General features: G+C 60.6%; 54 protein-coding genes. 16 read left to right on the forward strand and 38 right to left on the reverse strand.

Annotation, left to right across the window (positions count from 1 at the left end; all coding sequences use genetic code 11):
* Positions 1 to 142 precede the first annotated feature (142 nt).
* Positions 143 to 394, forward strand: a complete 252-nt coding sequence (locus tag SB764_RS19330) for a hypothetical protein (protein ID WP_410864381.1) — start codon at positions 143 to 145, stop codon at positions 392 to 394.
* A 78-nt stretch (positions 395 to 472) separates the two neighbouring features.
* Here SB764_RS19330 and SB764_RS19335 read toward each other — a convergent pair whose 3' ends face one another.
* A complete protein-coding gene (locus SB764_RS19335) occupies positions 473 to 841 on the reverse strand; it encodes a DUF1493 family protein (RefSeq protein ID WP_410864383.1) in 369 nt (122 codons plus the stop codon).
* Position 842: 1 nt separating this feature from the next.
* Positions 843 to 1,274: an STM2901 family protein gene (locus SB764_RS19340; protein WP_410864385.1), complete on the reverse strand. Its 432-nt coding sequence runs from the start codon at positions 1,272 to 1,274 to the stop codon at positions 843 to 845.
* 588 nt (positions 1,275 to 1,862) lie between these two features.
* On the opposite strand from SB764_RS19340, the gene SB764_RS19345 reads away from it, so the two are divergent.
* A complete protein-coding gene (locus SB764_RS19345; protein ID WP_410864387.1) occupies positions 1,863 to 2,657 on the forward strand; it encodes a hypothetical protein in 795 nt (264 codons plus the stop codon).
* Here SB764_RS19345 and SB764_RS19350 read toward each other — a convergent pair.
* The 14 genes from SB764_RS19350 to SB764_RS19415 form a co-directional block, all read right to left on the reverse strand.
* On the reverse strand, positions 2,654 to 3,187 hold the full coding sequence (locus SB764_RS19350) for a glycoside hydrolase family protein (RefSeq protein WP_410864389.1): 534 nt from the start codon (positions 3,185 to 3,187) through the stop codon (positions 2,654 to 2,656). The genes SB764_RS19345 and SB764_RS19350 overlap by 4 nt on opposite strands.
* The gene (locus SB764_RS19355) at positions 3,180 to 3,419 is read right to left on the reverse strand and encodes an HP1 family phage holin (protein ID WP_410864391.1); all 240 of its coding nucleotides are present in this window, start codon (positions 3,417 to 3,419) and stop codon (positions 3,180 to 3,182) included. Before SB764_RS19355 ends, SB764_RS19350 begins: the two co-directional genes overlap by 8 nt.
* 55 nt (positions 3,420 to 3,474) lie before the next feature.
* Positions 3,475 to 6,237: a hypothetical protein gene (locus SB764_RS19360; RefSeq protein WP_410864393.1), complete on the reverse strand. Its 2,763-nt coding sequence runs from the start codon at positions 6,235 to 6,237 to the stop codon at positions 3,475 to 3,477.
* Positions 6,238 to 6,248: 11 nt separating this feature from the next.
* Positions 6,249 to 7,697 (reverse strand): SPRY domain-containing protein, encoded by a 1,449-nt coding sequence (locus SB764_RS19365; RefSeq protein ID WP_410864395.1) that lies wholly within the window; start codon positions 7,695 to 7,697, stop codon positions 6,249 to 6,251.
* Positions 7,698 to 7,818: 121 nt separating this feature from the next.
* Positions 7,819 to 9,402, reverse strand: a complete 1,584-nt coding sequence (locus tag SB764_RS19370) for a hypothetical protein (RefSeq protein WP_410864397.1) — start codon at positions 9,400 to 9,402, stop codon at positions 7,819 to 7,821.
* 42 nt (positions 9,403 to 9,444) lie between these two features.
* Positions 9,445 to 10,134, reverse strand: a complete 690-nt coding sequence (locus SB764_RS19375; RefSeq protein WP_410864399.1) for a hypothetical protein — start codon at positions 10,132 to 10,134, stop codon at positions 9,445 to 9,447.
* Positions 10,135 to 10,137: 3 nt separating this feature from the next.
* Positions 10,138 to 10,443 (reverse strand): hypothetical protein, encoded by a 306-nt coding sequence (locus SB764_RS19380; protein WP_410864400.1) that lies wholly within the window; start codon positions 10,441 to 10,443, stop codon positions 10,138 to 10,140.
* On the reverse strand, positions 10,409 to 11,224 hold the full coding sequence (locus tag SB764_RS19385) for a hypothetical protein (RefSeq protein WP_410864402.1): 816 nt from the start codon (positions 11,222 to 11,224) through the stop codon (positions 10,409 to 10,411). The genes SB764_RS19380 and SB764_RS19385 overlap by 35 nt, the downstream gene beginning before the upstream one ends.
* 66 nt (positions 11,225 to 11,290) lie before the next feature.
* Entirely contained in the window at positions 11,291 to 12,271 is a 981-nt protein-coding gene (locus SB764_RS19390; RefSeq protein WP_410864404.1) for a hypothetical protein, read from the reverse strand.
* Positions 12,272 to 12,280: 9 nt separating this feature from the next.
* Entirely contained in the window at positions 12,281 to 13,699 is a 1,419-nt protein-coding gene (locus tag SB764_RS19395) for a hypothetical protein (protein ID WP_410864406.1), read from the reverse strand.
* Positions 13,700 to 13,709: 10 nt separating this feature from the next.
* Positions 13,710 to 15,140 (reverse strand): hypothetical protein, encoded by a 1,431-nt coding sequence (locus SB764_RS19400; RefSeq protein WP_410864408.1) that lies wholly within the window; start codon positions 15,138 to 15,140, stop codon positions 13,710 to 13,712.
* Between the two features lie 4 nt (positions 15,141 to 15,144).
* On the reverse strand, positions 15,145 to 16,134 hold the full coding sequence (locus SB764_RS19405; RefSeq protein WP_410864410.1) for a terminase small subunit: 990 nt from the start codon (positions 16,132 to 16,134) through the stop codon (positions 15,145 to 15,147).
* A gap of 222 nt (positions 16,135 to 16,356) precedes the next feature.
* A complete protein-coding gene (locus SB764_RS19410) occupies positions 16,357 to 17,277 on the reverse strand; it encodes an HNH endonuclease (protein ID WP_410864412.1) in 921 nt (306 codons plus the stop codon).
* Between the two features lie 151 nt (positions 17,278 to 17,428).
* Positions 17,429 to 17,872, reverse strand: a complete 444-nt coding sequence (locus SB764_RS19415; protein WP_410864414.1) for a hypothetical protein — start codon at positions 17,870 to 17,872, stop codon at positions 17,429 to 17,431.
* 277 nt (positions 17,873 to 18,149) lie between these two features.
* Between SB764_RS19415 and SB764_RS19420 the strand changes: the two genes are divergently transcribed.
* The gene (locus tag SB764_RS19420) at positions 18,150 to 18,737 is read left to right on the forward strand and encodes a recombinase family protein (protein WP_410864730.1); all 588 of its coding nucleotides are present in this window, start codon (positions 18,150 to 18,152) and stop codon (positions 18,735 to 18,737) included.
* A 160-nt stretch (positions 18,738 to 18,897) separates the two neighbouring features.
* Here the strand turns inward: SB764_RS19420 and SB764_RS19425 are convergent, their stop codons facing one another.
* Together SB764_RS19425 and SB764_RS19430 are read right to left on the reverse strand one after the other, a co-directional pair.
* Positions 18,898 to 19,113 (reverse strand): hypothetical protein, encoded by a 216-nt coding sequence (locus SB764_RS19425; RefSeq protein WP_410864416.1) that lies wholly within the window; start codon positions 19,111 to 19,113, stop codon positions 18,898 to 18,900.
* Between the two features lie 201 nt (positions 19,114 to 19,314).
* On the reverse strand, positions 19,315 to 20,607 hold the full coding sequence (locus tag SB764_RS19430) for a helicase RepA family protein (RefSeq protein ID WP_410864418.1): 1,293 nt from the start codon (positions 20,605 to 20,607) through the stop codon (positions 19,315 to 19,317).
* A 307-nt stretch (positions 20,608 to 20,914) separates the two neighbouring features.
* Here SB764_RS19430 and SB764_RS19435 point away from each other — a divergent pair, with 307 nt between their 5' ends.
* On the forward strand, positions 20,915 to 21,139 hold the full coding sequence (locus tag SB764_RS19435; protein WP_410864420.1) for a hypothetical protein: 225 nt from the start codon (positions 20,915 to 20,917) through the stop codon (positions 21,137 to 21,139).
* Positions 21,140 to 21,290: 151 nt separating this feature from the next.
* Here SB764_RS19435 and SB764_RS19440 read toward each other — a convergent pair whose 3' ends face one another.
* The 3 genes from SB764_RS19440 to SB764_RS19450 form a co-directional block, all read right to left on the reverse strand.
* A complete protein-coding gene (locus tag SB764_RS19440) occupies positions 21,291 to 21,995 on the reverse strand; it encodes a hypothetical protein (RefSeq protein ID WP_410864422.1) in 705 nt (234 codons plus the stop codon).
* Positions 21,996 to 22,013: 18 nt separating this feature from the next.
* On the reverse strand, positions 22,014 to 22,448 hold the full coding sequence (locus tag SB764_RS19445) for a hypothetical protein (RefSeq protein ID WP_410864424.1): 435 nt from the start codon (positions 22,446 to 22,448) through the stop codon (positions 22,014 to 22,016).
* A 70-nt stretch (positions 22,449 to 22,518) separates the two neighbouring features.
* On the reverse strand, positions 22,519 to 23,253 hold the full coding sequence (locus tag SB764_RS19450; protein WP_410864426.1) for a hypothetical protein: 735 nt from the start codon (positions 23,251 to 23,253) through the stop codon (positions 22,519 to 22,521).
* Positions 23,254 to 23,379: 126 nt separating this feature from the next.
* Between SB764_RS19450 and SB764_RS19455 the strand changes: the two genes are divergently transcribed.
* Positions 23,380 to 23,748 carry a helix-turn-helix domain-containing protein gene (locus tag SB764_RS19455; protein WP_410864428.1) on the forward strand — a complete coding sequence of 123 codons (369 nt, stop codon included), beginning with the start codon at positions 23,380 to 23,382 and terminating at the stop codon, positions 23,746 to 23,748.
* 444 nt (positions 23,749 to 24,192) lie between these two features.
* Here SB764_RS19455 and SB764_RS19460 read toward each other — a convergent pair whose 3' ends face one another.
* The gene (locus tag SB764_RS19460) at positions 24,193 to 24,789 is read right to left on the reverse strand and encodes a hypothetical protein (protein ID WP_410864430.1); all 597 of its coding nucleotides are present in this window, start codon (positions 24,787 to 24,789) and stop codon (positions 24,193 to 24,195) included.
* 299 nt (positions 24,790 to 25,088) lie between these two features.
* Between SB764_RS19460 and SB764_RS19465 the strand changes: the two genes are divergently transcribed.
* Positions 25,089 to 26,141, forward strand: coding sequence for a hypothetical protein (locus tag SB764_RS19465; protein WP_410864432.1), 1,053 nt, complete (start codon positions 25,089 to 25,091; stop codon positions 26,139 to 26,141).
* Between the two features lie 58 nt (positions 26,142 to 26,199).
* Here SB764_RS19465 and SB764_RS19470 read toward each other — a convergent pair whose 3' ends face one another.
* Positions 26,200 to 26,592 (reverse strand): hypothetical protein, encoded by a 393-nt coding sequence (locus SB764_RS19470; RefSeq protein ID WP_410864434.1) that lies wholly within the window; start codon positions 26,590 to 26,592, stop codon positions 26,200 to 26,202.
* Positions 26,593 to 27,129: 537 nt separating this feature from the next.
* Between SB764_RS19470 and SB764_RS19475 the strand changes: the two genes are divergently transcribed.
* Positions 27,130 to 27,804 (forward strand): hypothetical protein, encoded by a 675-nt coding sequence (locus tag SB764_RS19475; RefSeq protein WP_410864436.1) that lies wholly within the window; start codon positions 27,130 to 27,132, stop codon positions 27,802 to 27,804.
* A gap of 76 nt (positions 27,805 to 27,880) precedes the next feature.
* Here the strand turns inward: SB764_RS19475 and SB764_RS19480 are convergent, their stop codons facing one another.
* Positions 27,881 to 28,168, reverse strand: coding sequence for an H-NS family nucleoid-associated regulatory protein (locus SB764_RS19480; protein WP_410864732.1), 288 nt, complete (start codon positions 28,166 to 28,168; stop codon positions 27,881 to 27,883).
* 279 nt (positions 28,169 to 28,447) lie between these two features.
* Here SB764_RS19480 and SB764_RS19485 point away from each other — a divergent pair, with 279 nt between their 5' ends.
* Positions 28,448 to 29,104, forward strand: coding sequence for a Shedu anti-phage system protein SduA domain-containing protein (locus SB764_RS19485; protein WP_410864438.1), 657 nt, complete (start codon positions 28,448 to 28,450; stop codon positions 29,102 to 29,104).
* Here the strand turns inward: SB764_RS19485 and SB764_RS19490 are convergent.
* The gene (locus tag SB764_RS19490; RefSeq protein ID WP_410864440.1) at positions 29,101 to 30,216 is read right to left on the reverse strand and encodes a protein kinase family protein; all 1,116 of its coding nucleotides are present in this window, start codon (positions 30,214 to 30,216) and stop codon (positions 29,101 to 29,103) included. The two genes, SB764_RS19485 and SB764_RS19490, sit on opposite strands and share 4 nt — an antisense overlap.
* 370 nt (positions 30,217 to 30,586) lie before the next feature.
* Complete coding sequence (locus tag SB764_RS19495) at positions 30,587 to 30,841, reverse strand: hypothetical protein (RefSeq protein WP_410864442.1); 255 nt, start codon at positions 30,839 to 30,841, stop codon at positions 30,587 to 30,589.
* A 97-nt stretch (positions 30,842 to 30,938) separates the two neighbouring features.
* Here SB764_RS19495 and SB764_RS19500 point away from each other — a divergent pair, with 97 nt between their 5' ends.
* Positions 30,939 to 31,352, forward strand: coding sequence for a carboxymuconolactone decarboxylase family protein (locus tag SB764_RS19500; RefSeq protein WP_074985122.1), 414 nt, complete (start codon positions 30,939 to 30,941; stop codon positions 31,350 to 31,352).
* A gap of 37 nt (positions 31,353 to 31,389) precedes the next feature.
* Here SB764_RS19500 and SB764_RS19505 read toward each other — a convergent pair whose 3' ends face one another.
* From SB764_RS19505 to SB764_RS19535, 7 genes are all read right to left on the reverse strand, one after another.
* Complete coding sequence (locus SB764_RS19505) at positions 31,390 to 32,970, reverse strand: OprD family outer membrane porin (RefSeq protein ID WP_410864444.1); 1,581 nt, start codon at positions 32,968 to 32,970, stop codon at positions 31,390 to 31,392.
* A 98-nt stretch (positions 32,971 to 33,068) separates the two neighbouring features.
* The gene (locus SB764_RS19510; protein WP_124263186.1) at positions 33,069 to 34,109 is read right to left on the reverse strand and encodes an ABC transporter ATP-binding protein; all 1,041 of its coding nucleotides are present in this window, start codon (positions 34,107 to 34,109) and stop codon (positions 33,069 to 33,071) included.
* The gene (locus SB764_RS19515) at positions 34,106 to 35,089 is read right to left on the reverse strand and encodes an ABC transporter ATP-binding protein (protein WP_410864446.1); all 984 of its coding nucleotides are present in this window, start codon (positions 35,087 to 35,089) and stop codon (positions 34,106 to 34,108) included. The genes SB764_RS19510 and SB764_RS19515 overlap by 4 nt, the downstream gene beginning before the upstream one ends.
* Position 35,090: 1 nt before the next feature.
* Entirely contained in the window at positions 35,091 to 35,984 is an 894-nt protein-coding gene (locus SB764_RS19520; protein WP_065059018.1) for an ABC transporter permease, read from the reverse strand.
* Positions 35,985 to 36,007: 23 nt separating this feature from the next.
* Complete coding sequence (locus tag SB764_RS19525; RefSeq protein ID WP_110326378.1) at positions 36,008 to 36,946, reverse strand: ABC transporter permease subunit; 939 nt, start codon at positions 36,944 to 36,946, stop codon at positions 36,008 to 36,010.
* Positions 36,947 to 36,959: 13 nt separating this feature from the next.
* The gene (locus SB764_RS19530; protein ID WP_410864448.1) at positions 36,960 to 38,594 is read right to left on the reverse strand and encodes a peptide ABC transporter substrate-binding protein; all 1,635 of its coding nucleotides are present in this window, start codon (positions 38,592 to 38,594) and stop codon (positions 36,960 to 36,962) included.
* A gap of 405 nt (positions 38,595 to 38,999) precedes the next feature.
* A complete protein-coding gene (locus tag SB764_RS19535) occupies positions 39,000 to 39,893 on the reverse strand; it encodes a LysR family transcriptional regulator (protein ID WP_410864450.1) in 894 nt (297 codons plus the stop codon).
* Positions 39,894 to 39,980: 87 nt separating this feature from the next.
* On the opposite strand from SB764_RS19535, the gene SB764_RS19540 reads away from it, so the two are divergent.
* Positions 39,981 to 40,775, forward strand: a complete 795-nt coding sequence (locus SB764_RS19540) for an NAD(P)H-dependent oxidoreductase (protein WP_322006941.1) — start codon at positions 39,981 to 39,983, stop codon at positions 40,773 to 40,775.
* A gap of 9 nt (positions 40,776 to 40,784) precedes the next feature.
* On the opposite strand, the gene SB764_RS19545 is transcribed toward SB764_RS19540, so the two are convergent.
* On the reverse strand, positions 40,785 to 42,221 hold the full coding sequence (locus SB764_RS19545; protein WP_410864452.1) for an ATP-binding protein: 1,437 nt from the start codon (positions 42,219 to 42,221) through the stop codon (positions 40,785 to 40,787).
* Between the two features lie 59 nt (positions 42,222 to 42,280).
* Positions 42,281 to 43,045 (reverse strand): response regulator, encoded by a 765-nt coding sequence (locus SB764_RS19550; RefSeq protein ID WP_065059022.1) that lies wholly within the window; start codon positions 43,043 to 43,045, stop codon positions 42,281 to 42,283.
* A gap of 222 nt (positions 43,046 to 43,267) precedes the next feature.
* Here SB764_RS19550 and SB764_RS19555 point away from each other — a divergent pair, with 222 nt between their 5' ends.
* The 6 genes from SB764_RS19555 (at position 43,268) to SB764_RS19580 (ending at position 50,405) form a co-directional block, all read left to right on the forward strand.
* Positions 43,268 to 44,455 carry an ABC transporter substrate-binding protein gene (locus SB764_RS19555; RefSeq protein ID WP_410864734.1) on the forward strand — a complete coding sequence of 396 codons (1,188 nt, stop codon included), beginning with the start codon at positions 43,268 to 43,270 and terminating at the stop codon, positions 44,453 to 44,455.
* Entirely contained in the window at positions 44,452 to 45,594 is a 1,143-nt protein-coding gene (locus tag SB764_RS19560) for a FecCD family ABC transporter permease (protein WP_080180456.1), read from the forward strand. The genes SB764_RS19555 and SB764_RS19560 overlap by 4 nt, the downstream gene beginning before the upstream one ends.
* The gene (locus SB764_RS19565) at positions 45,591 to 46,421 is read left to right on the forward strand and encodes an ABC transporter ATP-binding protein (RefSeq protein WP_065059023.1); all 831 of its coding nucleotides are present in this window, start codon (positions 45,591 to 45,593) and stop codon (positions 46,419 to 46,421) included. Before SB764_RS19560 ends, SB764_RS19565 begins: the two co-directional genes overlap by 4 nt.
* A gap of 167 nt (positions 46,422 to 46,588) precedes the next feature.
* Positions 46,589 to 47,728: a porin gene (locus tag SB764_RS19570; RefSeq protein WP_410864454.1), complete on the forward strand. Its 1,140-nt coding sequence runs from the start codon at positions 46,589 to 46,591 to the stop codon at positions 47,726 to 47,728.
* Positions 47,729 to 48,176: 448 nt separating this feature from the next.
* Positions 48,177 to 48,986: a type IV pili methyl-accepting chemotaxis transducer N-terminal domain-containing protein gene (locus tag SB764_RS19575; protein WP_410864456.1), complete on the forward strand. Its 810-nt coding sequence runs from the start codon at positions 48,177 to 48,179 to the stop codon at positions 48,984 to 48,986.
* A 24-nt stretch (positions 48,987 to 49,010) separates the two neighbouring features.
* Complete coding sequence (locus SB764_RS19580; protein WP_074985107.1) at positions 49,011 to 50,405, forward strand: MFS transporter; 1,395 nt, start codon at positions 49,011 to 49,013, stop codon at positions 50,403 to 50,405.
* A gap of 86 nt (positions 50,406 to 50,491) precedes the next feature.
* On the opposite strand, the gene SB764_RS19585 is transcribed toward SB764_RS19580, so the two are convergent.
* Genes SB764_RS19585 through SB764_RS19595 form a run of 3 tightly spaced genes read right to left on the reverse strand, consistent with a single transcriptional unit; the run spans position 50,492 to position 55,868 of the window.
* The gene (locus SB764_RS19585; protein ID WP_343665770.1) at positions 50,492 to 53,359 is read right to left on the reverse strand and encodes an Hsp70 family protein; all 2,868 of its coding nucleotides are present in this window, start codon (positions 53,357 to 53,359) and stop codon (positions 50,492 to 50,494) included.
* Positions 53,360 to 53,394: 35 nt separating this feature from the next.
* Positions 53,395 to 55,263: an Hsp70 family protein gene (locus SB764_RS19590; protein WP_410864459.1), complete on the reverse strand. Its 1,869-nt coding sequence runs from the start codon at positions 55,261 to 55,263 to the stop codon at positions 53,395 to 53,397.
* The gene (locus tag SB764_RS19595) at positions 55,260 to 55,868 is read right to left on the reverse strand and encodes a DUF2760 domain-containing protein (RefSeq protein WP_410864461.1); all 609 of its coding nucleotides are present in this window, start codon (positions 55,866 to 55,868) and stop codon (positions 55,260 to 55,262) included. Before SB764_RS19595 ends, SB764_RS19590 begins: the two co-directional genes overlap by 4 nt.
* Positions 55,869 to 56,229: the final 361 nt, after the last annotated feature.

A 56,229-nucleotide genomic window follows, 5' to 3' on the forward strand; every position in this document is an offset into this window, starting at 1 on the left:
GTTGGTCGATTCCTTGTTTCAACGTTTACCCCTCCCGCTAGGATGACCTCTGCGGGAGGTATTTCAACGGCCTGCTAATCAGGCTAACGAATTCTTCGCCGCGCAGTCGAAAGACCGAATCGGCAATGCGCCGCTGTTGGTAATGGCGAATGGTGAGCGCTGGAAAGCTAGAGTATGGGGGGAACTGTTTAGGGAAGCTCGCGAGCGCGCTAAAATTCCGGACGCGGTTTTGTATTATATGCGCCACACCTACATTACTGAGGCAATCGCCCAAGGGTTAAATATTTACACGGTTGCCGAACAAACCGGAACCAGTGTTCGTATTATCGAAAGCAACTACGGTAACCAAACTGACGATATCGTAGACCGGCTTAACCGAATCGCGATTATCTGAAGAAAAAAGCCGCCTTCCGATTTGCCGGGAAGCGGCTCAAACGCGAGTCTGGGTCGCCATATCAGGCGGTTTGGTGCCTTAATGGCGAGCCTCAGCCGCTTCGATTTCTTCCGTATTCCACATGCCGCGCCGCATTGCCTCAGCGAGCATGCCCAGCGTTATCGGCACAAGCGGGGCGTCGCGAAACTTCTTTGAGAACAAACCTGCGACGGTGCGCACAACGTCGAGCGAGTCCGGTCCAAAGTACCGCGCATACGGGAATCCGTCCGGCGCATCGATCTTGAATTTTTCGGCCCACTTGTCGATAAACTCAACCGCGTCCACACCGGTAAGGCGTAAATCTTCTTCGATACGCGATTCTGGTTTTATCTCCAGGCGTCCAAACAGCGGGCGGCCTAGTTCTTCTCGCGCGAAAGCCTCAAGGCTTTCCCAAATCTGATCTGCCATATCAAAGAATCCGGTCTTCGGCCTTCGCCATACGGTTATACGTGGCAACGGTGTTCTTCATGATCAAGAATGCGTCGCGACCAAGCATTACCGTTCCGACTACCGGAATAGTGCGGCCCACGAATGCACCGAGACTTCGTGTCATGGCGATGCGCAATCCTCCTGCGCCTGCCTTTACGATGGTCGGTAACCGAACTGCTACCCGGAACGGCAAAAACTTGCGAGCCGCCATCGAGACAACTGAGGTGCCAGCGACGGCACCAGCGAGCTTGCCGCCAACAGGTACGTCGTTCTGCCCCAGGAGGATTGCCGATGCTGCGGCCAAGTCGTCCAGGCCCAATTCCTCTCGGGTTTTATCGAGTGCGATATAAAAAAACAGTTCACCGGCACCGATATTGCGATGTATGCCGTATGAATACAAATTCGTGCTCATATCTTCGGTATCACGGTTTTAATCGTCGCCACTTTACCGTAACACCGTGTCAACCTCAAAAGACGTTAGCAACTTTGCAGCGCGACGAGTTTCGCGCGCATATAAAAAAAGCCCGCTATATGCGGGCCAAATACAACTCGGGATTGCTGGGCGGTGCTCAGAAAACCCAGCATAGCCATCGTAAGATTTGTGAAAGGTAGAAAGTGTTCGTTGAACCTCAAATCTTTGCGTGACGTGATGCATTTGGCATATCAATCGATCTGTATCGCAGCTCCGAAATCGGACTGGCTAATCTGCTTGATGTTGGGCAAGCTCGCCAAATGGAGAAGGCAGGGTGTACAGGTCAATCCGGCGCGTCCGCCTTCTCTCACTACAGAAGAAACTACAGAAGGAACTCAGAGGGAAAACACATCGCCGCTTCGCGGCGTTGCGCGTGCGCGCATGTGTGCACGACCCTAACCCGGACGGCCGCAAGGTCTGAAAAAAATTCACACACGACGAAAAATTCGTGGGATAATTGGAGAGGGATTTGCATAAGAGAATTGTTGGTGATAGAGTCCTTTGGGTCAGAACTCGATTCCTTATGCCGTGACCGTTTCCACTTCCCCCACGATCCACATTGACGCCACCGAAGGCAAAGCCTACGGCGCATGCGCTGCCGCGCTTCTCCAGCACATTCGTTTCTGGGTCAAGCAGAACGCGGAACACGGGCGTAATCTGCGCGATGGCCGGTACTGGACCTACGATTCGTGCGCCGCGCTCGCAGAAAAGCTGGTGATGTTCAGCCCGCACCAGGTGCGCCGTGGCATCGAAAAGCTTCTCACGCTGGGCGTGATCGTGAAGCGGAACTACGGCCACAAGTGGGACCGTACTAGCTGGTACACGCTCGCGAACGTGGACGAAGCCAGCGCCGCAATCGAGGGCGCTAAAAAAAAGTCCGCTGAGAAGCCCGCGCCGGAACAACTGTGCGCGGCCATCGAAGCCGAACGCGCGGACCTTGACGAAGACGATTTCCAGGAACGTCTTTACGCGTTTGATATCACCGTGCCCCAAGGTGAGGCCGTGACGCTTCCCGCGCTGCCTGACGGTTGCGTGTGGATGCGCGAGGACAAGCGCCGGAACTATCAGGACTTTGACGAATACCACGCCTGCACGATGGAAACCGCCGTTGAATATACGTGCTGGCGAACGAACCTGGACCCCGATGTTGCGCGCGCGTGGTTCGAAATTCCGCAGTTCAGGACTACGTATTTTGACCTGGAAACGTGGAAAGACTTTGCGCTGTACACGCGCTATGACTTGACCGATGCCGTAAGGGAAGCGATTAAGTACGGCGTGACCGTGCTGGAAGCGTCACCCGAAGAATGCGAAAGCTCGATTTAACCCAGGCACTGTACGCGCTCATTCATGCGACGCGTATAGATGCCCATACAACCATTCGAGCGCACCGAGCAATCAACCCAGCGCCCCGCGCGTTTCATGATTGCCCACTTGGGGTAAAGGTCGCACGCGGCGGGGAAATCGTGGCGCTTGTAGGCGTCCAGCACTGACGGCGGTTCGCCAGGCAGGGAAGCGCGGGACCAACTACCCAAACCGCGATTGTATGCATAATCGACCGCTGCGGCCTTCTGTCCCGGCGTGAGCGAATCGAAGCCGGGAACCGTGGCGCGTACCCCTTTCGCGTACCCGGCCAGCGAACCGGCCAGAATGTCCTGGCACTGCGCGAGCGTGTACGTTTTCATCTTCACGTTCGTTTCGCCAAAACAAACGGTACTGACTCCAGCGATATCCCGATACGGCTTCAAGGATAGCCCCTCAGAACCGCTTGTGAGCGCAACCAAGGCCGATGCCCCGGACACGCCCGCCAACGCCCGTAACGCGGCTATACGCAGTCCTGCGAGGGGCTTAGCCATTTGGTGCGCCCCCCGGTTCTCTTGCCGTGTGTGACTTCGCTTCCGCAACGCGGGCGTCCGCAACGCGTTCGTAATCTCGCGAGCGCTTCCACGAGAAATACAAGTGCGCTAAGCACGTCACCACTGCGGTCATGATGCCCACGATTGATGCATAGTCGCTAAGCGACCATCCAGCGGCCAATGAAACAGCCGCGCCCCCGTACGATGCAGCTGCATCCGATGTAATTTTCATTTCGTGAACCTTGGTCTAAAAAAGCCGGGGCATTGCACCCCGGCTTCTGGTGTTACTACTGGATCAGGTTTCCTTTTCCGACCCATTCCATGAGTAGTCCCAGGCCCCGGAAGATTTCCCCGGCCCAGAATCCATAGAAGTAATGCCCCCCGGCATAGCTGGAGAAAGAACCGCTCATATCCGCGTAATCGCCCGAACCGATTACGTAGGTCAGGTTTAGCTGGGTGAGCAGTCCTTTAATGACTTGCTGGGGAATGCCCGTGGTATCGCCAGCGTTCAACATTTCCACGCAACCTGACAGGAAAAGGCCCGTCATGTGCCCCACGTTGTCCGGGTCATCCTGCGTAGGGTCCGGGTTGTAGCCATCGTTGAATGGTGGCGCGTCGCGCGGAAACTTCGAAGGCGTCAGCCCGCCATTGTTGGTCTGGAAGTCCAGAAGGAAAGACGCCCAATTCTGGCAAATGGCGATCAACTTGGGGTCAACGTCCTTACCTTGGCGTACGAGTTCGGCCCATAGATGGCAGGCCGAATAAAACGCGCGTGACTCGTAACCGGCCCAGGGGTAAGGTTGATCAGAACCCCAATCAAACGTATCAATCGCGCCTTCGCCCAGGTCGTCATAACGCGGCCACACATAGCACGGGCAGAACGGACCCAGAACGCCAATCCGGGTTTGATACGCAAGCTGCGCGTCATACCAGAACTGAATTACGTTGGCGTAGTATTTGGGAAGATCGGCATTCAACCAATTAACCGGATACTGATATCCCGTGTACGGCGTTCCCCGCCAGAATTCGTTGCGGCGAAGCGATGGTGAATACTGATTCGAAAATGGAACCACGCCAGGCGTATAAGCGAGGTCCCCAGGTACTTGATCTTCAATCGTCACGTCACCAACCAGCCACGTGAAGGCGGCAGAGTCGGAAACGTGCATAAACCACTGCGTGGACCATTCGCCATTGGGCGCGTAATACTTCGGAACTTCGCCCCACGTGTACGTTGCAATACTCGCGAGCGCGGCCCCCGCTGGCGTTTCGAAAAGAACCTGAGTGAGTGCGTTATTAGGCGTTGGCGTTGCGGAAGACCCGTCCGGCTGGTTCGGGGCGAGCGTGAACATATCCCACGTCAGGTTGAGGGTTGTCCAATTCGTGGCCTGGGGAAGCGCGTACGTGTACTTCACGCCAAGCGCATCGTCAACGCTCAGGTACATTTGCCCCGCGAGGGTCTTATAAGTCAACGCACCCAGCGGCGCGTTAGGCGTATCGAGCAGCCAGAATCCGGCCACCACGCCAGAGTCACTATCGGGAACCGTCGCAATGCCGATGTAGTCGTTATACGTGACGCCATCCACTGAGAACGTGGAAAACTCAGTCTGAATTGCTCCCGTGCCATACGGCGCGAAGTTCGTTCCGTCAAACTGAACAACCGGGCTTCCGTTGCTTTGATTAACGGAAATCATCTGGTTAAAGGCAACCGTCAATTCCGTTGGTTCCGAAATCACGACAGGGGGCAGGGGATAGCGGTATTGCGTACCCGTGGTTTGGTCCACCGAATCCACGATCAGCGTAAGAAACTCAGTGCGCGCCGACAGGCTGTTAATTGCCATCGTCACATTCATGGCCGTATCGTTCTGGATACGGTTGAACACTGCGATTTGCTCAAGCGCTACCGTTCCCGTGCTGGAAGACGTTTCGGCGGTCTTCGTCGCTTCGATATACCCATCAGCATTCCGGGTAATCGTCACAACGCTATCCGTTGGCGTGTAGCTCCAGGAATACGAAATCCCGTAATCGAACGGATCAATTCCCTGGGGTTCCTGGCGGAAGTAGTAAGTAACGTCATCGACAACAGAAGCTTCCAGGCACGTCTTCAGCGAGCATTGGTAAATCTGGTTGTAGAGTTCGTTGCCGGTTTCCTTGTATAGCAGAAGCGCCGCTTCGCAAAACCACTGTTCGGCGTCAATCGCGTTGCCGTATTCGTCCGTTGTCAGAGTACGCCACGTAGGCCATACGTCAAACAGCGCATTGCGAGGAATCATGACGCCCGAATGAATCACATACGAAACGTTGGCCGTTCCGTTGAATGTCGTATCTTGCAGAACGATCGTTCCGACTGCCTGCCCATCCGTTGGCGTTACGGCATCGTAGTTGCTATCCCACGTCCCGTTGGTCGCGACAAACGAAGCGAAGGGAAGCGAGGTCCCGCCATGCTCAGGACCCGCGCGCACTGATTCATACGCGTAGTTCCCTTCGAACACTTCGTAAACCTTCACCAGGCGTTCCCCGGAATTCGGAACGCCCGTGGGGATTTGTCCAACCCCATTCACGAACGTTACGGGTTGTCCGTAGAAGCCAGGACTTTCTGAGTTGTCCACGCCAGGCGCGTTACCCGACGAAGGGCCATAAACCTCAAAAGGGTTCTTGCCGTTCGCCATCCAGTTAGCGCGATAGATATCTGGCGGGTTCGGAACCGCAACGCCACCGTAGAAGTATTTCGCATAGGCGTTGAAATAATACTCAGCCTTCGCCAAAAATTGCGGGTCCCCGGAACCCTTGTACGCATGGTAGTAACCGAGGATCAGAAGGGATTGCCCTTCAGTGGTGGCGCACTGCGTAGGCGTGTAGTCTTGCGGTCCACCTTCAAAGTGCAGGTTATTCGCAAGTACCCCGTCAGTGTTAATGATGAACTTGTTCGACACGTCTGTACCGGCGTCGTCAACGTCACCCGTATGGCGCGTAAGAAAGTTATCAAGGCCGTACAGGATACTGGTTACATTTTGTTTTGCGGCCCCTGTGGCCACTGCTAGACCTGGACGCATTGCGCCTCCGATTAGTTGATTTGGCCGACGTAGTACCCGGCGAAAGTCACGCCATCAATCGTTTCGAACTCGATAACGTTTCGTGCGCCTGCGGTGAAGGCAAACACGGGCGTTGCGCCAACCCACTTGATAGAACTATCCCAGGTTCCGATGGTGTTGTTTCCCGTGCCTTGTTCGAAATAGAACGTGAGGCGAAGCGCCTTCCCTGTGGGAAGACTCAGATTCGCAAACGAGAACGTAGCCGCCGCCGAATTAAGAACCACGTGATAGCCAGGAACCGGCGTTGTAAGATCAATGGTGATCGTTTCTTGCGCCTGAATAGTCGAAATGTCGTAATACGTATCAACGGACAACGTACCTTGCGTATCGACCGTGACGCCTGCACCGGTCTTGACGATACCCGGCGTGGTAGTGGTGGCGTAGGGGACAACGTAATGGTACGCATCCGCCGCCCACGACTTGAACCCCGCTGGAATGTTCGCCTTGAAGTTGCCGGAAAAGTTACCCGTGAAAACTGCCGATGAATCGGTGCAAAGAGCGGGGTAAATTGCGCCCTCAAGCGTGTACGCAATGCCGCCCGTTGCGGTTGCGGGGTCCGCTGTTGACGAAGCATTCCATTCGCCCCCATTCACGCGGAACCAAATAAGCTTGCGGTCTGAATCGACAGCAACGCCCATAACGTCACCAGCGGTATCGAAGCTGGTTACGCTCCCGACTTCCGAACCCATGATATATACGTTACCGCTTGTCTGGAATGCGCCCACCGCACCATTGCTATCGTCGTAGCCGATCTGACTATCAAGCGGTTCAGTGTTCGGCGCGATGCCTATACTAGAGTTTCCGCTGGTCTTGCCACTGGTGAAGGTGATTTCGAAATAGTGCTGGCCCGTCGCATATCCAACCGTACCGAGGATTACCGATTGTCCGCTGGTAAAGGTGGCAGTGAGGTTGTCGCTACTCAGGCTGATACTTGAAGCCTTATAGGCAGGATCGAACGTGGTAGGCGATGCCGCTGTGGCTTGCGAGATACCCGCCCAATACTGCGACTGCGTAGAGTAGTAGCGCGCGGAATAAAGGCTAGTACCCTGCACAACGCCCGTTTCCTGCGACGCCCACGCCTGGGCAACCGTAGCCGAACCCGCTGCATTGTTAGCGGCATTCGTTGCCGTGGTTGCTTCAGTAGTTGCAGTGCCTGAACTGGTTGACGCGCTCGTTGCGTAGGTCTGCGCCTGAGATACGGCGATATTCGCCTGGTTGACAGAATCGGCAAGCTGGGCGAGGTCAACAGAAACGTTATTGCTAAGGTACGTGAGCATGTCAGTCACGTTCCCTTGAACCCATGTGGGGCCAACCTTCATAGTGAAGATTTCCGCGCCGTTATAGGACCCTGCGCGCGAGGGCAGATTATCCGGGTTCAATTGTTCGGTTCGATCCAGAAGCGCCTGAGCCTGGGTATTCATCGGGCCACCTGGCCCGCCCAGCGCATTCGTATCTGTTTCGAGTTCAGGGACTGAATCCCACCCCGCGACCGGTGTTAGGTTCGCCATAAAAATCTCCGAGAATTATTAGAAGTCCGGCGAATCAAGCGTTCGTGTACATGACAAAGCACATCGCGTAATAGGGCGGGGTAGTCGTTACCGCTGCGCCGCTACCAGTGTTCGATACTGTGATTCCGGTTATGCCCGAATTCACTGCAACGCTAGTGGTTCCGGTTTGGACTGCAACGTTGGCCGTTGCGGCATAAATGCCGATACCCGTGCCTGACGCTGCGATGCTGATATTCGCGCCGCTTGCTGTAACGCTACTCATTGCGCCGGAATACGTGCCGTATTGATTCGACGCTGAAGCAGTTGCGCCGCCGCCGTTATCCTGTCCGGCCTGACACCAGCCGCCACGGTTGACCGTGTGCGAGTGCCCGCCGTCATTAACGCCGTGCGAGTGCCCGCCATCAGCTACGCCGTGAGCATGGCCGTTATCCGTAACGCCGTGAGAGTGGCCCCGATCAGTGATCCCGTGCGAGTGCCCGCTATCAACGATCCCGTGTGAGTGCGCCGGAAGATTCGCAACGCTAAGCGTGGTTGTGTGTGAACCGCCTGTTGCGCCTTGCGTTACAGTCTTACCCGCACCCAAAACGAATTTGTTGGTGAGGTCGATTGTTCCGCTGGTTCCGTCCGCGAGGTGCCATCCGAATCCCCAAACGGTTGAAATCTGTGTAGGGTCCCCAGACCACATACGCACTTCACCAACCTGGGCGTCAGTTCGGTTTTGCGCGTCGCTGATAAATGAAGTACCGTTGTAAACGAGTCGGTACGTGCTGCCCGCTTTCAGTACATTCGTTTGGAAGTTCGCGCCTTCACGGGACAAAACGGCGATACCGGGGATTCCGTCAATCGTCATCTTTACGGAACCCGTGTTCGTGTTCGCCACCGTCACGTACATCACGAAACCACGGCCAATCTGGGTAAGTGAAAGACCCGTGGTTACAATGATCGTGTTCGCGGTCGTGCTCGAATCCTGTAGCAGCAAATCAGGCGGGAACGAATCCACGCTGAAGCGCTGCCCGTTATACGTGAAGTTATAGACGATACCCGCCACCAGTTCATTAGGCGTCAGTGCAGCGCCGCGAGCATTCACGACAGGGAGCGCGCCGAACCCGTCAAGGTTCAACGTAACCGCGCCAGTGTTGTTTGAGTTAATCTGAATTTTCGCGACCAACCCAGGCGTCAGGTTTTCGATCAGCGCCGGATTAAAGGTGGCAACAATCGCGTTAGGGGTGCCCCCCGCAACCGCGTAATTGATATAGCCCGCCTGGGCTTGCTCTGCTTGCAAAACGTTCGCTTGCGTTCCGGCCACCACGAACAAACCCGCGATATCGCCAACGGACCAATCCTGCGCGGTCGTGCCGTCTTGTCCGCGCGTAACCGTCATAGTGTCGCCAACGCGCGCCGTTACGTACACGATTTCACGCTTTGATTGCGTGGCAGAGTCAGTAAGGGAAAGGCGGAAGAAGGTGGACGAACCCGCTGGGAAATTCGTGGTGCCCGGTTGTGGGAACAGGGAACCCGTTCCCGAAACTACTACCAGGGTAGTAGAACCCGTACCAGAGGCAGGCAAGCTTGCTTCCAGCGTGGTTTTTGCATTGTTACTTGTTAGTTCGATTGCCATAGTAAATCCTTACTGCACGTGCTCTATCGCATGCGCGCCTCTTTAGATAAGGTTGAACTGGTACATAAACGGGATTTGGCAAGCACCACTGCGGATTGCACTTTTTAAGGTGTCCCACATAACGGCGTTACCGTTGGTCGTATCAACCGTGATCGTGCACTCTTGATTGCCCGTGAATGTCACGCTGATTTCGTAGGTGTTATCTACGTATGTGCTCGCGCCAACGCTGGAAGTGGCGTCCGAACCATCTACGCCCGTGAGAAATCGTTTGATACGGCGCTTGAGCCAACTGATAGTGAACGCGGTTCCGTCAGCCGTATAAAGATTCCAGGTGGCGATGCGCTTGTACACGTCGTCTGTGGTCGCGAACGATTCGCTAACCGCTGACGGCACATAGTCGTTATACGGTTCAGTATCGAACTCAAAACTGTTATACGTGCCGATTGACTGCGAAAGATTCGACGGCAGGACGGGGCGCGGCATGTTGTATAGGCCGGTCAGGACCCAATCGAGTAGCGCGCCGGTAAGCTGGGTATTCCCCGCGTAGACAGGAAGATTGATCGAGTTAAACCAATCAATGTATTCCTGAGCCATCGTGTTCGTGGCATCGAAAAATGCCGCAATGTTCGGGTCATCGTTGTATTGAAGGTATGGAACGGCGGGGATTGCGGCTTGTTCTGCGGTATTTGGATATGCAGAACCCCAATCCGGGGTAGCGATCTGTACGGCCATACGTCACCCCACGTTGACAGTGGTTTCCGCCGCTGCGCTTTCTTCCTTCGGATACAGCTTGCGTAGGTCCAGCTTTGGCTTTTTGACCGGTTCGGGTTCCTGTTCCGGTTCTGGCTCAGGGTCCGGGGCAGGGCGTTCATAGAACGTTGCCGTTTTCGGGTCCCAGAACATACCCACTTGCGCGCCACGGCTGATAACAGCCGTGAACCCTTCACCCACGTTCGGCGCTTTTGGTTGCTTGTTGTCCCATTGGATAATGCTTCGCACTTCGAAGTTATCCTTGGAAACGACGGCGTAAAGTAGCTTCATATGAATCCTTATCTGCCTGGGCCGCTGGGTTATGTGCGGCCAGTGCTGAATCCAGCTTCTGCGATACCAGCGCGTCAACCTTCGCGGAAAAGTCTTCCGGCGATGAATCGGCCAGGACCTTACCCGCGAGACTTTCAGCGACCGTTGCGCGGATCAGTTCGCGCATTTCGTCTTTGGTCATTTGTGAAACCTCATCATATGAATCATTAAAAATCTGTTCCTGGTCGATACCCTCAGGCGGCCCGCCCAAATCCCAGACGCCTTGCTTTACGAGCGCCAAATGGTCAAGCACGATTGGCGCACCTTCCGAGAATCCATCTGGCGAATCGCCAACGATTACAGAAGGGGAAGTGCTCATAACTTCATTGAGCAGCGTTTCTTGTGCGCCACCGTCAAGCACTCGCGAGATAACCCACACTTCAGGCGGGCTTTCGGGGGCTTGATAGGTGTATGCGGCCACCGTGGTTCCAACGATCTTGTCATCGGGACCAATGCGGCCAGAGGCGGGGTGATCCATTACCAGCGGAATACCTACGCACGCTGAAACAAACTCACGATTAATGTATTGGGCGGGGTCGCGGTATGTGTTCCCGCTTTGGGCGCGCCATACTGGCCCGGTTCCCGTCATTCGCATTCGGAAATAGAGGCTATTTCCCAAACGGGTAGGGGAAGGTAATTCGCCCGTCCGTAAGCCCGTAATAATGTCTGTCTCAAGCAGTGCGTCAGGCAACGTGCGCCGACGTTCAAGCGCCATCAGCAAACTACTTGGTTTTGTCTTCATGGGAAAATTCCTCCCTTTCCCATAAAATTATTCCCATACCCCCGGTTTTCTGGTGGACGGGAATATTTATTTTTCGCCCAGCTTCGCAAGGCCAGCTTTAGTCAGATATCGAGGGTCGCGACGCCACAATGCGCGCAGCGTGTACAGGTATTGAGCCGTACAGCGGCAATTGATTTCGAGCGCTGGTTTCGTTCCCAGGTCTTCGGCCCAATCGGTCCCCGGAAGGGGCTGAATAAGCCCCCGTTGCGCCGCCCAGCTACTCTTGTAGAGAAGCACGGTCCCGTCTAATGCGACGTGATCAGTGCGGGGGCCTTTGGAAAAGTGGTGGTGCCACACATAACCGATTGCTTGCTGGCTTTCGGCCACGGCTTCACCAATGGCAGCGGCCAACTTGTGGCCTTGATCGTTCGCAACGCGCCGGTATTCGTATTGAAGCTTCTGGGAAGGCTTCACCACGTTTGCGATTTCGGGGAAAAGTTCGAGTTGAACCCCGCCAACTCCCTTAGTACCATTTACGGGAACGCGGGACATTTTCATTTCCCACACAGGAACGCGAACATGCTTCCCGTTGCGAACTTCGATCTTTTCGCCTACCTTGGTTTTACGCGCCTTCAGGACGGTTGCAGGGCCTTCGTCGCCCAGCGAGGTAGCCCAGCCGTTGAAACGGGCTAGGGAAGCGTTCATTTCGGTTTCCCGGCGCAAAACGATCAGGTTGACGCTTTCCATAATCTTGCGGTCGAGTAGTTCCCGTGCGCGTGCATCGAGGTCGCGACGCGTGAACACGGGCATATGCGCTTCGCCCCCGTCATGTATCGCGGCATCGTCTTTTTGCTTCTTCGCCTTGAGGTATGAAATCGCGGCCTGACGTTTCGAAGACTCGTAAACCCGCGTCAACATCGCTTCCGTTTTCTTCTCCAGGTCTTTCGAGTCTGGGAATGCGGTGCGCAGTTCCGACATACAGCGAGCCAGGGAAGTTTTCGTGACGCCACGCTTGATTAGATCGCGCATGGCACGTTCGACAACCTGGCGGTAACTTAGCTTTGCCATGCGCTAACCTCACTCAGTATCAGAGGCAACCGGTTCGGCTTCGTCGCTTTCTTCGTCGCTTTCTTCGTCCCGCACTTCTTCCTTAATTTCCGTGGGCGCTGGCATCGAGAAATCGCCGTCAAGGTTCAGGTCCAGCGAAACGGGGATAAACTCGCTGAGTTCGTCCGAGTTCACAACGTCCATAGTCCACTGGCACAAAAGCTTGCGGTCATCCGGCGAGAGAACGCCGTTTAGCAGATTGAACGTTTTTTCAACCAGGTTAATCGTTGCGTCAACAGCTTTGGCCTTTTCGCTCTTTTGCTCGCGTAGGAAGTCCGGCCATTCGAAGACGAAAGACTCTACGAACTCATACAGTGCCGTTTCGTACGGAACGTTTGCGTATTCAGGATCAGCAGCCTGGAATGACGCATAGAATTCAGGCGTCCAGGCCAGTTTCTGAATGCGAGGAATCAGGAAGCGGTAGAGCGGTTCGATTGCCTGGCGTTCTTCGCTCACGTAGTTCGCGATAACCTTGGAATCTTCGTCACCACTTCCGCCCAGACCCTGCGCCAGGGTTTCAGATTTCAGGATGATTGCTGGCATGCCAATTGCGGCCGCGATGCTGTCAAGGATCGAATCCTTCGAGCCGTGCGCGGATTCGGTGGCGTGTTGCAGGTTGAGAGATTCAACCTCATCATTTGGGCCAACCTGTAGCACGTTGTAGGTGCGAGCCTCTTTCAACAGGTTCCGTTTGAACCCGGAAAGCTGTTGCATTGCTCCCGTGACTGCCGCGCCCATAGTGGTGATCTTTGCCACCAGTACGCCCGCCTTCTGTGCAATCAACCGGTCTGCGTGCATTACGTCGATATAGCTTTGCAGGTCGAATAGGGCGGCGTGGTAGACGCTGCGCCCCGTATACCCATATCCCGAATCGACGTAATCCAGATAGATCGGCGCGCCGTTGTTCAACACTTGGCATTCGCCAGGGCCGAAAACCCGGTTCTGTACGCGTACAGAAGGGGTCTTCATGAATTGCGGGGTGAGCGGGTCGATATTGTCAGCGAACGAACCGGCAGTGTTGAGGGAATCGAAGACGTTGAAAACTCCCGGCTCCAGTTCGGCCAGAGTCGAAACCCCGGTAATCTTCGCCAGGCGCAGAGTGTTTTTAATTACCGCGTCAGCGCTCGCGTTGATCCAGGTTGTTTCAAACTGCTTGCGCACTTCATCGGGGATTCCGCTAATCGTGCGCGACTGGCTGAATACAAGCTGAATCGGTGCTTCTACGATTTTGCTCCCGATGGGGTGCGCAACGTACAGCAACCGGCAGAGTTCGTATGACGGTTGATCCCCCGGCACAACGCCTTCTAGCAATCGCTGTAGTTGTGATTCGCGCCGTGGGGTATCTGGTGGAGCGGCGCTAGGTGCCGCCGTCTTATTGAGGCCAAACATAGTAAATTCCTTATCCGGCTCCAAATGAGTCCGGTTTCAGCGCGAGAATGCAGCCGTACGCGAAGCAGTCGAAAGCATCATCGGCGCGCTTGTGGGCGTCGATATCGCCAATCCGGTACTTCACAACCTGCCGTAATGCGTGGTTGACTTCTTCGCCCTTGAAAGACTGGCGCTTGTTAAATGCGTAGGGGGTCCATCCGACCAAACCAGCGGCGCATACGTTGACGATTGCCATTGCGCGGGCGTCCTTGCCCACGGCGCTGTAAGCACTGTTGATTGCAGCGACCGGCAAACCGGCCAGGGTTGCTTCCTGAATCAGGATCGGGCCGGATGCCTTGTCTTCGACGTACAAACCTTGGAAACCCAGAACCGCGCCATGCTGGCGTGATAGCTCAACAGCCCGGTCAATGATCGCGGGGAACAGCGACTTGATAACCACGGCGTCGAGCTGGTACAGGTCCCAATCCAGGATTACCAACTTTGGTTGACCCGGTAGAACGTGCTCACGCCAGCCGAAATACATAACCGCCGTTGCGTCATGTTCGAACCCGCCTTTAATCGCTGAGTCCATAACCGCAAATACCGTGGTGAGGCGGGGCGCTTCATCGCAAGGGGCCGTGAATGAAAAGAGCGCAGTTCCCGACCAATCCACGAATTCCGCCAAAAATTCCTGGCGGAACGAAAGCGGGTGCTTTACGCGCTGCTGCATCTTCAAATACGACAAACGCACTTGAGGATTCATGTGCGTAGGTCTATAAAACTGTTTGAAGCCTTCCCCGTCATGTTTGTACTGGTAGCGCTTCGCGTGGTGGAGCGCATAAAACCAGTTCGAAATGTCGTCTTCCTGCGTGGTGCTGAAAACGTAGATGCGAGGATGCGCGACCGCCGCAAGCATCGGTTCAATCGAGTTTTCGAAGAATTCGATAGCATCCGCTTTAATGAACGCGGCTTCATCGAATAGATATAAATCGTATTCGCGGCCACGGCTGAACATATTGCCGTTGTTCAGCGGGAAGATTTCGAGGATGCCGCCTGTAGCGGTTTCAATTCGGCGGTTGAAGTGGCGATTGGTTACGAGTTCGCCCAGATTGCCCAGGACATTTTTATAGACCATTTGAGACGTGGACAACTGCGGAACGTAGAACGAAACGCGCTCACCACGAAGCAGGGCTTGCGTTGCGAGAACTTCCAGAACCACGGTCTTTCCGTAACGTCTACCCGCGCGTATAACCTTGAACTGTGCAGGGTCCGCAACAATCGCGGCTTGGTCCACGCGAAGCGTGGGCATTTTCACTTCAATGGTTGCCGCGCTTTCCGGCTTCATGCCAGGCGGTTCTAACCCGGCCACGTACTGAATATGGTGTTGCTCGCTACGGCAAATCCGAACTTCTCTTTCGGCATCCTGAGCATAGCGAGCCAAAAGAGAATCGGCATAACTCATAGGATCAATCCAAATCTTCCCCGTTCTTGATCATCGCTTCGATTTCGGCCTGTTCTTCCGCCGTGGCGTCCGCTTCGATCTGGGCCACGCGGGTTTCACCGTCTTTTTTGATGAACGATTCCAGCGCCGACAATCCGCCCTTGTCCTTCAGAGCGTCCACGAATTCAACGGGCAGGCCACCACTGACGTTAATGTTGAGCAGCGGGGCGCTTGGGGTCTTCGAATGCTTGGCATCGAGCAGGGGCATTGCGATATGCTTTAGGATCAGGTCCGCAATCTTTACCTTGTCGAAACCCTTGATTGAAACCTTCCCAGAAGGCGAGTATTCGACTGAAGCAACGCCTTTGCGGCCTACCGTATCCTTGAGCAGGACAAGCGAAAGACCTTGACCGGCGCACTCGATACAGTCCGGGTTCGGGGCGCGGTATTCGTCATAACCCGTTCCGCCGTCCTGTTGTCCGCGCGTAGGTTCATCTTCAGTGGGTCTGAGTCTGGTTCCGGGTGGCACGCTATTCAGGTCGTCGCGTTCGCGTTCTGAGCGCCAGTGATACTTTCCACCGTCACCCCAGCAATAGCGGCAGGACCCGCGCCGATGCTCTACGGCATCCGCGAGATTGGCAGTGAACATTTCCAGCAAGTCACCCAGAATACGATGCTGGTTGATTTCCAGCGCCTTCGAAGTCTCATTCTGGATACGATCCATTTCGCGGCGCACGTGGGGCCGATGGATCAAATGCGAAACCGTACGGTAGGGAATCCCGGCGCGCTGGCAGGCGTCGCGAGCATTGAACCCGTTGGCGAAGTACGCCTTGATAAAGGTTGATTCCTGGTGCGTTAAAGGCTTTTCTTCCGGCGTGGTGTCGCGTGGAGGTCGTTCCTTCGCGAGGCGGTATTCTGCGATTCCTTCCGGCATGTCCGGCAGGACGTCGCCGCAATTGTTCGCCTTGTCAGGCAATTCGCGCGCATCCGTGCGCAGCGCTTTTTGTTTTTCCATTGCTTACCCCTTCGTGGGTGGTGCTGGTGCACGTGCGTTCGCACAACGCGGCAAAATAAGGTCAAGCAACCCGGATGCACCTACGCCAAAAATGTATGCTTCCCAGCAATGCAACAGGGTGTAGAAGCTTGAGTAAAATCCCGTCATGATTGCTCCTGTATGTAATTGTTCGCGTGCCAAAACGGATTTATCCCGTTTCGGCACTGTCTCCCATAAAATTATTCACATAGCGCGGAACTCACCAAAGTATTTACGCTCCAGTTCGCGACGGAATGCAACCGCTTCTTCCTTCGTGTTAAAGCGCTGGCGAACGTAAACAGCAGCTACCCCCGGTCGTTCCTTGAGACTCATGGTCGCAATGTATTTCGTTCCGTCCACGGTTACGCCACGATAGCCAGATATCCCCGTGCGCCGCGTCGCGTTCGCGGAGTTCTGCGCGTACGTAGCCAGGCGAAGATTTGACTTCGAATCGTTGCGGTTGTCGCGGTCCTGATGGTCAATTACGTAACCCGTGGGCGGGTCGCTGCGATGCATCATTACCCATGCAATGTGCGTGACGTACGCGTTGATCTTCACGCCCCGATACGTCATGTGAACCTGCAAACGCCTATCCGAGCCTTGCGCTGTACCCGCACGGGTACCAACGCGCCTTGCGTTGAAAATCTTGCACGCCTGTTCCGTCTTGAAGTGGTGCGCCGGACGCTCTTTCCACGTCAACGCGCCAGATTCTGCGTCGTACTCGAAGCACTCATGGAACGCTTCGAAGTAAGGAACCAACGATTGCTTCACCCATACCGCCCGTTCAATCTGGTCGTAAGTGGACAGGTACAAATTCGCCCACTTGTTATTGCGCTTGTCACCGTCCAAACGACGCACGATGTGACCGCGAGGAATCGCGTTCCCCGTCACCATCATGTAAATGACGCGCGTAATATAGATTCGTGAGGAAACCCCTTGAGAATCGACGTAGGACATCTGAACGGACTTGATCAGGTTTCCACTTTCGCGGGAAATAAACTCGCCAGTATCCGGGTTGTATTCGTAGCGCTCAGTGAGGTACGCGAGTTGGTGAGCGAATTCTTTTTGTTGTGCTTCCGCACGTTGTGTAATCGTGCTGACGCACACACTAGCCAGGTCATTCATTTTCTATTCCATTTTTCGCCCCTGAGAAAAGGGGGGCTTCTGGAATAAAATTCAGCGATTACCGCCGTTTCCCCGGCTAAGTACGTCCTTTACAGGCTACGAACCTGTAACAGTTTGTTTCGTGCTCTAGCACTTTGTGCCTGGGCACGCTTCAGCACGCGCCAAAGCATGCCTTGGTACGCCGTTCATCAATTACGGCTTGGAGTGCAGGCGGGCACTTGATCGGCTTCCCACGCTTGCCCGTGGGTGTAGGCCATGATTCCAACGTGCGGACAATGAATTCTTCCTCTGACTCATGGTCCGGCGTGTGCCAGGGCACCGTGTAGATCGCGCCACGGGTAGCCCATGACGATTCAGGCTGTGCGCGTAGCTGCACAATGAATTCAGGTTCGATCTGGAAGAAACTGGCGGTATTCTCTATACCGGTTCGTTTCGCTTGATCGAGCAGGGCGCGGACTTGAACGGGGGTGAGGCGGTGCTTTAGCACGGTTTGCATAGGAAGTAGTCCTGAAAAAGTCTGAAAAATTGCGATTTGTTGTGTGAGAAGCCCGTTTTTACAGTCCAGGGCCATCCCCCAAAAATTTAGGATCGTCACGCCTTGCCGCCACCAGAAAAGAGGTCTGGGAAATTGCGCAGGCAGACGTAAGCAAAATGAAAGATTAAAATTTTGCTCGAATATCGCGCGCGAATGCGAGTCGTTTTTCGGCTCTATCGGCGCTGGGCATTAAAAGAAGGAAGTAATCCTAAGTGACTGATTTGCATGAACGAAATTGTTCGTTTTCGTGCAGTCGCGAAAAACCTGCACGAAACCTAGCTTGACTGATTTCGTGCAGGGGAATATATTTCGTGCTCCCTTTTCGTTCACCCCTGCTATGTCCCGAACCTTCGCATACGCCCGCGTATCCACCTCAGACCAAACCACAGACAACCAAGTGCGCGAGATTGAGGCGGCAGGCTTCAAGGTCGATCCCCGGCGCATCGTCACTGACACGATATCCGGCAGCGTGGCGGCTATGGATCGTCCAGGCTTCGCCAAGCTGGTTGACCGTCTGGAATCGGGCGATGCGTTGATCGTGACGAAGCTGGACCGCTTGGGCCGGAACGTGATGGACATTCGCGCCACGGTCGAAATGCTGGCCGCTCAGGGCGTTCGTGTCCACTGCCTGGCGCTTGGTGGCGTGGACCTGACAAGCGCGGCGGGAAGGATGACTATGAACGTTATTGCGTCCGTTGCAGAGTTCGAACGCGATTTGTTGATCGAGCGCACCCAGGCAGGACTGGTGCGAGCTAAGGCAGAAGGTAAAACGCTGGGCAGGCCGTCCGCGCTCACTGACGCGCAGCAGAAAGAAGCATTGCGCCGCCTGGAAGCGGGGGAATCCGTTTCGAGTCTTGCGAGGTCTTACAGCACTAGTCGGACAACGATTCAGAGGCTCAGGGCGTGCTTTAGCACGGCAGGGTAAGCAGGTCGGGCCGGTTGACGGAACGCGCTGGTTCTAGTCGCACAAACCGGCCAATAAGGTCTATAAAAAGGTTTCCGTTCGGGGATGCGTGCGAACCGCTCACGGGGCCGCTGATAAGGTCTATAAAAGGGTTGCCCATCAGAAGATGGGCGCGAACCCGTCAGAGGGCTTCTGGTGAGTGCTGAAGCACGGTCTGGGCGCTACTCAGGTGCAGTTCGATCATTGCGCGGACAACCTTCGATACGGTTTTCTTGCGTGCCTTCGCATACGCGCGTAGTGCTGCGTGCGTGGACTTGTCGATATCGACATTCAGGCGGGAAAGTTCTTCGTCTTCGGATAGGAGCGCATCGAGTGCGGAAGTGTTCGGGGTGTTCATAGTGTGTTTCCTTGTGTGTGAGGCCGTGCCTTGGCACGGCCGGGCGGGCGCGTATATTTATCGCTAAACCCTAAGCGCTCCGCGCGTCCATCCGGGAGATACCTTGTCCGGCTGTCCGTCCCCCATAGGGGGACTGGACTGGACGGACTACGGAATCGGTCTTCTGGGAAGTCCAGTTTTTTCCAAAATGGACTGGACGGACTAGCTGGACTGCTTCGAAATTCCACCGAGTGCGGGCAGTTGCCGGAACAGTTTGGTTACCTTGGGGTCGCTGTTGTCTTCTTTGAGGTGGTCGGCTTCGATCAGCGCGCGGATTGCGTCATAGATGCCGCTTTTCGCATACTCACTAAGCAGCGCGTCCCTTACTTCCGTCTTCAGGATGCCGGGCGTTGCCGTCACCAGTTCGATTACGCGCGCCTGCGCGCCCTTGAATGGCTTCTCTTTGGTCGGCGCATCGGCGGGCACTACAACGCAGTTCTTGGCAGGATCGCCCCAGCGGTTGCGTCCGATTTCGATAGGCTGCAACCGGAATCCTATATCGTCGCCCTTGCCGCCCAAGTCACGCTGTTTTGTGACCCGTGCGAACCGCCCATCCTTCGTATCCTGGACTTCGATTTCGGTATCAATGGCTGCTTTCAGGCTCGAATGTCCGCGTGCGCCGCGTGATTGATCCTTGCCGCTGTGGTGGATCATCATGAAGTGCGCGCCGGTTTCGGTTCGAATGCGGTTCATCTGGGCAATGACCATACCCATATCCTTCCCGCTGTTTTCGTCCGATCCTGCGCTCATGCATGCCAGTGTATCGCCAATGATCAGCGCGGCTTTCTGTCCGGTCTGTTCTTCGATGTCCCGTACCAGCGCAATCAATACGTCGATATCGTGCGCGGCGTTCTCAGGGTCTGCCAGGTTGATCGGTTCTTCGACAATGACGAAGTTGGGCACTTTGCATTCGTGGTGCTTCTGGTACGCCTGCAACCGCTGCTTCACAGAGGCGGGCGCTTCCGCCGCGAGGTAAATCACCAGGCCTTGCTGAACGCGCTTGTTAAACCACGGTTCACCCCGTGCGACTGCACAGGCCATATCAATTCCCAGGAAGGTCTTTCCCGAGTTCGATTCTCCGTAGAGGATCGAAACTTTACCCTTCACAATAATTCCCTCAATCAGTTCGTCAAGGGCTTCGTACTGTTCCGGCAGGTCATCGGCCATGCTGAAGCGGAAAGACGTACGGCGCGGTTTCTTCTGCGGCTTGTCGTCTTCGTCATCGTCGTTTGCTGCTGCGCGTGCGGCCTTCGCTTCTTTGCGCTCTTGTTCGTGCCTTGGCACGTCTTCCGCGCGCTCTTTCTCAATCTGCGCTTCGAACCACTTCTGATAGGCCGAACCGTTCACGCGCTCTTGTCGTTGCTGTTCGCGCTCATACTTGTTCGGCGCTTCTTCATTGGCGGGCGTGTCTTGTAGTTGGCGCGCATCGCGTGCCATTTGCGTAAGGTTGTTCATACTTCAAAATCCAGGGGAATTGGTGAGGTCTATCCCGCGCCTGGATGCAGCGGGAAGGGTGAGCCGCCCTTATCAACCTCATGGAAAACGTGTGCTCTCACGTTGGCTCATTTCGTATTTACTCCCCAAAAAACGATTTCGAATAAAAAAATACTCAAATCGTGGGGGATGCTATAAAAATGGAATATTTCCCCGGAATTCCGGTCTGAATAATAAACTGTTACAAGTTTATTATCCTTCGCGGGCGCGGCCATTTTTATTCTGGGTGCCGTGAATAGGCGGTACGAACGCTACAAGGAATAATTCTGTGACTACGAAGAAGATAACCCCCGCGCATACTGCCTTTGAGGAAATCGCACGCCAGGCGCTGGCGCTGGACGTGGTGCAACGTGAGAAAGAGCGCTCCCCGGCGCTCAAGCTGTCAATCCTGAGCGAGTATGTGAAGGAACTGGCCGCGCGTATTGAGGTGTTGGAATTGCAGCCTTTGCCCCGTACTCGCCGCCGCGTGGCTGACTTTGACGCCATCGAGTAAAGCGCAACGCGCAATGCCCAGACGCGCAGTAAATACCCGGTAGAACGTTAGTCATGTTCCGTTCTCCGTGGATAGAGGTATAGAAAAAAAGCCCCGCCTGGTTTGTGCCAGTGCGGGGCTTTTTCATGTGCGTTAGCACGGTGCTGCTAAATCACTTCCACTTCAGGCCATCGACTGCAAATGTCATGTGTCGATTGCCTGCCTGATAGAAGGCGGCTTCAATGACGACGCGCTTTGCGTTGTGCGCGCTCGCAATGAAGGAACGTGCGGGGGAGATAAAAAGACTCGTTGAGCTATAGTCCGCTGGTTGATTCGCGGTAAAACGCTGCGGCTTCTTGTCGTCAAAGCGGACCAACACGCTACAGGCTTGGACGCCACAGACGAATTGCCCTTTACTGACGCTCAAAATTACGTCTGTCCCGAACCTGGGGTGCTTTCTTAACTGAAGTGTCGCAGTGGAGCCGCCGTTATACGGGAAGTCGAAGTCGAGCGTTTCATTCGCGGAAACGGTGGCGAACTGGATCGGCTTTCCCGTCATTTCATCGTGGCGTTCATCATATGACCATGCGCTTTCCGGTTCCGTGGGGGCGCTTGAAGCTTCCGCAACTGCCGGAACCGCCGCCGAGGAAGAAGCAGATTCCGTGTTGTTTGCTGCGGCCTTCACAGGCGCGGGGGCATGTGGGAGCGTTGAATTAAAAATTACAGCGCCAAGCATCGCCACGCCGAAGCTAACCAAAACTGCCTTCATTCGTGACGGTGCCGGTTTGCCTTTGCGGGCAAACGTGCTAGGACGAATCAGCCCGATCAACATTGCGAGTGGGCCGAAAATCATTAAGCAAAGTCCGATGTTTTGCATGTTTTCTCTCTAGTGTTCTTATTGATCGTCGGAGCGCTCGATATCGGTTTTCGCGTTCGCGTCAATCAGCAAGCGGAAATGTTTGGTTTCGCCAAGTTTCAGCGTCGTTTCTCGCTGGGTCCATTGGTCTTTGCCCACGGCACAAAGTCCTTTGCCTAGCGGGTCGCGGCCAGAACGAAGCAGGACTTCACCAGCGGGAACGTAGAACCGGGCTGTTTCGCCCGTGTCGAGCCGTGCGGCCTGTTTGCCGTTGATCGAGATGCCATAGAAGCAGCCGCCGCCGATGACGCCGGAATCACGCGTGATAATCAGCGTACCGGTTTCGGGCGTCTGTTCCTGAAACGCCGTGACACGCTCGCGAGGGGCAGGGCTTGCTGATGCTAACGGCGTTGGCGAGGTTGCGCAGCCAGATACCGCGATTGCTGCGGCGATGATAGCGAGGTATTTCCTCATGCTTTCTTGCCTTCATTGATCCATTCGAAAAAACGTCTGTGTCATATCCGGAGAGCGGATCGTGATCCCATCACGAACAAATCCCGTACATGATCCATTCTTGCGGCGCGCCGTCCGGTGACACTCGCGCAAACATTCCATCGCGCTCATAAATCGTCATGGTCTGGCCGGGTTCGTAGCTTTTGACCTTTGGTCCAGTCGCACCAGTTAGGCCGTTTTTCGACAGTTCGTGCGTGGTGCAAAATTTTTTCACAGTGAATGATTCACCTACCTTTCCGGTTCCAACTATCGAATCCTTGGGGTCCAACACGTAAGGCGTGTTCTTTGGCTTGCGTGCCTTCTCCAGGGTTCGCTGATATTCGGAACCGTCCAAGCGATCCAGAGCCGATTGAAGCCCGTTGCGCGCGCTATTCGAGGTCAAATCCGCGCTATGCACCTGACCGAACGGCATTACGGTTTCGATAGATTCATACGCGGTGACATGAACGCTCGATCCGCTTGCATCCAAAATGAACCGGAGCCGGTCAACCGGCGTGGTGCTATAGCTGTTTCCCAAGAGCAACTGCGCCATAACCGCCTGCTGTCCCTGAACCGTCTTGGTGCAGACAACTATGTTGGAGTTCGTTTCGGTAACACCCGCGCCTATGCGCGAACAAAGGCCAATCATCTTGTTTTGCACTTCGGGAAGTGTCGCGCCGTCGAATGTTGTTTCTGGATGCCCGGACGGCGTATCCGTAAGCAACGCCTGTTGTGTGGCGCAACCAAACAGGACGGGAAGGGCGGCGAGTGCCAGCTTGAATTTCATGTGTCTGTTATTTCTTGTAAGTTGGTCTTTCAGTATCGTAACATTTTTCTTTCATATGAAGCAAGTTACACACGTGCGAAGCACTCTGCTATAGTTCGGGCCTTGCACCACTCGGATGAAAACGAAATGACTGTACCTATCGACAATACCGCCGCTGTACTTCGTCAACGTTTCGGCGCTTGGATGAAGGCGAAGCGCGAGGAAGCGGGGTTGACGCAACTGGAACTGTGCATTGAGTTGGATTACAGCCAACCGGCGATGGTTAGCCAGGTTGAGCGCGGTTCCTCCGCGTTACCTGAAGTGGACTTGAGTTTGTGGGCGGACTTGCTGCGAATTGGGCGCGAGGAATTCGCGCAAACGTACCTGTACTACATTCGCCCGTTTGTCTGGGAAGCGATGCACGGCAAAGACCCGTTCAAGGCCGAGAAATTGCCGCGTCCAGCTAAGACCATCAAACCGCGCCCGGTCAAAGGCGATTTAAAGCGGGTGAAGTGACAACGCGATATCAGGTCGTAAGCAGCAGGCGTTCAAAGGCCCCGCCCGGAGAGATCCAGTGCGGGGCCTTTCGTTTTCAGATCTTAGGCTACGGGAAGCGTTCCTTCATTTGCTAGAGAACCCCGCGAATGAGGGCGGTTTCCCCTGCGGCGGGATTGGCTCGATACCGGCTTGCTGGTTGCGAACCCAAACCCCGTTGCGCCTAACGATAAGGCTTGCGGTGCTTACTACAATGCCGGGGTGAATCAAGCGTTCAGAAACTTCGTTGCGAAGGCAAGGAAGGTCGGATCGAATATGTACGAGCACAAAGCCTGCGGAGCGCGGTTCCGTATCCCGCTTTTGGAAGACAACGCTGGATAAAATATTCGATCGACTGTACAGAGCGCCGCGTCCCTAAAAATACCGATAGATGGCGCTCTCCCTTGCGACTGTAACGAAAAGGGTCTACGCCCTTGGCTCGCCGCTTGCGATCCTAACGACCCAAGTCAAAATCAGCTTTTCGGCGAAGGCGCGATATCTATCTGCGTCGTCAGGCGAAGCTTGCGTTTGGCTGTGTGCGACGGCATTGCGAATTGAACGGAGTTCAGTGACGAGCTTCATTTCCTCAGGAGTGACTAGGTTCTGTTCCTGAAGCGTCCGGAACAATGTTTGAGGTGGAATCGGACGCTTGTTCGAACTCAGATTTTGGTGAGCGCCGCTACTGTCCAGCAATTCCTTAGCTTGCCCGAGAACCTTTTGCCACATCTCCATGATGACGCCGCTGGGGTTAGTCGTAAGAATACGAGTATCCGTTTCCGTTGTTGCTGTTCGATCAATTTCGTTGATGACCGTTCTTTCTGGCTCTGGGATTTCATCGACTACTTTTGCCGCACGTTCAAGGTCGGTGGCGAACTCTGTGCTTATCCCACCGGGTAGTGTGGCTTTCGTAAGACGACCCAGTAAAGACTCGAATCGATCATGGAATTTTAGGATTAGGTAAAGAACGACACCGGGCCATGCTAAGGCTTCAATCGCTTTGGAAACAAAAGTGAAGAAATCCATCTTCCATCCACCTATATGAATTTTTTGAGTCGAATTTGAGGCGCAATGAACGTACCGCACGCAGGTAGCGCGTGAATTAGATCATATCCGCATTGTGCGGAAAAGCGTGTTGCGGTTTGAAGATTTCATGTTTACTCCCCTCATTTATGCTGACTGCATAAATGAGGGGAGTTCGTACAATCCTTCAAATTCCCAAATCTTTTTCTAAAGAAATGGGTCATCGATGCCGTTATAGCGGCTGTGCCGTAGAGTGCATTTATCAATTCAAAACGCAATAAACCGGGGAACGTATACAAGCCATGAACGATACTACTTCGCAAGCTATCGGGGACCACGCCTTTCACCGCAATCTTCACCAAGCTCAGACGCGTTCAGGATTCGCCGCGTTTTTGCTCTGGTTCTTCTTGGGCAGCTTCGGCGCACATTTAATGTACTTGCGCCGTTGGACGATGCTCATTTTCCACTACGTGTTGGCGATTTTTACCGTGGTGGCGTTTGTCATGGTATTCCGCAACAACAATATCCATAGTCTTGGCGTCGGTCTAGCTGCGCTGTGGATGGCATGCGTTCCGGTTGGTATCTACAACTTCGGCAGTCTGTGCCTGCTGTTCGCACAGGTGAATTACTGCAACGAAGATTCTGCGCTGAACTTGGCGGGACAGAAAACAGCACGTGCCCGTATGCCAGAAAAGCTTTTGATCCTTTTGTCGGGTGGCGCGCTTGCGATTTTCATTGGGACGATGTGGGGTATGCCAACTTCGAGTGATGCCACATCGTCCGCGAGTCCGAATGCGGCTGTGCCCGCGCCTGCGGTACAGCAAGCAAATCCCGCGAGCGCTAGTAGTGCCGCTGCGGTGAGCGTCGACCAGGACGCCTCTCAAGCACAAGTCAGCGCAGCAGACCTTGCGTCACAAGTAGCGTCTGAGGCAGATGCAGCACAAGCGCAATCGCAGGAGCCGCAACCCACGACGCAAGTGCAGTCCCCACAGGAAAGTGCTATTCAACAGCAAGACCCCGCTGCCGATTTGAGCACCACGCCGAATCAGACTTATGGAACGAGTTTCGACTGTGGGCAAAGCCATTCGCAGAACGAGTATCTGATTTGCCACACGCCCGCGCTTGCTAGCCAAGACGTAAAGCTCGCGAATGCTGTGGCCGCAGCGAAAAGCGCAATTGAGCCGACCGATTTGGATGCGCTGAAAGCCCGGATGCGGGGGCAGTGGAACTTCCGGGAGAAGCACTGTAACGACGTTACCTGTCTGAATAGCTGGTACACGTATCAGATCAATACGATGGCTCTCATTGCTCAAACTCGCAACGTATCGGCCCGAGTGGATACCGCGCAGAACTGATAGCATCTGCAGTGTACTAAACGCGGAACGCCCACAAGCTTAGTGCTTGTGGGCGTTATCATTTGCGCCCGTGTACCTGTCCGATGCGATCTAGTTCTTTGCGCAGGCGATGGCGCAGCCTGCTGAATGTCTTGCGCGCTTCCTCAATGCTCGCGCGTTCCTTGCTCAAATCCCAATGACACTCCGCCGCCATTGCTGATAGCTCCAGGATCGAATAACGGGCGCACTGAATCTCAAGGATGAGGCGGCGTACCGTAGGGTCGTTCCGATACGTGACGTACAAACGTCGCAGTTCGCTATAGGTGGGCGTCACGAACGGGGGGAGGGAAAACATGCTGATATCCGCACGCCTGCGGCGTTCCCGCGCCAGCCGCTCCCTCGTCGTCTGGGCGGGGGCCAGTGTTTGTTCCTCGTCTCTGGGGCGGGATTCGTCGTAAGGATTGAAGCGCATGGCGCACCGGATCGTCGGAATACTGTATGGATATACAGTCTACACAAGGCGTCAAGTGAAGTGGCTGTAAAAAAAGGGCTCGATTTGAGCGGCATTTCGTGGCTCCCACTCGCAGGCGGCGTGGGACGCAAACCATGAGCGCATTTGCAGCTTCGCAGCGTCGGCGCGAGGGGCTTTTTTGCGAGCGGCGTTCTGGTAAAGTGACTTCACAACAACCACGCGCTAATCAAAAATGGCAATTAAAAAACCGACTCTGATCCCCGCGTCGCCGCTCGGGAGGCTTCCCACCGGCATCGTGCAGCCCAAAGTTGGCCCGACAATCGTTACGCCCGGCCGTAAGGCGACAGCGGGTGTGATCGGCCAACGCTTGCAGCCTGTCCCGAAGGGGAGCGGCGGTAATGGAAATGGCAACGGAAGTGGTAACGGCGGCAAAGCCGGTAACGATAAGAAATAGGGTCGAATTTGGCCACTCGTCGGGTACGGGGCGAAATTCGCGAGTCGTCCAGGGAGCAGGATGCGAAGGAGCGCGCAAAAGAGTTGGCGCGCGTTCAAGAAAAGGAAAGTGACAACCTGGCGCGCCTTCAGGAAAAGGAACGCGACAACCACACGCGCATTCACGAAAGAGAACGCGACAACCTCTCTAAACTGCTCATCTCGAATGCGGAGAACCTTGATAAGTCGGTTTTGACGTACTCTGGAGCGGCGCTCGGGTTGTCACTAAGCTTTCTCAAGGACTTCGTCCCCATTCGGGACGCCAAGTGGGCTTGGTCGCTTTATTGTTCGTGGTGGTCGTTCGCTCTCGCGATCGTGTTGGTTATCGCGTCGTACGTAGTAAGCCAGAAGGTAGTTAAGTTGCAGTTTGAGCGTGCTGAACGTTACTACGAAGATGGTCAAAACGATGCGCGCGATGAGCATACGTGGATTGAGAAGGTCGCAGACCATCTTAACGGTTGGATGTATGCGGCAGCGTTTGTCATTGGGCTGTCGCTTACTATTCTCTTTGTGTCAATCAATTTGAGCGGTGCAAAAATGGCAAACAAAAACGAGAAATTGCAGGGCTTAACTATTTGTCAAGAGGGATTCACTCCTCCGAAGATGCAGCGAGTTGAAAGAGGCCTCACAGGTGGAAAATTGCAGCCCGTGAATCCCGGTGCGCCAAAACAGCCGACTGCGCAACCGCCGTCGGGTAATTCGTCCCAAAATAAGAAGTAACGCGATGCGGCACCAGGCCGCCTGAAGTCGGTCGGCTTGCGGTGAGGAAAAGGACGCGCAAGCCGAAATCGGACTGTCAGTCGATCAGGAACTTCGTCCTGTCCTTGCCAGCAATCCATTTCGGAGGCTTGCCGCGCCCGCTCCACGTCGCGCCAGACTCGGGGTCGCGGTACTTGGGTGCAACGGGGCTACGTGCCACACCGGCACCGGGACCGCGCGGCGCACCCCGACGTGCACGCGTAAACTGAACTTCTTCGTGCAGGTCGAATTCTTCGACAAGCTGTCGAATCTGTTCCAGGGCGTTCGTCACTTCCTCTTCGCGAACTGCTGCAATCTGCGCTTCCAGTTCCGCGCGCTGCGCCAACAAGGCGCGGTAGTCGGACTTCGGCGTTTCGACAGGTTCCGCCGCTGCGCGTTTCTCGAAAAGAGCTTCTGCCTCTTGAACTGCACTCTTCTTCACTGTTGCCATTGTCTTTTCCGTTTGGGGGAGATCAAATCGCCGCAAGGTAAGGTTTGGGGTTCCACCACTATACAAATGGAGCTCTAGCTTCTGGTCCGACTATGGCCATAATGAAGCATTGGGAAATGCATGCCCTATGCTGTGGCACACTGATCGTAACGGCTCTAAGAAAAAGGACGGGAAATGAAGCTCACCACGGTAGCAGAAGTTATTGCTGAACAACTGGCGCGTGATCCACTTCGCGACTTTTTCAGTTTTTGGGATGCGGTGAGCGAGTCCGACATTGATGCGTTGCGTGAGGCGCTGGATTCGGCCACGCGTGAAGAGGATATCCAGCAGTTCCTTCAAACCCATCCGAAATACCTGATCCAGCACCTCGGTGGCGGACATGGCCGCTGGATTATTCCGAAGCAGCGCTTGGGCGCTCAGCACGTCACGGATTTCATGATTGGGGAAAGAGATTCGATGGGCTTCCGTTGGCAAGCGGTAGAACTTGAAAGTCCACTGGCCAAAATGTTCACGAAGTCGGGCAATCCTTCGGCCGCTTTGACGCACGCGATACGTCAAATACAGGACTGGCGTATGTGGCTCGCAGCGAACCAGAATTACGCCGCCCGCGACCGGGGGGAGGATGGTCTTGGACTAAGCGAAATCCACCCGGATGTGGGCGGGTTGATCATCATGGGGCGTCGTGCCACCGAATCGGAAGAAACCCGGCGGCTCCGTCGTCAGATGGGTCGCGATGCGAAGATCGAAATACATACGTTCGATTATCTTCTTGAATCCCTCATCGGGCGCGTTCGTAGTTTGGAGGTGCATCGAAAAATGCTGGATGACTAAAAAGGAATATCATCGTCTCTCATGCCGTATCGATCTTTTGCATCAAGTCGGGCGTGAAGGTTCGCAAGGACGATGTGTTGTTTCTCAGGTGAGCATTCCCGGAACATCTTGGAAAAATCCTTGAGGAGGCTAACGGGAAATTTGTAGGCCCTTGAATATTTATACGTGCCATCGATAAAGCAACTAGAGACAAGTGATGGGCTTGGAATTACGTCTTCCAGCATTACTTTCTTAAATGTTGCGTCGAGGTTGGAAAGAATCGTAAATGGAGTGGGGTAATATTTTGCGTCCTTGTCGATGGCGCTCACAACGCCAGAAAGGCCTTCCGCGAATTTTCGGTAAATTTCTTTTTCGCCGTAGTAAAATTCAGCCCCAAAATCCGCCGCGAGAAGCACTTTTTTGACATCAGCAAATGAGTCGATTCTGTTCTCGGGTTCGATGTGGCACATTTTGCTTAGAAGTTCACTGTGCTTAAAATCCGAGATGTCGTAATCGGAAATCATTTTTTCAAATAATTTTCCTACGAAATACACCTCGGTTTTGAAATCGTAAACCGAATCCTTGAATTCGTTTGGCAGATCACACCACCAATTTAGCGATATGCTCTTGTCGTAGTCTTTGGGGTGGGTTGCCTGCTTTCCGAATCCGAAATCAATTATTTTTACGGTTTTATTTTCGGTTATGAGGATGTTGCTGTCGCGTATATCACGATGCAATATTCCATTTTCCTCAAGATAGGCGAAACCATTGACGGTTTGTGCGAATATTTCGTCGAGGGTTTCCGGATTGATTAGCAGGTAGAAATCGATGGTCTGACCAGCTACATATTCCATGATTATGTAGCCAAGTGCGCGTTCAGGGAATAGATGGTAATTAAACACCCGTACAATATTAGGGTGGTTAATGAGGTGGAGAAGTTTTATCTCTCGCACGAATGCGTCAAAGAATTTCGAGGCATGTGCGGGGTTCGCAGGCTCATATTTTTTGCAGGCAAAGTGCTCGTTGATAACGGGGTCGTAAAGGAGCACTGTGTTGCCCATTGCACCTTGCCCGAGGCGTTTCTCCAGCACGAAATCCTTCTGCCGGACGAATTTGACTACTTGGTTGTCCATCTTGGCTCCTGTGCCAGTCGAAGCTTTGGCGAACATTATCGGATGATTTGGCCCTAATGTGTTCGGCGGGCGAACGTCCGCCATCACGTTTTTTCGCCGTTTCGATTTTATTCGCCCTTTGCTGCGGACTTACAGCATAACCGGACAGCGTCTCGCTGCGGTCGTCATGGGCGTGCAAGTGATGAGACGGACGGTGCTCGGGGCGCATAGCGGGAGCGTGCGCGCAGTAGCCCGAGATCCATCATGGCGATCATGGGCTGCGAAAACGGCTCTTCTGGGACGGCGTGTTCATCGTTTAAACGACACAAGGGAGCGACGCTACTTGACCGAGGTCTGAGGAAGCGGGATTCCGGATATTTTCCGGACATTCTCACGTGTTCCTGTGTAAAGTATTGATTTGCAAAGAATAAGTTAAGTAATCTTCTTGCCGATTCAGGGCATGTTGCGCTACGCCACGTTGCGCGCCGAAGGCGCCGCGACCGAAGCCGAGCGCTGCGCCTTGCTCGTCGAGCATCGCGACGCGGTGCGTGCCCATATCGCCGAAATGCAGGCGTGCCTCCTCGCGCTCGACGCCAAGATCGAAGGCTATTCGACCGCTCCTATTTCTTCGCAGAGGCACGCGCATGCAAACCGTCACGAACCCGACGAACCCGAACCTTCAACAACCCGCGCCGGCAGCGCCCGGCGGCGCACAGGAAAGCCGCCTCGCGCGCGGCCTGCGCATGCTGACGGCGATTGACGGCCACGCGGGCGAGCAGGTGGTGGCCTCGCTTGCCGATATCGCGCCGGACTTCGCCACGTATCTGCTGGAGTTTCCGTTCGGCGACATCTACGCGCGGCCCGGTCTCGATCTGCGCGCACGGGAGATCGCGACCATCGCGGCGCTGACCGCGCTCGGCCACGCGCAGCCGCAGCTCAAGGTGCATATCGCGGCGGGCCTGAACGTGGGACTGAGCGAAGCGGAGATCGTCGAGACGATCATGCAGATGGCGGTGTATGCGGGCTTTCCCGCCGCGCTCAACGGTTTGTTCGCCGCGCGCGAGGTGTTCGCGGCGCGGCGTGCGCGGGGCGAGGACGCTGGAGCGGCCGAATCCACCGATTGCACCGAATCCACCGATCACGCGCAAGCCGCCTGAATCCCAAGCGCTCCGGCGGCCTGCGCGCTGATGTCGCTCAGAACAGCTTGAGCGGCACGCCCACGACGAGCCGGTATTCCATGTTGCTCGCGTCGGAGTAGTACTTCGAGCCGTGATGCCACATCGCGACGAACGAGATCTTCGTGTCCTTGAAGCGCCCGCTTTGCAGCGTGTACGAAGGGATGAAGCCGAACTCGTGATGCGAGCCGTGCACGGGCTGGCCGTTCTTCCAGTAGAGCCCGGAATCCGGATTGGCCGCCGCGCCCGCCGACGCATCCGCGCCCCAGCCCAGCGCGTACCAGAGCATCGCCTTCGCGCCCGGCAGCCCGGTGTATTTGCCGTCGAAGCCATAGCGCACCTGGAACGACTTCTCGTGCGGCGCGTTGTAATCGACGTCCATCGAGTTGACGAGATAGATGCCGTTGGTCTCGTTCACGTAATCGAAGAACTGGTCGCCGAGAATCTGCTGGAAGCCGAACAGCAGCGAATGCGCGCCGTGCTGCGCGGCCAGCGACACGCTGTACGCGTTGTTGTTGATATGGCCTTCCTTGCCGCCGCCCACGCTGTGCGTCGAGTAGATATTCGCGAAGCCGGTCCACTTGAGCGTCGACGGATCGCCGACACTCTGCTGCACCGAACCGTAATACTGGCGCCAGACGTCGTCGGCCTGATTGGCGAACAGCGCGACGCTGCCGTTCGGGCTGTAATCCCACGTGCCGCCCACGTAGCTGAAGCGCTTGAACGACACGCCGCCGTACGACGTCGTGAGGTCGGTGAGATTGGTGTGGCCGCGCGCGTTGACCTTGGTGAAGCTGCCCGCCTGCAGCACGGCGTTCGGCACGTCGCGGCTCACGAGCGAGACGCCCATGAAAGTGGGCGGCAGCGCGCGATTGTCGTGCGGCTCGAAGAACGGGTTGTCGTCGACCATGTGCAGGCCGTATTTGACGACCGTGTCCGAGACGCGCGCCTTCACGTCGTAGACGCCTGGATAGCCCCACGCGAGCTGATTCGAGCCGCCGCCGCCCTTGGCCACGTGCACCATGTTGCCGGCGCCCGCGCCGCCGTCGAGCTTGAGCGCGCCGTACAGCGACGCATCCACGCCGAAGCCGATCGGCCCTTGCGTGAAGCCGGAGGTGTAGTCGAGCATCGCGCCCTGCACCCACGCGTGACGATGCGGACCGCCTTCCATGTCGAGCACGTCGGCGTAATTGCGCAGGTTGAGCGTCAGATGACTGTCGCCGATCAGGCCTTTGCTGGCGGCCTGATCCGATTGCGCGCGCGGCGGATTATCGGCGCGCACCGCTTCGTTGGTGCCTTGATCGGGCGTGGGCGCGGCGAGTTGCTCGGGCGCGTTCGGTGCGAGCAGCGGTTCAAATTGCGCTTGAGCGCGTTGCTGCGTCGTTTGGCGCGACGCTTGACGCGACTGTTTGCGTTTCGTTTTGCGCTTCGCCTTGTGCGTGGATGTCGTGCCCGCTTTTGCAGTCGACGCTGCAGAAGTCGTGCCGCCGACGGGCGCCGCTTCGGCCACGTTCGCGCCCAGCGATACCGCCAGCGATATGGCCAATACCGACGCCGCCGTCGCCAACGTCGTGCTCCTGATGCTCTGGTCTCGTTTCATCGTGTGTCTCGGATTATGTTGTCGTGGGTTCATGGCAATTATTAAGGATTGCCAATCTGTCTGGATAAACATCCGCATGCGCGAGGCATGCGGACGACTCAGGCAGCGGGAGGATCGCCGCCCGTACGCGGATGCCAGCAGGCGGCGATCGAATGGGGCGAGCCGTGCGCGTGCAGCGCGGGCGTCTGGGTGGCGCAGACCGCGAGCGCGCGCGAGCAGCGCGTGCGGAATGCACAGCCCGAAGGCGGATTGAGCGGCGAGGGGATGTCGCCGCTCAGCAGCGGCACCTCGCGCGCGCGGGCCAACGCGGGATCGGGTAGCGGCACGGCATCGAGCAGCGCCTGGGTGTACGGATGACGCGCCGCGTGGTAGAGCGCGTCGCGCTCGCCCAGCTCCATCACGCGGCCCAGATACATCACCATCACGCGATGGCTGATCGTCTTCACCACGGCGAGGTCGTGCGCGACGAACAGCAGCGAAAGTGCGAGTTCGCGTTGCAGATCGCGCAGCAGATTGACGATCTGCGCCTGGATCGACACATCGAGCGCGGAAACCGGCTCGTCGCAGATCACGAGTCCCGGTTCGCCGATCAGCGCGCGCGCGATGCCCACGCGCTGACACTGTCCGCCCGAGAATTCATGCGCGCGCCGCGCGGCGTGATGCGCGTTCAGGCCCACGCGTTCGAGCATCGTGAGCACGCGCCGCGCGATCTCCTGGCGGCCGAGTTGCGGCGCATGCGTGACGAGCGGTTCGGCGACGATCTGCGCGATCGACATGCGCGGATCGAGCGAGGCGAGCGGATCCTGGAAGATCATCTGTGCTTCGCGGCGCAGCGCGCCGAGCCGGCGGCGCGCGCCATGCACGGTTTCTTCGCCGCGCCACGTCACGCTGCCGCCCGCAACCGGCGTGAGCCCGATCACGGCGCGCGCGAGCGTCGATTTTCCGCAGCCCGATTCGCCGACGAGCCCGAGCGTTTCGCCGCGCCGCACGTCGAACGACACGCCGTCCACCGCGCGCAGCGTCGCCTGCTGCCACGGCCAGTGGCCGCGCTTGACGCGAAAGTGCACGGCGAGATCGCGCACGCTCAGCAGCGTGCCGGATGCGGCGATGTCGGATGTTGTGGTGAGCGTGGCGGTCATGCGTGCGCTCCTCGCGCGACGGGCGCGGGCAAATGGCAAGCGCGTTCGCGCGCGCCGGATGGGCGCAGCAGCGGCGTTTCCTGGTGACAGCGCTCGAACGCTTGTGCGCAGCGCGGCGCGAAGGCGCATCCCTGGCCGCCGCTGCCGGGCAGCGGCGGATTGCCGGCAATCGTGCGCAGCGGCGCGCCGCCGGGCGCGTCGAGTCGCGGCAGCGCGCCGAGCAGACCGACGGTGTACGGATGCAAGGGACTGTTGAATAACGAGGTGGCCGATGCCTTCTCGACCGCGCGTCCGGCATACATCACCATGACGTCGTCGCAGAGTTCGGCGACGACGCCCATATCGTGTGTGATCAGCAGAATGGCCGTGCCGCGCTCGCGATTCATCTCGCGCAGCAGCGCCATGATCTGCGCCTGCACGGTGACGTCGAGCGCCGTGGTGGGTTCGTCGGCGATCAGCACGTCGGGCTCCATCATGAGCGCCGTGGCGATCAGCACGCGCTGGCGCATGCCGCCGGAAAACTCGTGCGGATAGAGGCCGATGCGGCGCGCGGCGTCGGGAATGCGCACGCGTTCGAGCGCTTCGATCGCCCGTGTGCGCGCCGCGCGGCGCGTGAGCTTGCGATGCTGTTGCAGCGACTCGGTCATCTGCCGCTCGATCGTGAGGAACGGATTGAGCGAGGTCATCGGGTCCTGGAAGATCATCGCGATGCGGTCGCCGCGAATGCGGTTGAGCGCGCCGGGCTTCATCGCGAGCAGATCGTCGCCGCGAAAACGCGCGTGACCATGCGCGCGCCCGTTCAACGCGAGCAGGCCGAGCATCGCCATGACGGTCTGGCTCTTGCCCGAGCCCGATTCGCCGACGATGCCGAGCGTGCCGCCCGCTTCGAGCGCAAACGAAACATCGTGGACGACCGTGAGCGGCGGCCCGTCGCGACGCATGAAACGCACGCCGAGTTGTTCGACTTCGAGTAGCGCCATCTCAACGCTCCCGCGGGTCGAGCGCATCGCGCAGCCCGTCGCCGACGAAGTTCACGCAATAGAGCGTCGTGCACAGCAGCGCGGCGGGACAGAGCAGCAGCCACGGCATGGCTTCGAGTTTCTGCGCGCCGTCCTCGATCAGCACGCCCCAGCTCGTCATCGGTTCCTGCACGCCGAGGCCGAGGAACGACAGCACCGACTCCGTGAGAATGATGGCCGGGACCGTGACCGTCGCGTACACGGCGACGATGCCCGCGAGATTCGGCACGATATGCCGGACGATGATCGCGGCAGGCTTCACGCCGATGGCGCGCGCCGCGTCGACGAACTCGCGTGTGCGCAGCGAGAGCGTTTGACCACGCACCACGCGCGCCATGTCGAGCCACGAGAACGCGCTGATCGTCAGCACGACGAGCGAGAACGCGCGGCCAAACAGCGTGACCATCAGGATCGCGATCAGCATGTACGGAATCGCGTACATCATGTCGACGAGGCGCATGAGGACGGCGTCCGTGCGGCCGCCGAGATAGCCGGCCGTGGCGCCGACCAGCACGCCCGCGAGCGTCGACACCAGCGTGCCGAGCAGCCCGACTTCGAGCGAGACGCGTCCGCCGACGAGCGTGCGCGCGAGCAGATCGCGGCCGAGTTCGTCGGTGCCGAACCAGTGGCCGCCTTGCAGCGTGGGCGCGAGGCTGATGGCGCTCCAGTCGCTTTCGGTGGGCGAATTCGTCAGCAGCAGTGGGCCGATGAAACAGGCGAGCGCGATCAGCACGAGCAGCGCGAGACTCGCGAGCGCCGCGCGATGGCGCACGAAACGCGCGAGCGCGGGCGGCAACGCGCGCCGTGTCCGGCGTGTCTCGTCGGCGTGCGCGGGAGGAGTGGAGAGGGCATTCATGGCGTGAAAATGAACAGGCGCGATCAGTAGCGGATGCGCGGATCGAGCCACGCATACGCCAGATCGACGAGCAGGTTGAACAGCACGGCGCAGACCGTGGTGAGCACGACGAGGCCGAGCACGAGCGTGTAATCGCGATTGACCGCGCCGTTGACGACCAGTTGGCCGAGCCCCGGCAGCGCGAACACCGACTCGGTGACCACGGCGGCCGTGATCGACGAAATGCATACCGGGCCGAGCAGCGACACCACCGGCATGAGCGCGGGACGCAGCGCATGGCGCAGCACGATGGTGTGGCCGGGCAGACCCTTGGCGCGCGCGGTGCGGATAAAGTTGCCCGACAGCACTTCGATCAGGCTGCCGCGCATCACGCGCGCGATCGACGCCATGTTGACGACCACCAGCAGCGCGATGGGCAGCACGCGGTAATGCCATTCGCCGTCGCCCCAGCCGCCGGCGGGCAGCAAGCCGCCGCCGTCGTGCGATTTGATCAGGATGGCGAAACACAGCACGAGCACCGGACCGAGCACGAACGGCGGCACCACGTTGCCGAGATTGCCGAGCAGCATCACCGCATGGTCGATCAGGCTGTTGCGGCGCACGGCGGCCAGCGCGCCCAGCGCCACGCCGAACAGCACGGCGAGCGGAATCGACACGCCGCCGATGCCGAGGCTGATCGGCAGCGCCTTGCGCACGAGTTCGTTCACGGACCAGTCGGCGTACCGGAACGAGCTGCCGAGATCGCCGTGCAGCAGCGCGCCCAGATAGCGCAGATACTGCTGCCAGAGCGGTTCGTCGAGGTGGTAGCGCGCGTTGAGATTCGCGAGCGCCGCCGCCGAGAGCGGCTTGTCGGTGTCGAACGGGCCGCCGGGCGTGCAATGCAGCAGCAGGAAGCAGGCGGTCACGACCGCGAGCACGGTGGGGATCGCCCAGAGCAGGCGGCGCAAGGTATAGGCGAACATGGCGAGGCGCGGATCAGTGCTTGAGGATGTACATGTCCTGCGTGGCGCGCTGGTCGATGTAGTTCGTCAGCGAATAGCCCGCGACATAGGACTTCACGAGACGCGCGCTCGCGTACTGGAACAGCGGCAGCAGCGGCGTGTCGGCCATCGCGCGATTGAACGCCTCGGTGAGCATCGCTTCGCGTTCCGTCTCGTCGGTCTGACGATTCGCCTGTGCGACGTCGGCATCCACTTTCTGATTGCAGTAACGCTGATCGTTCTGCGGGCTGCCGCATTGAATCAAGCCGAAGTACGACATCGCGTCGTTGTAGTCGACATACCAGCCGTCGCGCGCGATCTGATATGCCGCGTCGTGACGTTGCTTGAGCAGCACCTTGAATTCGAGGTTCTCGATCGTCGCGTTCACGCCGAGCTTCGTGCGCCACTCGCTTGTTGCGAACAGCGCGACCTTCTTGTGCATCTCGTTGGTGTTGTAGATCAGCTTGAAACTCAGCGGCTTCGCATCGGAATAACCGGCCGCTTTCAGCAGACCGTGCGCGGCTTCCACGCGTTTCGCCATCGGCCACGCTGCCCAGTCGGGCGCATACGGATGCGCGCCCTTCGTGCCGTTCACGATCAGGCCATAGGCGGGACGCTCGCCGTTCTGCGTGATCTTCGCGGTGAGCAGGTCGCGGTCGAGCACCATCGACAGCGCCTGACGCACACGCGCGTCGCGCAGCGCGGGATCGGTGTTGTTGAGCGCGTAGTAGTACGTGCCGATCTGCGTGCCGGCGCGCAGCTCGGGACCGAACTGCTTCTGGATCTGCGCGTACTGGCCGGACGGCAGTTGATACGTCATGTCGATCTGGCCGGACTGGAACATGCGCATGGCGGTTTCGTCGCTCTCGATCGGCAGATACGTGACCTTCGAAATGGCCACGCGCGCGGCGTTCCAGTACTGCGGATTCTTCATCAGCACGATGCGGTTGTTCGGCTGCCAGTCGGCGAGCACGTACGGACCGTTGCTGACGAGATTGCCGGGACGCGTCCAGCTCGCGCCATACTTCGCGACGGTCGCGCGGTCGATGGGCGCCATGCTCGCACTGGCCGTCAGTTCGGGGAAGAAGGGCGCGGGCGCTTCGGTCTTGACTTCGAGCGTGGTCGCGTCGATCGCGCGCGCGCCCAGACTCGTCACGGGCGACTTGCCCGCGATGACGGCCTTCGCGTTCTGGAGGAATTCGATCGCGACGGTATAGACCGATGCCGTCTTCGGATCGGCCATGCGCTGCCATGCGTAGACGAAATCGGCGGCGGTCACCGGATGGCCGTCGCTCCATTTCGCCTCGCGGCGCAGCTTGAAGATCCACGTATCGGGCGTGGGATGCGTCCACGATTCGGCCACGCCCGGCACCACGTTGCCCGCCGCGTCGATGCGCGTGAGCCCTTCATACACGTCGATGCCCACGAGATTCGCGCCAACCGATTCGATGCGTGCGGGATCGAGCGACTCGATTTCGGCGAGCAGTTGCCGCGTGATTTCCTGCTTCTGCGCGAGCGCGGTGCCAGCCGGAATCGTGACGGCGAACACGCCGCCGCTTTGCGCGACGCAGAACGTGGTGATCGCGGCGAACGCAGCGGCGCGGAGTAAAAGTCGGGTACGGTAGCTCATTCGTTATCCTGATTAACTGTTCTTTGACATTGACGTGCCGGTCGTCCGCTTGTCGTTCGATGACGCGAGGCGATTAACGCGCGCTGCCGCGTGAAAATTCGAGAATTAGCCTGCTCTGGCGAGCCGGGGGCGATTATTGAAACCGCGCCAGGGCTTGTCAATCCGGAGGGATGCGCCGCAAGAATCGGAGTTATCTGATAGTGGGGCGTTGGCGGCGTGTGCGCGCTTCGAGCGTGCGTGATGCACGCGAATGCGTAAGCCGTTGATATTGAGTGACTTATTTTGCGCGATGTCGGCGGCGATCCGGGCGATGCCGCGCGCGCTTTGCGCAATGGGTTACACGAGCGCGCCGCGCGATGTTTCGCGCCGTGACGGCGCGTTGCGTTTAATCAATCGCGCAAGCGCTCACATCGCGGCGGCGATCTGCTCGCGCAGCCAGCGATGCGCCGGATCGCGATGCACGCGCTCGTGCCACAGCATGCACATCTCATAACCGGGCACCTCGACGGGCGCTTCGACAAGCCACAGCGCCGGATTGCCGCGCACGAGCCGCCACGGCAGCATCGCGACCAGATCGGTCTGCGAGATCGCGGCGATCACGAACAGAAAATGCGGCACCGAGAGCACCACGCGGCGCGCGAGTCCCGCTTGCGCGAGCGCTTCGTCGGTGACGCCGCGAAAGCCGCCGCCGTCCGGCGAAACGATTACGTGTTCGAGTTCGCAGAACTGCTTCGCGTTCGGACGGCGCTTCAGGCGCGGATGTCCGGCGCGCCCGGCCAGCACGTAACGCTCCTTGAACAGCAGTTTCTGGCGCAGCGTGTCGGGCGCGCCGCTGACGATATGCATCGCGAGATCGATCTCGCCCTGTTCGGCGGCCCTGGCGAGATTCGCGGGCGGCAGTTCGATCACGGCGAGGCGCGTATGCGGCGCGGTCGCGCGCAGCGCGTTGAGCGCGGGCAGCACGATGGTCGATTCGCCGTAGTCGGTGGCGGACACGCGCCAGGTGTGTTGCGCCGCCGACGGATCGAACGGGCCTTCGGGCGCGACCGCACGCTCCAGCGCGTCGAGCGCTTCACGCAGCGGTTCGCGCAAGGACTCGGCGCGCGCCGTCGGCCGCATGCCGCGCGGGCCGGGCAGCAGCAGCGGGTCGCCGAGCAGGTCGCGCAGACGCGCCAGTTGCACGCTCACGGCGGGCTGCGAAAAGGCGAGCCGTTCGGCCGCACGCGTGACGTTGAGTTCGTCGAGCAGCACGTCGAGCGTGACCAGCAGATTCAGATCGAGACGACGGAGATTATTCACGGTAATACCTGCCATTGCCGATATTCATTTCCAATATAGCAGAGCGGCCACTAAGCTCGACCTCACTTACCCAAACGGAGTGTCGTCATGAACGTGCTGCTGGTCTATGCCCATCCCGAACCGCGCTCGCTGAACGGTTCGCTCAAGAACTTCACCGTCGAGCGTCTCGAACGCGCGGGCCATACGGTGCAGGTCTCGGATCTCTACGCGATGAACTGGAAAGCCACGCTCGACGCCGACGACGCGCCCGCGCGCGATCTCGCCGAGCCGTTTCGTCCGTCCACCGATTCGCGCCACGCATTCGAAGGCGGCACGCAACCCGCCGATATCGCCGCCGAGCAGGAAAAACTGCGCTGGGCCGACGCCGTGATCCTGCAATTTCCGCTCTGGTGGTTCACGATGCCTGCGATTCTGAAGGGCTGGGTGGAGCGCGTGTATGCCTACGGTTTCGCGTACGGCGTGGGCGAGCATTCGGATCAGCGCTGGGGCAGCCGTTACGGCGAAGGCACGCTGGCCGGCAAGCGCGCGATGCTGATCGTGACCACGGGCGGCTGGGAGTCGCATTACGGTCCTCGCGGCATCAACGGGCCGATCGACGACATACTGTTTCCGATCCAGCACGGCGTGCTGTATTACCCCGGTTTCGACGTGCTGCCGCCGTTCGTGGTCTATCGCACTAGCCGCATGGACGACGCGCGTTTTGCGCAGACGCGTGCGGCGCTCGGCGAGCGGCTCGACCGTTTGTGGGAGACGGCGCCCATCGCATTTCGTCAGCAGAATGCGGGGGCTTACGAGATTCCCGCGTTGACCTTGCGCGACGAGATCGCGCCCGGGCGCACGGGTTTTGCCGCGCATGTCGATGGCGCGGGCGCGGCTTCCTGAGCGTGTGGATCAGTCGTCGCGCGGCAGCACGAGTTCGGCGTCCAGACCGGCGATGCGGCCCTGTTCGATGCGATTTACGAGCGTGAGGGTGCCGCCGTGCGCGGCGGCCACGCTGCGCGCGATGGTGAGTCCGAGGCCCGTGCCGCCTGCCTGCGCTTCGCCTTCGCCGCCGTCATCGCGCCGCAGCGAGGCAATGCGGAAATACGGCTCGAACACGCGTTCGCGCAACGCGTCGTCGGCGATACCGGGGCCGTTGTCGCTCACGGTCACGTGCACGCTGTCGCCATCGTCGCGCACCGCGATGTGCGCCGCGCCGCCGTAGCGGATCGCGTTGTCCACGAGATTTTGCAGACCGCGCTTGAGATTGCGCGCAAAGCCGCGCACGGGCGCACGCGTCGCGCCGCTCACGCTCACGGCCTGACCGGCCTCGCGCGCGTCGGCGGCGAGGCCTTCGAGCATCGAGTCGAGATCGATTTTCTGATGCGCCTCCGTGACTTCCACGCCTTGCACGGCGTCGAGCGTCGCGCGCACCATCGCTTCCATTTCATCGAGGTCGCCGCGCAGCCGCTCGCGCCACGCGGGATCGGGCAGCATTTCCGCGCGCAGCCGCAAGCGCGTGAGCGGCGAGCGCAGATCGTGCGAAACCGCCGCGAGAAAGCGCGCGCGCTGCGCGAAGCTGTCGATCAATTGCTGCTGCATCGCGTTGAATGAATGCGCCGCGCTGCGCACTTCCTGCGGCCCGGTTTCGGGCAGCGGTGCCCGATGGATGTTGCGGCCGAGCGCCTGCGCCGCACGCGTGAGTTGACGCAACGGCGCGAGCGCGAAACGCACGCCGACGAACGCAATCGCGCAGACCGCTGCGAAGCGCAGCAGATAAATCCGCAGCAGATAGTCGAACACGAGTTCGCCGCGTTCCGAATGCATGCCGGCCTGGCCTTCCTTCGATTGAATCTCGAGCCAGCCTTGCTGAGGAATATTCAGGAATACGTGGAAATCGCCCGTCGGCATGCGCGAGTCGAACAGGCTGAGGATGCCGCGATGACGGCCGTCGTCGTCGCGCAGATGCGCATCGAGCAGACGCACTTCGATGGGCGTGCCGAGGCGTTTGCGGATCACGCCTTCGATCAGCCCGCTTGTCGCGCGCAACGTGAGCGAGGGCGCGGGCGGCGCGGCGGGCGGCGTGCCCTGCACCCAATGCAACTGGTAGCGGTCGTCGCCGAGCGCGCTCAGCACGCTCGCGCGCGCGGCGGCATCGGGCGCGCGTTCGAGCAGGCGCACGGTATCGGCGAGGCGGCTCGCGAACAGGCGCGCGGGGATTTCGAGCGTGCGGTTGTCGTGCGTGTCGAACCAGATCGTGCTGGTGAGCAACTGGCCCGCGAACATGCCCGCCGCGAGGATCAGCACGAGACGGCCGAACAGCGTGTCGGGCCAGAAGGCGCGCTTCACGCGCTGCCATCCGCGTTGCAGACCCCGTTGCAAGCCACACGTCGGGGCGTCCGGCGTCGTCACGCTTCGTGGCTCACATCGGCGACCAGCATGTAGCCCTCGTTGCGCACCGTGCGGATCAGCGCGGCATTGCGCGCCGAATCCTGGAGGTGATGGCGCAGACGGCTCACGCACACGTCGATCGAACGGTCGAGCGGCGTGTGGTCCTTGTCGAACACCTGTTCGAGCAGGAATTCGCGCGACAGCGGCCGGTTCGGATGATCGAGCAGCGTGCGCAGCGTGCGGTAGTCGGAGCCGCCGAGCGAGACCACCACGCCGTCGGGCGAGAGCATCTGCTTCATGCGTGTGTCCAGACGCCACCCCGCGAAACTCACGAACGCGCTGGCGTCGCCGTGGCGTCCGTGCTGGGCGTGCGGCGCAGGGTGCGCATGCGCCGCGTGGGGCGAACCCGAACCCGGCACGACGCGCGCACGGCGCAGCACGACCTTGATCTTCGCGACCAGTTCGCGCGGATCGAAGGGCTTGGGCAGATAGTCGTCGGCGCCCATTTCGAGGCCGAGAATGCGGTCGAGCAGGCCGCCGCGCGCCGACAGCATGATGATCGGCACCGCGTTTTCGCGGCGCAATTCGCGCGTGAGATCGAGGCCGTCCTCGCCGTCGAGCATGAGGTCGAGCACGATCAGGTCGATCTTTTGCTGGCGCAGCGTCTGCTTCATCTGCGCGCCATTGGTGGCCGCGCTCGCTTCGTAGCCCATGTCGCGCAGATAGTCGCGCAGGAGCGTGCGGATATTGGGGTCGTCGTCGACGACGAGTATGTGGTCCATCGCTGTTCTTTTTCCGCTGCGGGCGGCGCCAACACATTCCATTACAAAAGCGCCGCTTCTCAACACATTGCCATTACATCGCGCCGCTAAAGTGTGGCCTGCAAATAGCAATCGTTCTCATTTATGAACTATATCACGCCCGTTTCCCGCGCCACGATTGCGTCGCACGCCGAACCTTTCGCCCGCCTTGCACGCACGGCCGCCGCCGCGGCCACGCTGGCGATGGGGCTTTGCCTGAGCGCCTCGCAGGTGTGGGCCGCCACGCCTGCTGCACCCGCGACGTCGAGCGCGGCCGCCACGGTCAATGCCGCGGCCGCGCCCGCCGCGCAGACCGTCACCGACCTCGCCGGCCGCACGGTGAAGATTCCCGCCAATCCGCACCGCATCCTGCTCGGCGAAAGCCGTCTGCTGTCGGCGATCGCGCTGCTCGAAGGCCAGCAGCCGCTCGCGCGCATCGTCGGCTGGCAGGGCGATCTGCCCGCGATGGACCCGCAGACCTTCGACGCCTACGCGCGCAAGTTCCCGCAGATCCGCACGATTGCGCTGATCGGCAAGGCGACCGAGGACAGCATCAGCGACGAAAAGGCGCTCGCGCTCAAGCCCGACGTGGCGATTTTCAGCGTCGCCGGTCACGGCCCGAGCCGCTACAACGCGCTCGTGAAGCAACTGGAAGCGACCGGCACGACGGTGGTGTTCATCGACTTCCGCGTGCACCCGATGCAGAACACGCTGCCGAGCATCAAGCTGCTCGGCCAGGTGCTGCACCGCGAGCAGCAGGCCGATGCGTATATCGCGTTCTACCGGCAGCATCTCGCGGCGGTCGAGAACGTCGTCGACAAGATTCCGGAGAACCAGCGTCCGAAGGTGTTCGTCGACATGCTCGCGGGCGTGTGGGACGCGGGCTGCTGCCACACGGCGGGCAAGGGCAATTTCGGCGAGTTCGTGCAGGCCGCGGGCGGCCGCAATATCGCGGCGGATCTGCTGCCGGGCGTGCTCGGCGACATCAGCATGGAGCAGGTGATCGCCTCGAAGCCCGATGTCTATATCGCCACCGGCAGCCGCACCAAGCCGGGCCTCGCGTCGCTGCGCGTGGGCGCGGAAACGAGCGAGCACGATGCGCAGGCGAGCCTCGCGCAACTGGTGGCGCGTCCGGGCTTCGACACCATCAAGGCGATTCACGATGGCCGCGTGCACGGCATCTCGCACAACTACTACGACTCGCCGTACAACATTCTGGCGATCGAGGCGTTCGCGAAGTGGTTCTATCCGCAGCAGTTCAAATCGCTCGACGTGAAGGCGACGCAGGAGGAGTTGTATCGACGCTTCCTGGCCGTGCCGGTGAGCGGCACCGATTGGGTCGATGCGCCGCTGCAAACCCAGGCCGGCGCGCAGAACGAGGCCGCGCGATGAGCGACGCGCGCCTGCCGGCCGGTTCGGGCTGGCGCGCGCACCCCGAAGCCGACGCCGATGCTGATGCCGAAGCGAGGCGCGCTGCGCAAGGCGAGGAGGCCGCGCGGCAGTTGCGCGCCTACACGCGGCTCACGCGCCGGCGCGCGCTCCTGCTGGTGGCGGTCGCGCTGCTGATCGCGGCGTCGCTGCTCGTCGATCTCAGTTCGGGGCCGTCGGGCCTGCCGCTCGCGACGCTGCTGCGCACGCTGTTCGAACGCGCGTCCGCCGATCCGGCCAACGCCGTGATCGTCTGGCAGATCCGCTTGCCTTACGCGGTGATGGCGCTCGCGGTCGGCGCGGCGCTCGGCCTCTCGGGCGCGGAGATGCAGACCATCCTCAACAATCCGCTCGCGAGTCCGTACACGCTGGGCGTGTCGGCGGCGGCGGCGTTCGGCGCGTCGCTGGCCATCGTGCTCGATCTCGCGATTCCGGGCGTGGCGCAGACGTGGATCGTCTCCGCCAATGCGTTCGTGTTCGCGTTCGCCTCGGCGCTCGTGCTCGATCTGGTCGCGCGCTGGCGCGGCATGAGCACGGCGGGCGTGGTGCTGATGGGCATCGCACTGGTGTTCTCGTTTCATGCGCTCGTCGAGCTGATGCAGTTCATCGCGTCCGCCGACGCGCTCCAGGGTCTCGTGTTCTGGACGCTCGGCTCGCTCGCTCGCGCGGACTGGCCGAAGATCGGCGTGCTCGCGGCGGCGCTCGCGATCGCCTTGCCGCTCTCGATGAAAAACGCGTGGGCCCTGACCGCGCTGCGTCTCGGCGAAGACCGCGCGGCGAGCTTCGGCATCGATGTGAAGCGGCTGCGTCTGGGCACGCTGCTGCGCGTGGCGGTGCTCTCGGCGCTCGCGGTGTCGTTCGTCGGCACCATCGGTTTTGTCGGGCTGATCGCGCCGCACGTCGCGCGCGCGCTGTTCGGCGAGGACCATCGCTTCTATCTGCCGGGCAGCCTGTTGCTCGGCGCGCTGATGCTGTCGATGGCGTCGATCGCCTCGAAGCTGCTGATTCCGGGCGTGCTGATTCCGGTCGGCATCGTCACGGCGCTGGTGGGCATTCCGCTGTTCCTCGGCATCGTGGTGCGCTCGCAGGGAGGCTCGGCATGAACGGTCTCGCGATTCACGACCTGAGCGTGCGGTATGGCCGCCGCGACGTGCTGCGCGGCCTGAGCGCCGGGCCGCTGCCGCGCGGCGAGATCACGGCGCTGCTCGGGCCGAATGGCAGCGGCAAGTCCACGCTGCTGCGCACGCTCGCGGGCCTTGCGAAACCGGCGGCGGGTTCGCTCACGCTCGATGGCGCGCCGCTCGCGCTCACGGCGGCGAGCGCGCGTTCGCACAGCGTGGTCTATCTGCCGCAGGCCTTGCCGGCGGGCGTGCGGCTGCAGGTGCTGGAGTCGGTGCTGGTGGCCGCGCGCGCGGGCCGCGATCCGGCCTTGCGCGCGCGCACCGGAACCGCCGCGCAGCGCGATCTCGCGACGGCGCACGCGACGCTCGAACGGCTCGACATCGCGACGCTCGCGAACCGCTCGCTCGACGAACTCTCGGGCGGCCAGCGCCAGCTCGTCGGCATTGCGCAGGCGCTGGTGCGCGAGCCGCAGGTGCTGCTGCTCGACGAGCCGCTCTCGGCGCTCGATCTCAATCACCAGTATCAGGTGATGGCGGTGCTGCGCGACGTCACGCGCGAGCGCGGCATCGCCACCGTAGTCGTTCTACACGACATCAACGCGGCGTTGCGCGCCTGTGATCGCGCGATGCTGCTGCACGACGGGCACATCGCGCACTTCGGCCCGAGCGCCGAAGTCGTCACGCCCGCCAGTCTTGCGCAGGTTTTCGGAGTCCGCGCACGCATCGAGCCTTGCTCGCGCGGTCTTCATCAAGTGCTGATCGACGGCATCGCCGATCGCCAGGGCATCGCCAGTCGCCACACGCGTTAAGCGTGCCGCGCGGCCCAGCCAGCCCACCCTCCATCCGTTTGTTCCGCTGTGCCGATGGCGCGTCGTTTCGCGACGCCGCGCCATCGCGCGCACGCGCGCGCATCGGACAGGCACGCGGCCACGCCGCGAACGACAACTCGAACCAACACGACATACAACAGGGCATTATGAAAAAGACATTCCTGGTCGCCGCGTGCGCGGCGGCATGGACCTGCGCGGCGCATGCGCAGGACAGCGTGACGCTGTACGGCATCATCGACGCGGGTCTTTCGTTCAACAGCAACTCGGGCGGGCACAACGTCGTGGCGGCGGGCAGCGGCAACGTGACCGGCAGCCACTGGGGCTTCAAGGGGCGCGAGGATCTGGGCGGCGGCACGGCCGCGATCTTCCAGCTCGAAAGCGGCTTCTCGGTGATGAACGGCACGCTGCGCCAGGGCGGCCGCATGTTCGGCTTCCAGTCGTACGTCGGGCTCGAAAACGCGCGCTACGGCGCGCTGACACTCGGCCGCCAGTACGACTCGGTAGTCGATTACCTCGCGCCGCTGAGCTTCACGGGCCAGCACCCCGGCGGCAACAACCTGAGCGCGCACCCGTACGACAACGACAACCTCAACAACTCGTTCCGCGTGAACAATGCCGTCAAGTACGCGAGCGCGAACTACGGCGGCGTGAAGTTCGGCGCGCTCTACGGCTTCTCGAACGAAACGGGCGGCTTCGACGACAACCGCGTCTACAGCCTCGGCGCGTCGTACGACACGGGTTCGCTGCTGTTCGCGGCAGGCTATCTCCAGGCGAACAACGGCGGCAGCAGCAACACGAATGGCGCGATCACGCTGACCGAGCGCACCTTCATCGCCGCGCAGCAGCGCATTTACGGCGCGGGCGTGAACTGGCTCGCGGGCAACGCGCGCGTGGGTTTCGTGTGGACGCGCACGCAACTCGGCGGACTCGATACGATCAACGGCGCGAACAGCCTCGGCATCGGGGCGAACGGCGAGGGCGCGAACTTCTCGAACTACGAGCTGAACGCGGTCTATCACTTCACGCCCTCGTTCAGCCTGGGCGGCGAGTACACGTATACGCAGGCGACGATGTCGAGCGCGAGCGGCCAGCATCATCCGCGCTGGCATGAAGTGTCGGTGGAAGCCGATTACTACCTCTCGAAGCGCACCGATCTGTATACGCAGGTGAGCTGGCAGCATATTGCCGCCGACGGCTCGGGCCTGGGCGCGGACGTGAGCGGCCAGTCGGCGTCGAGCAGCGATCAGCAGACGGTCGTGGGCGTGGGCATCCGGCACCGGTTCTGAGCGCGCGGCCGCGCGCCCGTCGATGGTGCGCCGCGTCGTGGCGGTGCACCAGCAGCATTCATCGCAGGCACACGAATGCGGCGCTGCGTCATGCACGCGGCCCGCGCATGGTTTCCCCGCCTGAAACGGGGTCTCTTGCCAAAGCCTTACGCCATCGGCGTTTTCGCGCGCATCATGCGGTCGGGCACGCAGTTGGCATACGTATTGCTAAATAGGCTCGGGGCCAACGATGGCTCCAATGAATTGACGTGACTCCCGCATGAGCGGGGGTGAATCCGGCAGGCGGGGCAACGGCGTCCCGAAGCGATAACCCGACACGCGGCTCGGCTCAGGCCACGCGCGTGAAGGCAACGCTTCGGGACGCTTTTTTATTGGTGCTCGCGCCTGGTGACTGTTCGAGCCGCATCGCTCGTCAATCACGCTTGTTATCCATTCTGTACTCCTGACGATGAAGCACGAAACCAGCGAAGCGGTATCCGGAGAAGTGGTGGGCGAGCTGATCAACCTCTCGGGGCGTCAGCGCATGCTCTCGCAGCGCATCGTGCTGTACGTGCTGCTCGCGACGCAGGACGGCGCGCAAGGGCAGGAAGCACTCGGCGTCGCGCGCGGCTGCCTTGCCTCGTTCGCCGACGCGCACGCGCAACTCGTCGAAGGCGACGGCCATTTTCCGGGCGTATTCTCGGACGCGCTGCGTCAGCTTTACTTCGGCTCGCGCCGCGCCGACGAGCGCATTCGCGCGTTCATGAAGCTCGCAGGCGACGCGATCGCGCAGCTCGAACGCGGCGGTATCGACAAGCGCGGCGGTGCGACCAGCACGAACGCCACGAACGTTGCGAACGCCACGACTGGCATCCACGCCATCGACGCGCTCGCGAAGCTCACCGCCGAAGCCACGCCGCTGCTCGATCTGCTGCAGACGCTCACGCTCGCGTATCAGGACGCGATGCGCGGCGTCGAGGCCCAGACGCAGCGCCGCGAAGCCGAAGTCGCCGACCAGCTCGCCACCATTTCGATGCGCGCCAACATCGTCGCGCTCAATGCACGCGTGGCGGCGGCGCGCGCGGGCCAGTACGGACGCGAATTCGCCGTGATCACCGCCGAGCTGGCCAATGTGATCGGCGAAATGGACCGGCTGATTCAGGGCGTGGTCGGCGCGCGCGGCGGGCTCGATACGCGTGCGGGCAGGCCGGCGCGCAGCGGCGCCGGACAGAACATCGGAGTACGAAATCATCGGATTCACGCGCCGCTGGCGTGCTGACCGTTTTTACCTGGGGAGAGCCTCGTGAAAGACCTGCTGAACTCGCTGAAGAGCGGTAACTGGCGCGCGCTGGTCGCGTGTTTTCTGTACTTCGACACCGGCTTCACGGTGTGGGTGATGTTGGGGCCGCTCGCGCCGTTCATCCAGAAGGACATCAAGATGACACCGGGCGAACTCGGCCTGCTGGTCGCGGTGCCGGTGCTCGGCGCGGCGATCCTGCGCGTCACGCTCGGCAATCTCTATCAGGCCTGCGACGGCCGCAAGGTCGCGCTGATGGGCATTGCGCTGTCGGCGATTCCGGCGCTCGTGCTGCTGCTGATGCCGGGCACGCCGTCGTACACGCTGCTGCTGGTGCTGGGCGTGCTGCTCGGCGTGGGCGGCGCGAGTTTCGCGGTGGCGCTGCCGATGGCGGGCAGCAACTATCCGCCGAAGGTGCAGGGTCTCGTGCTCGGTCTAGCGGCGGCCGGCAACATCGGCGCGGTGCTCGACGGCTTCCTGTTCCCCGGTCTCGCCAACAGCTTCGGCTGGGCGCGCGCGACGGGCGCGGCGCTACCGTTGCTGGCGCTCGCGGCGCTCGCCGTGTGCTTCTGGGCGCGCGATCTCGGCCCGAAATCGGGCAGCGCGCCGAAAGCGATGCGCGCGTTCTTCATCACGCTCGCCGGTCTGATCGCGCTGGTGCTGGCCGTGCACGACGGCGTGTTCGGCGCGGGCAAGACCGGCGTGCTGCTGCTGCCGGTGCTCGGCGCGCTGCTCGCGATCGCGGTGCTGCCGCGTCACTATCGCGGCGTGCTCGCGGAAGGCGATACGTGGGTCGTGATGCTCGTCTACAGCATCACGTTCGGCGGTTTCGTCGGCATGTCCTCGTATGTGACGACGCTGCTGATCTCGCTCTATCAGGTGCCGAAGCTCGAAGCGGGCGTGATCATGTCGCTGCTGGCGCTGACGGGCGCGATGGTGCGTCCGCTCGGCGGCCTGATCGCCGATCGCATCTCCGGCGTGCGCGCGCTCGTGCTGCTGCTCGCCGCGATCTCGCTGTGCGACTTCGCGTTCGCCGCGTGGATGCCGCCGTTCGCCGCGGGCATCGCGCTGCTGCTGTTCACGTATGTCTGCTTCGGTCTCGGCAACGGCGCGACCTTCCAGCTCGTGCCGCGCCGCTGGACCGGCCGCACGGGTCTGATGTCGGGCATCGTGGGCGCCGCGGGCGGCATCGGCGGCTTCTATCTGCCGGTCATCATGGGCATTGCGAAGGAAAGCACGGGCAGCTATCAGATGGGTTTTGCGACGTTCGGCGCGATCGCGGCGCTGGCCTTCATGCTGGTGGTGGCGCATCGCGCGCGCTGGCTCGAATGGGCGCTCCCGCAGGAAAGCGTCATGCCGCAAGCGGCTGTGCAGACCGTCGAGGTGCGTGCGGGCAACTGAGTTCCGTCACTGCGTCACGCGTAAAAAAACGCGCTCCGGTTTCAGGCCGGAGCGCGTTTTTGTTTCGACGATGTCGATGCCGATGCCTACGCGCCCATCAACTTCAACCCCGCGGGCAGCGCTTCGCCGAACACGCGGCCCGTATCCGCGTTATCGAGCGTGACGACTTCGCGCACCATCTCGATCCACGCGGGCGGCGCATTGCCGTGTTCGAGCCGACGCAGCACCGTGTCGCGCACGCCAGGATCGAGATCGCGCGAGCGGTCGCCGGTCATACGCGCGATTTGCGTGGCGGCGAACATTGCCGGTTCCACCTTCTTCCAGTCGAGCGCGAGGATCGCGTCGAGCCAGCGCGTGGCGACCTCGGGCGGCACGACGCCGTGCGCGCTGCCATAGAAGGGCAGCCGCGCGCCGATACGCCCGACGGCCCACCAGCTCTGATGATTCTCCGCAGGCTTCTGCAGCCGCGCCAGCAGCCGCTCGCCAATCTCGATCTTGCGATCCGCGCCGATCCGTTCGAGCGACGCGTAAAGCCGCGTCATATCGGCGTTGCCGAGGCGCGCGGGATCGAACGGCAGCTTGTGCTGCTTCGAACTGGCCGCGTCTTCGAGCCAGCGCATCGCTTCGAGCACCTGCTCCTGCGCGGCCTCGTCGAGACCGCCGGCCGCGCGCCGCCAGAGCGTCCACCATTCGGACCAGACCTGGCTGTCGTTGATGTGCTGGATGCCGTCGTCGAACAGCGTCCACAGTTGTTCGACGCGCCATTCGTCGAGCGGATAGCCGAACCCGGGCCGCACGCAATAACCGGCGAGATTGAGCCACAGGCGCTCGTGGTCGGGCGAGCGGCGGCGGCGCGCGGCGCGTTCCCAGAGCGCGCCGAACAGTTCGCGCAGCAGCGGGCTGTCCCAGTTCTGGCGCGCTCCGAGCGTGTGTTCGAGCTGCGCGCGCAGCCGCTTCACTTCCTTCGGATCGACCTTCGACGACTTCGCGCCGAACACGCGCTCGATCAGTTCGATGGCGTGATCGAGCGAAGAATGGCGGACGTCGTCGCCGGTGTTCGCGGCCTGAGCGGCTTCGTCGCGGCGCAACTGGAATTCGAGCAGCCAGCGCTGCGACGCGTCCTCGGTCGCGATACAGCGCACTTCAAGCGTGCCGACTTCGGTCAGTTGCGCCGTGAGCCGCACGGGCCTTTCTTCGCGCTCATTGCGCGCCTTGTTCGCGCCTCGCTCGCGCGCGACCACGGTCGCGAGCGGAGGCAGACGCACGAAGTCGGCGGCGTCCTGATCGAGATCGACGATCTCGCCCGGCTGCCACGCCGTTTCCGCGACCGTCGAGACCAGATGGAACTGCACGGGATGGCCCAGACGCAGCGCGAACACGCGCTCGTCGAGCTGCACTTCGTGGCCTTCCTCGGTGCCGCGCGGCAGCAGGCAGATGCCGCGCCGCGCGTCGCCGCCCTCGTCGAGCACCAGAAAATAGCTGCGTGGCGAGCCGCCGCCGATACGCGGCGCGTGACCCGCGCGCGCCAGCGCGAACGCGACCGCGCCGCGCGCGACGGCTACGTCGGGCTGATCGTTTTGCAGCACGGTGAGCGGCGCTTGCCGCCAGTTGCCCAGCGTCTCGCGCAGACGCGCCGACAGCGCGGGCGCGCGGAACACGCCGCCGTTGAGCAGCAGCGTGTCGGGCATCGGCGGGGCGGCGGATTCACCGTTCGAAACGGCATCGGCATGATGGGCGGACACACCGAGCGCCTCGCGCGACTGCGCGGCGAAGCGTTGCAGGAAGGACGCGATATGACGCGTGATGCCCGCATCGGCCGCATAGGGCAGACCGAATTCGACGATCGCCGCACGCGAGCGGCGCGGCAGATCGCGCGGGCCGACCGCCGGAAAGAATCCGTCGACGACGATACGCTCGGCCTCGTCGCGGCCCAGTTGCGTCGAACGCGCGCCGCCGATCAGCCGCGCGCCCGCACCGAGCAGCGTGATGCCGACCGACTCGGGCGCGGCGTCGCCGAGCAGTTGCTCTTTGGCGACGCGGCAGCGCTCGACGAGCTGCGACAGGCTGGCGGCCGAGAGCCGCGCGTCCTGCGTCGCGAGCCGGCTTTCGGCCAGGTGGGCGAGCGCGAGGTCCATGTTGTCGCCGCCCAGCATCAGATGGTTGCCCACGCCGATGCGCGTCAACTGCGGCTCGCCGTCCTCGAAATGGACCTTGATGAGCGTGAGGTCGGTCGTGCCACCGCCCACGTCGCAGACGAGCACGAGACGCGTCTGCGCGAGTTCGGCTTGCAGCGCGTCGCGATGATGGAACAGCCAGTCGTAGAACGCGGCCTGCGGTTCTTCGAGCAGGCGCAGCGTGGGCAGTTGCGCGCGCCGCGCGGCTTCGAGCGTGAGCGCGCGCGCGCCGTCGTCGAACGAGGCGGGTACGGTGAGCACCACGTCCTGATGTTCGAGCGGCGCGTGCGGAAAACGGTGATGCCAGGCTGCGCGGACGTGCGCGAGATAACTGGCGCTCGCGTCGACGGGCGAGACCTTCGCGACCTCGTCGGGCGCGCCCCAGGGCAGGATCGGCGCGAGCCGGTCGACCGAGGCGTGCGAGAGCCAGCTTTTCGCGCTGGCCACGAGCCGCCCCGGCACTTGCGCGCCGAGCGTGCGCGCGAGCTTGCCGATGACGGGCGCAGGCGTGTCGGCCGTGGAGGCGGTGGACGAAGCGGCAGACGAAGCAGCGGAATCGCGCCACGGCAAACGCAGCGTGTCGGCGGCGAGTTCGCCGGGCGCGGGGTGATAGCGCGCCGAAGGCAGCAACGGCTGCGCGCTCACTTCGCCGAGCCCCGTCAGTTGCTCGATTTCGAACACGCCGATGTTGCCCGCAGCGGCCCCGCTCGCGCCGGCTTCGGCCCAGGCCACGACCGTGTTGCTCGTTCCCAGGTCGATGCCGACGACGTATTGCTTCATCGCGTTCTCAGGCGGATCGGACTTCAAGCGTGCGCTCAGAAGCTCGCGCCCTGGCCCGCGCCTTCGCCCGCGCCGCCGCGCACGTCGAACTCGACTTTCCAGCGCTCGTCGCTACCCGACGGCACGGCTTCGAGTTCGAGCGTGCCCGCTTCGGTCACGCGCGCATGCAGCCGGACCGCGACGACTTCGCCCACGGTACGGCCCGCGCTGGGCAGCGTGGCCTGAATCGATTCGAGTTCCTGTAGTTCCTCGGGCGACCAGAAGTCGAGCATCGTGCCGACCTGATCCTGACGGCGCACCGACGAGCCGAAGAAGCGGAATTGCACCGGCTCGCCCACGACGAGGCCGAATTCCTGCGGCGGCAAGGCGGCGTCGCTGCCTTCTTCCATGCCGAAGGGCGCGACGCAGAGCGCCGAAATCGGCGGTTCGAGGCCCGGCACCGCGGGCATGGCCGACTCGATCGCCACGTAGTACGCGCGTGCCGTGCCGCCGCGAATGCGCACGCCCTTGCCGCGCTTCACATAGCCGTAATAGGCCGCGCCGCGTGCGACCGCGAGATCGAGGTCCGCGCCGCCGAGCAGACGCGCGGGGGCCGCGCCTTCCGCCGACAGCCAGCCGTTGATGATCTCGAGCACACGTCCGGCGAGCAGCGACGACTTGAACACGCCGCCGTTGAACAGCACGGCGGTGGGATGCAGGAAGCTCGTGCCTTCGGCGGGCTCGCCGAAGCCTTCGACTTCCGCGAGCGCCGCGACCTGGCGGCCGAGGAAGGCCGCGAGATGGCGCGTGACGCCCGCGTCCTGCGCGTAGGGCAGGCCGAGTTGCGTCAGGCCGGCACGGGTGCGCACGACCGGACGCGCCGCGGCGTCCACGCGCGGGAAGAAGCCTTCGAGGATCGTGGCCGTGAGTTCGGCGCGCGTGAGTTCGGTGCGGATCGAGCCGCCGATCAGCTTCGAGCCGCGGCTCGGCACCACCAGCGGCACCGCTTCGAGGCCGGCGTCGGAGAGCAGTTGCTCCTTGGCCGAACGGCAGGCGTAGGTGAGCGCGCGCAACTGCCACGGATCGGCCTGCGTGCCTTGCTGGGCGAGCTTGCGCGCGACCACGTGCGCGAGCGCGAGGTCCATGTTGTCGCCGCCGAGCAGGATGTGTTCGCCGACGGCCACGCGCAGCAGTTCGAGATTGCCTTCGCGCTCGACCACGGCGATCAGCGAGAGGTCGGTGGTGCCGCCGCCCACGTCCACGACGAGGATGATGTCGCCGACCTTCACGTCCTTGCGCCACGCGCCGCCGCTCTTCTGGATCCAGCTATAGAGCGCGGCCTGCGGTTCTTCGAGCAGCGTCATGCTGGTGTAGCCGGCGGCCTGCGCGGCTTCGGCTGTCAGCTCGCGCGCGGCCGGATCGAACGAGGCCGGAATCGTGACGGTGACGTCCTGCTGCGCGAACGGCGCATCCGGATGCGCGTGATCCCACGCCTCGCGCAGATGCGTGAGATAGCGGATCGAGCTTTCGAGCGGCGAGACGCGCGCGACTTCGGGCGGCGCGTCGTTCGGCAGGATCGCCGCGCGGCGGTCCACGCCCGGATGGCAGAGCCAGCTCTTCGCGCTCGACACGAGACGGATGGGCGTGCCCGCACCACGGCTGCGCGCCATTTCGCCGACGGCGTACTCGCGCGAGGCGGTCCACGGCAGCGTCAGGTCGCCGGGCGTGAGCTCGCCCGCGTTCGGCAGATAGAGAAACGAGGGCAGCAGCTCGGGCGACTCGATCGCGCCCGGCGCGGTGAGTTGCGTGACGGGCAGCACGCCATGCACGGTCTTCTCGCCGTCACTGGCGGCGAGGTCGACGTAGGAGAGGGCGCAGTGCGTCGTGCCCAGATCGACGCCGATCGAAAAACGCGGATCGCTCACAGTTCCACCTCGGCCGGTGCGATGACCTTCGCGTCGTGCGACTTCACGAGCTTGGGCAGTTTGACGTCTTCGACGCGCCAGCCGCGATGGCTGACGGTGCCGGTGAACGGCGCGGAGCCGACCACGTTGCCGGTCAGGCGGATGGCGGTGGCGTCGAAGCCTTCCGCGATGGTCACGCGGCTGCCTTCGGCCTCGCTGCGCACCGGGCGGATCGTGAAGTGCTCGCGCAGCGTGGCGCGGCAGCCTTCGTGGACGAGACGCGCGGCCGCGCCGATATCGGCGTCGTTGTAGCCGGCGATGTCTTCCTCGACGAAGTCGACGAAGCGCGCATTACGCTGCAGCAGGCCAAGCAGTTGCAGCGCCGATTGCGGGCTGGCTTCCTCGATGGCGGCGACGGGCGCGGGAGCGGGCGCAGCGACGGGCGCAGGTGCGGGCGCGGCCATCGGCGCGGCGGCGGGCACGGGCGCTTGCGGCGCGGGCGCGGCGGCCTCGCCGTTGCGTAGACGGCGCACGCCGGCCGCGAGGTCGGCGTCGCCGAGAATGGCGAAAAACGATCCGATGGCCAGCGAAAGGCGGCCAGCGAAGGAAATCTTGGCTTCGGTCATCAACTACTCCAGTGGTCTCGCACGCGCGGGCGAGCGTCCGGCCGGGCCGGGCGCCGCTGCGTCTCTCGCGCGGCTTCGCCGTGTTCGGGCCCCGTGTGCGGAGCGGCCGGCGGGAAAAAACATGAGCCCGTGCGGGCTCGAAACCCGTATTTTGCCTTGTCGCGGGCGCTTACCGGACAAAAAGCGGGCAAATTGGCCGTTCGGAGGAGGGAAAGCGGCGTGCGAGCCCGGTTTGGCGGGCATCGGGCGAGGCGATCGAGGTCGCGTGATGCCGGGCGCGCAGTCATGGCGGCGCACGAGACGCACGCGCCCGGGGTGAAACCGACGGCGTGTCGAATGAACACGCCGTCGTGTTCGCGCC

This window comes from Paraburkholderia sp. SIMBA_027, from assembly GCF_046535315.1.
GTDB lineage: Bacteria > Pseudomonadota > Gammaproteobacteria > Burkholderiales > Burkholderiaceae > Paraburkholderia > Paraburkholderia tropica.

What these genes read in the sequence shown, in the direction of transcription:
- SB764_RS19330 (WP_410864381.1), top strand. Translation starts at nt 143, where the DNA reads ATGGCGAATGGTGAGCGCTGGAAAGCTAGAGTATGGGGGGAACTGTTT.
- SB764_RS19335 (WP_410864383.1), bottom strand. Translation starts at nt 841, where the DNA reads ATGGCAGATCAGATTTGGGAAAGCCTTGAGGCTTTCGCGCGAGAAGAA.
- SB764_RS19340 (WP_410864385.1), bottom strand. Translation starts at nt 1,274, where the DNA reads ATGAGCACGAATTTGTATTCATACGGCATACATCGCAATATCGGTGCC.
- SB764_RS19350 (WP_410864389.1), bottom strand. Translation starts at nt 3,187, where the DNA reads ATGGCTAAGCCCCTCGCAGGACTGCGTATAGCCGCGTTACGGGCGTTG.
- SB764_RS19355 (WP_410864391.1), bottom strand. Translation starts at nt 3,419, where the DNA reads ATGAAAATTACATCGGATGCAGCTGCATCGTACGGGGGCGCGGCTGTT.
- SB764_RS19360 (WP_410864393.1), bottom strand. Translation starts at nt 6,237, where the DNA reads ATGCGTCCAGGTCTAGCAGTGGCCACAGGGGCCGCAAAACAAAATGTA.
- SB764_RS19365 (WP_410864395.1), bottom strand. Translation starts at nt 7,697, where the DNA reads ATGAATACCCAGGCTCAGGCGCTTCTGGATCGAACCGAACAATTGAAC.
- SB764_RS19370 (WP_410864397.1), bottom strand. Translation starts at nt 9,402, where the DNA reads ATGGCAATCGAACTAACAAGTAACAATGCAAAAACCACGCTGGAAGCA.
- SB764_RS19375 (WP_410864399.1), bottom strand. Translation starts at nt 10,134, where the DNA reads ATGGCCGTACAGATCGCTACCCCGGATTGGGGTTCTGCATATCCAAAT.
- SB764_RS19380 (WP_410864400.1), bottom strand. Translation starts at nt 10,443, where the DNA reads ATGAAGCTACTTTACGCCGTCGTTTCCAAGGATAACTTCGAAGTGCGA.
- SB764_RS19385 (WP_410864402.1), bottom strand. Translation starts at nt 11,224, where the DNA reads ATGAAGACAAAACCAAGTAGTTTGCTGATGGCGCTTGAACGTCGGCGC.
- SB764_RS19390 (WP_410864404.1), bottom strand. Translation starts at nt 12,271, where the DNA reads ATGGCAAAGCTAAGTTACCGCCAGGTTGTCGAACGTGCCATGCGCGAT.
- SB764_RS19395 (WP_410864406.1), bottom strand. Translation starts at nt 13,699, where the DNA reads ATGTTTGGCCTCAATAAGACGGCGGCACCTAGCGCCGCTCCACCAGAT.
- SB764_RS19400 (WP_410864408.1), bottom strand. Translation starts at nt 15,140, where the DNA reads ATGAGTTATGCCGATTCTCTTTTGGCTCGCTATGCTCAGGATGCCGAA.
- SB764_RS19405 (WP_410864410.1), bottom strand. Translation starts at nt 16,134, where the DNA reads ATGGAAAAACAAAAAGCGCTGCGCACGGATGCGCGCGAATTGCCTGAC.
- SB764_RS19410 (WP_410864412.1), bottom strand. Translation starts at nt 17,277, where the DNA reads ATGAATGACCTGGCTAGTGTGTGCGTCAGCACGATTACACAACGTGCG.
- SB764_RS19420 (WP_410864730.1), top strand. Translation starts at nt 18,150, where the DNA reads ATGTCCCGAACCTTCGCATACGCCCGCGTATCCACCTCAGACCAAACC.
- SB764_RS19425 (WP_410864416.1), bottom strand. Translation starts at nt 19,113, where the DNA reads ATGAACACCCCGAACACTTCCGCACTCGATGCGCTCCTATCCGAAGAC.
- SB764_RS19430 (WP_410864418.1), bottom strand. Translation starts at nt 20,607, where the DNA reads ATGAACAACCTTACGCAAATGGCACGCGATGCGCGCCAACTACAAGAC.
- SB764_RS19440 (WP_410864422.1), bottom strand. Translation starts at nt 21,995, where the DNA reads ATGCAAAACATCGGACTTTGCTTAATGATTTTCGGCCCACTCGCAATG.
- SB764_RS19445 (WP_410864424.1), bottom strand. Translation starts at nt 22,448, where the DNA reads ATGAGGAAATACCTCGCTATCATCGCCGCAGCAATCGCGGTATCTGGC.
- SB764_RS19450 (WP_410864426.1), bottom strand. Translation starts at nt 23,253, where the DNA reads ATGAAATTCAAGCTGGCACTCGCCGCCCTTCCCGTCCTGTTTGGTTGC.
- SB764_RS19455 (WP_410864428.1), top strand. Translation starts at nt 23,380, where the DNA reads ATGACTGTACCTATCGACAATACCGCCGCTGTACTTCGTCAACGTTTC.
- SB764_RS19460 (WP_410864430.1), bottom strand. Translation starts at nt 24,789, where the DNA reads ATGGATTTCTTCACTTTTGTTTCCAAAGCGATTGAAGCCTTAGCATGG.
- SB764_RS19465 (WP_410864432.1), top strand. Translation starts at nt 25,089, where the DNA reads ATGAACGATACTACTTCGCAAGCTATCGGGGACCACGCCTTTCACCGC.
- SB764_RS19470 (WP_410864434.1), bottom strand. Translation starts at nt 26,592, where the DNA reads ATGCGCTTCAATCCTTACGACGAATCCCGCCCCAGAGACGAGGAACAA.
- SB764_RS19485 (WP_410864438.1), top strand. Translation starts at nt 28,448, where the DNA reads ATGAAGCTCACCACGGTAGCAGAAGTTATTGCTGAACAACTGGCGCGT.
- SB764_RS19490 (WP_410864440.1), bottom strand. Translation starts at nt 30,216, where the DNA reads ATGGACAACCAAGTAGTCAAATTCGTCCGGCAGAAGGATTTCGTGCTG.
- SB764_RS19495 (WP_410864442.1), bottom strand. Translation starts at nt 30,841, where the DNA reads ATGCGCGTGCCTCTGCGAAGAAATAGGAGCGGTCGAATAGCCTTCGAT.
- SB764_RS19500 (WP_074985122.1), top strand. Translation starts at nt 30,939, where the DNA reads ATGCTGACGGCGATTGACGGCCACGCGGGCGAGCAGGTGGTGGCCTCG.
- SB764_RS19505 (WP_410864444.1), bottom strand. Translation starts at nt 32,970, where the DNA reads ATGAAACGAGACCAGAGCATCAGGAGCACGACGTTGGCGACGGCGGCG.
- SB764_RS19510 (WP_124263186.1), bottom strand. Translation starts at nt 34,109, where the DNA reads ATGACCGCCACGCTCACCACAACATCCGACATCGCCGCATCCGGCACG.
- SB764_RS19515 (WP_410864446.1), bottom strand. Translation starts at nt 35,089, where the DNA reads ATGGCGCTACTCGAAGTCGAACAACTCGGCGTGCGTTTCATGCGTCGC.
- SB764_RS19520 (WP_065059018.1), bottom strand. Translation starts at nt 35,984, where the DNA reads ATGAATGCCCTCTCCACTCCTCCCGCGCACGCCGACGAGACACGCCGG.
- SB764_RS19525 (WP_110326378.1), bottom strand. Translation starts at nt 36,946, where the DNA reads ATGTTCGCCTATACCTTGCGCCGCCTGCTCTGGGCGATCCCCACCGTG.
- SB764_RS19530 (WP_410864448.1), bottom strand. Translation starts at nt 38,594, where the DNA reads ATGAGCTACCGTACCCGACTTTTACTCCGCGCCGCTGCGTTCGCCGCG.
- SB764_RS19540 (WP_322006941.1), top strand. Translation starts at nt 39,981, where the DNA reads ATGAACGTGCTGCTGGTCTATGCCCATCCCGAACCGCGCTCGCTGAAC.
- SB764_RS19550 (WP_065059022.1), bottom strand. Translation starts at nt 43,045, where the DNA reads ATGGACCACATACTCGTCGTCGACGACGACCCCAATATCCGCACGCTC.
- SB764_RS19555 (WP_410864734.1), top strand. Translation starts at nt 43,268, where the DNA reads ATGGGGCTTTGCCTGAGCGCCTCGCAGGTGTGGGCCGCCACGCCTGCT.
- SB764_RS19560 (WP_080180456.1), top strand. Translation starts at nt 44,452, where the DNA reads ATGAGCGACGCGCGCCTGCCGGCCGGTTCGGGCTGGCGCGCGCACCCC.
- SB764_RS19565 (WP_065059023.1), top strand. Translation starts at nt 45,591, where the DNA reads ATGAACGGTCTCGCGATTCACGACCTGAGCGTGCGGTATGGCCGCCGC.
- SB764_RS19570 (WP_410864454.1), top strand. Translation starts at nt 46,589, where the DNA reads ATGAAAAAGACATTCCTGGTCGCCGCGTGCGCGGCGGCATGGACCTGC.
- SB764_RS19575 (WP_410864456.1), top strand. Translation starts at nt 48,177, where the DNA reads ATGAAGCACGAAACCAGCGAAGCGGTATCCGGAGAAGTGGTGGGCGAG.
- SB764_RS19585 (WP_343665770.1), bottom strand. Translation starts at nt 53,359, where the DNA reads ATGAAGCAATACGTCGTCGGCATCGACCTGGGAACGAGCAACACGGTC.
- SB764_RS19595 (WP_410864461.1), bottom strand. Translation starts at nt 55,868, where the DNA reads ATGACCGAAGCCAAGATTTCCTTCGCTGGCCGCCTTTCGCTGGCCATC.